Raw genomic sequence first — 57,671 nt, 5'->3', positions numbered from 1 at the left:
CGGCACCAGATCCTAAGTCTGGCGTGTATACCAATTTCACCACACCCGCGATGATGCTCTTGCTAAAGCGGCACAAAAGTACGGCTTTGGTGGAAATGCTACAATAGCGCGGTGGAGAATGTGTCTTTGGGGTAGCGCCTGCTGGCTACCCGGCAGCCAGCAGGCGCTCCGGAGTGGCGTAGCAATTAAAGCCCGCTTCGCGCACGAAGCCGCAGAGGGTGATCCCTTGGTCGGTAGCCAAAGCGACGGCCAGGCTGGATGGAGCCCCGACGGAGACCACAAATTCGATGCCCGCCATCGCCGCCTTCTGCAACAATTCGAAGCTGGCGCGGCCACTTAACACGAGAATCCGCTGGCTCAAGGGCAGCTCGTCTGGGCGCAGACACTGTCCGATGACCTTATCCAGGGCATTGTGGCGGCCAACGTCTTCGGCCAGGAGCAGCAATTCGCCCGTGGCGTCGAAGAGCCCGGCGGCGTGGATGCCTCCCGTGGCCGCAAACAGGGCCTGGGCCGCGCGGAGCCGCCTTGGCAGGGCGGAGATGAGCTCGGCGGGCACCCTCCAATCCCCCGGCATTTCCCCGAAGGGCAGGGCCTGGAAGACCTGCTCCAACGCCGCCTTTCCACAGACGCCGCAACTGCTGCTGGTGTAGGAATGCCGCTGGAGGCGGGGCCAGTCTACGGGGCAAGAAGGGTGTAGCGCGACGGTAACGGTATTGCGGGTTTCTGCGTCGGCGGGATCACCCAAGGTCACGGAGGCAACGGCTGCGGTGCCGGGGATGATGCCTTCGGTGAAGAGAAACCCGAGGGCCAGGGCTTCGTCCTGGCCCGGCGTCCGCATCGTAACGGCCAGGGCACGGGCCCCGCTGCCGTCGTCGAGCCGGATTTGGAGGGGTTCTTCGACGGCCACCACGTCGTGGGCCATACCCCCACCCGGGGCAGCACGGAAACGGTGAACAGTGACTGGGGCGGCGCCGGAAGCCAAGCCTTAGAGCGTGGTGACTTCGCGGGTCTTGTTCTCCACCACCTCGTCAATCTTCTTGTTGAAGCCATTGACCCAGCTCTGGACTTCCTCCTCGCGGGTTTTGCCTTCGTCTTCGGGGTAGCCGTTTTTCACTTCTTTCTTGATGGCCTCCATGGCATCGCGGCGGATGTTGCGGACGGTGATCTTAGCGTCCTCGCCTTCGGCCTTCACCTGCTTAGCCATTTGTTGGCGGCGCTCTTCGGTCAAAGGGGGGATGTTGATGCGGATGAGCTGGCCATCGTTCTGCGGCGTGACCCCCAGGTTGGCCTCAAAAATGGCCTTCTCGATGCCGCCAATGGCGTTCTTATCAAAGGGCTGGATGGTCAGGGTGCGGGAGTCGGCCGTAGCAATGTTGGCTACTTGCTGGAGGGGGGTGGGCGCACCGTAATAGGTCACCATCAGCCCGTTGAGCATGGCGGGACTGGCCTTGCCCGTGCGGACTTTGAGCAGTTCGCGTTCCAGGTGCTCAATGGCACCTTCCATCAAGATCTTGGCTTCTTCCAGTTTATCGCTAAGTAGTTCTTCCATTGGGAAATTATTAAAAGCTAAATGCTGTGTGTTTTTTAGATTCAACGGTGGGAAGTGGGAAATTTTGGTCGGCGGGATTGCCGTTCCTTGCTTTTCCCGCGGCGGCGTCCCCCGGCACCTGCGGCCGCGCCCCGTTGGGCCCAGACCAGCCGTACGGCAAAAAAGTACTAGCGCCGGCTTTGGGACTGCAACAACAGCCAGAGCAGGACCGTGAGGGCGGAAAGTGCGGCCACCACGTAGGTCATGGCCGCCCACCACAGGGCGTCTTTGGCACCTTCGTGCTGGATTCCGCTGGCAACGCGGCTCGAATCCAGCCAGGCCAGGGCCCGTTTGCTGGCGTCGAACTCCACGGGCAGGGTCACAAAGGAAAAGAGGGTAGTGATCAAAAAAGCCACCACCGTAATTTGAAAGAGCAGGCCGCCAAAGCCCGAGGCCAGGCCGCCAAAGGCAAACATGAGCAAAAAGCCCTGGGCGCGGCTGGCCAGTTGTACGACGGGCACCAGCTTGCTGCGCATGGTCAGCCAGGTGTAGGCCTCGGCGTGCTGCACCGCGTGGCCACACTCGTGGCTGGCCACTGCGGCGGCGGCTACACTACGGCCCTGGAAAACCTCGGGGCTGAGGCTGACCGTCTTGGTTTGGGGGTTGTAGTGGTCGCTGAGAAAACCCTGGCCCATGACGATGCGCACGTCACGGATGTTGTAATCGGTGAGCATTTTGGCGGCTACCTCGGCGCCGCTCAGTCCATTGGTCATGGGCACCTGCGCGTAGTGGCGGAACTTGCTCTTGAGGCGGTTACTGACCAGCATGCCGATGCCCGCAAAGACGAGCGTGATGATGATGTAGGTAGCGTAAGGACCGGAAAACATGGCGTACGAGTTTTTTTGTCGACGAACAGACCAAAGGTAGTACTATCGGAGACGGCGGCGCGGCGGGGAAGTCACGCCCCCTACACGGGCAGCAGCATTTCCTTACCCAGGTAAGGCTGGAGAATGGCTGGCATAAGAATGCCTGCGGGCGTCTGGTTGTTTTCCAGCAGCGCGGCAATAATGCGGGGCAGGGCCAGGGCCGAGCCATTGAGCGTGTGGGTGAGCTGGATGCCATTTTCGCTGCGGTAGCGCAGTTTGAGGCGGTTGCTCTGGAAGGTCTCGAAGTTAGACACGGAGCTTACTTCCAGCCAGCGTTCCTGGGCGGCGCTCCACACTTCAAAATCAAAAGTCATTGCCGAGGTGAAGCCCATATCTCCGCCGCAGAGCCGCAGGATGCGGAACGGCAAGCCCAGAGCCGTGAGCAGCCCGGCTACGTGCTCGACCATGGCGTGGAGGCGGTCGTAACTGGTTTCGGGTTGGACGATCTCGACGATCTCGACCTTATCGAACTGGTGGACGCGGTTGAGGCCGCGGACGTGGGCCCCGTAGCTGCCCGCCTCGCGGCGAAAGCAGGGCGTGTAGCCCGTCAGTTGAATGGGCAGTTGCTCAGGCGAGACGATTTCGCCGCGGTAGAGGTTGGTCAGGGGTACCTCGGCGGTGGGGATCAGGTAGAGATCGTCCTGGGTGACGTAGTACATCTGCCCTTCCTTATCGGGAAGTTGGCCGGTGGCGCGGGCGGTGTCTTCGTTGACGAGCAAGGGGGGCTGGTACTCGGTGTAGCCGGCGGCGGTATTGTAGTCGAGGAAGAGATTGACCAGGCTGCGGGCCAGGCGCGCCCCCTGGCCGGTGAAGACGGGGAAGCCGCTGCCAGTGGTGCGCACCCCGAGGTCGAGGTCAAAAATGCCGTAGGTGGTGGCCAGCTCCCAGTGGGGCTTGGCGTCGGGTCCCAGGGTCGGTAGCGGGCCGGGGTGGGGGCGAAAAACTTCGTTGTCTTCGGCATCTTTTCCGGCGGGCACCAGGGCGTGGGGCACGTTGGGGAGTTGTACGAGCTGGGCTTCCAGTTCGGCTACGACGGCGGCGTAGTCGCTTTCCCCGGCGGCCACCTCGTCTTTGATGGCGTTGACGCGCTCGCGCTTGGCGGTGGCTTCGTCCTTGCGGCCGCTTTTGAAGAGGTCGCCGATTTCGTCGGAGAGCTTATTCCTTTCGGCCAGCAGGGCATCGTTGGCCGTTTGCAGTTCCTTGCGGCGGTCGTCCAGGGCAATAACGCGGTCAATGATGGCCTCGGCATTCGAGAGGTTGCGCTTGGCCAGGCCAGCCAGCACGGTCGCTTTTTCTTGGCGCAGGGTAGTGAGAAGGAGCATGGCAGATAAGGTGTGGGGCGGTTAAACGAGTGAAGTAAACACAGTGGCCCAGGGGCAAAGCACGGGGTCAGCAGCAGTGGGCGCGGCCGCAGGTGCTCCCCCCCGCCCCCCGGAGGGGGGAGTAGGGACTAGGAGCAGGGGAAGGCGAGCCCCAACCTACTCCTTTAAATAGGCTAACCAGGAACCGGCGGCAAACAATTTTCCTTGGGCCGACGTTAAGCTAACAGCACGTCCCCGTGAGCCGGGTGCAAAGGTAACATAGGTTTTTGTTCACATTAAGAAATTAAACCTTACTTTTGCCCCGCAAGCGATTCCGCGCGCAAGACCGATGGGCACCTTTCTGCTGCTAGCCGGTCAACGAACCTCACACCCGCTGCCTTTTACGGACCTGACATCTTTTTCACGCTTTCCGTTCTGGAATTCCGTCCCGAAGTACTAGCAGCAATCCCCACCCAGCGCGCACCTGACTTCTGCGCATCTATCCCCAAATTCTTCCCACACAGTATTCACGATTAATGTTAAGCATCGCGCAACTCAAGGCCATGTTGGTCCCTGAACTCCGGGACCTGGCCGAAAGCATGGACGTTCCGTCCTTCAAAAAATTTAATAAGCAAGAGCTGATCTTAAAGATCCTCGACCAGCAGGCCGTACGGGGTACCGCCAGTGCCAACGAGCCTGCCACCGCGTCCGATACCGACCGGGTTCCCAATCGCCGCGCCATTGCCGACGCCGCTAAGGGAGACAACGAGAAAAAAGAAAAAGCCAACGCTGCCCCCGCTGCCAAGAAAGACGAGGATGAGCAGCCCTCCCGGGGCCGTCGCTCCGCCCGCGCCAGAAAAGAAGCGGAAGAACAACCCACTGAACAACCCGGCCGGGGCCGCCGCTCCGCCCGCGAAAGTCGCGAGAACCGCAGCGCCCCGGAGAGCAACGCCGCCAAGCCCAACCCCGGCCGTAACCACGATGCGGGCAAAGCCACTGAGCCCACCGGCGACCGCAACAGCCGTCGCGGCGAACGCAACAACGACGATGGGGCCTCCGAAGGCCGCACCCGGGGCCGCCAGGGTAGCGACGAGGCCAACCCCGAAGGCCGCGTACGTGGCCGCCAGGGTAACGACGAAGCCAATCCCGAAGGACGCGTACGTGGCCGCCAGGGCAACGACGAAGCCAACCCCGAAGGCCGCGTACGTGGCCGCCAGGGCAACGACGAAGCCAACGACGGCGGCGGTACGGAGTCGCGCTACGACCGCTACGAACGCCGGGGCCGCTACGACGAACGCGGCGAAGAACGCGCTGGCGTACGCGGTCGCTACGAAGACCGGGGCCGGGGCAACCGCGAAGAGCGGACCACTCCACCCGCTGACGATCGCCCCCGCAGCAACCGCGAAGAGCGCGTGCCCCCCGGCGAAGAGCGTCCTGGACGGGGTGACCGCCTCCAGGGCCGCACCCCGCCACCCCGCGTGCCTGAGTTCAAACTCGACGGCATCATCTCCTGCACCGGCATCCTCGAAATGATGCCCGATGGCTACGGATTCCTCCGTTCCTCGGACTACAACTACCTGACCAGCCCGGACGACGTCTACCTGAGCCCCCAGCAGGTCAAGCAGTACGGTTTGCGCACGGGCGATACCGTGCGCGGCCCCGTCAAACCGCCCAAAGAAGGCGAGAAGTACTTCGCCCTCCTGGAAGTAGAAAAAATCAATGGTCTTGATCCGAAAGACATCCGCGACCGGGTACCCTTCGATTACCTGACGGCCCAATTCCCGACCGAAAAGTTCACCCTCTCCGGCCGTCCCGATGGCAAAGACTACGGCATGCGCCTCATCGACCTGTTTACGCCCATCGGCAAAGGACAGCGCGGTCTCATCGTCGCCCAACCCAAATCGGGTAAAACCTTCCTATTAAAGGATGTGGCTAACGCCATTGCCCAGAACCACCCCGAGACCTACCTCATCGTCCTGCTGGTCGATGAACGCCCCGAGGAAGTAACCGACATGAAGCGCAGTGTGAAGGCCGAAGTGGTCAGCTCCACCTTCGATGAGCCGGCCGACAACCACGTTCGCGTGGCCAGCGTAGTGCTCGAAAAAGCCAAGCGATTGGTGGAATCCGGCCACGACGTTTGCATCCTGCTCGACTCCATTACCCGCCTGGCCCGTGCCTACAATACCGTCCAGCCCAGCAGCGGTAAAGTGCTCTCCGGCGGTGTGGAAGCCAACGCCCTGCAAAAGCCCAAGAAATTTTTCGGTGCCGCCCGCAACATCGATGGTGGCGGTTCCCTCACGATCCTGGCTACGGCCCTGATCGATACGGGATCGAAAATGGACCAGGTCATCTTCGAAGAGTTCAAAGGAACCGGCAACATGGAGCTTCAGCTCGACCGCTTCCTGGCCAACAAACGGATGTACCCCAGCATCGACTTTACCAAGTCGAGCACCCGCCGCGACGACCTGTTGCTGGAGCGCGACGTCCTCCAGCGCATGTTCGTCCTCCGCAACCACCTGGCCGACATGAAGCCCGAGGAGGCCTTCCAGTTCCTCATGCGCCACATGCAATCCACCCGCAACAACGCCGAGTTCATCGCTTCGATGAATTCTTAAGCTGCGCCTCGGCAGCAAACTGAAAAAATCCCCGGAACGAAAGCCATCGTCTCCGGGGATTTTTTTTTGCTGGTGCGCTGCTTGGGGCGGGGGCGAAGCATTCGCCCGGAGAAATGCCCAGCGTTTACCTTTACCCTTTCCAAAACCGTTTGCCGTGACCAAAGTACTCCCCCTCACCTTCAACGCCTTCCAGGAAAACACCTACGTGGTATACGACGAAGCCACCCGCGATGCGATCATCTTCGACCCCGGTTGTAGTACGCCGGCGGAGGAGCGCAAACTCGTCAAGGTGATTAGCGATTATGAACTCCGGCCCGTCCGGCTGATCAATACCCACTGCCACCTCGACCACGTTTTTGGCAACGCCTTTGTGGCCAGCACTTACGGCCTGGAGTTGGGGATGCACGAACTCGAAGTACCCGTTCTGGAGATGGTTCCGGTGGTGATTGATCATTACGGCCTGCCGCCGATGACGCCCTCGCCCAAGGCGAGCTACTTCATTGCGGAAGGCGAAGAGATTGCGCTCGGGTCGGCCACTTTTCGGGTATTGTTCTGCCCGGGCCACTCGCCGGGGAGCATTTGCTTTTACAATGCCGAGGATGGCTACGTCATTGCGGGCGACGTCCTTTTCCAGGGCAGCATTGGCCGGACGGACCTGCCCGGCGGCGACTACGATACCTTGATTGGCTCCATTATGGTCAACTTACTGCCTTTGCCTGCCGCTACCGTCGTTTGGCCGGGCCACGGGGGCAGCACGACGATTGGGGAGGAGAAGCGGAGTAACCCTTTTTTGGGGTAGGGGGGTGCTGCGATTAATGGGCAACAGCGCGCAAAGTGTAATCGTTAGTTGCCTAGACTTGGGTGAATAAGCAGCGTTCTTCTGCTTTAGTCGATTATGATATCGAGAGTTGGTTGGTATCCAACATTTGCCTTTACCACGTTTTTCCTGACAGCTGTCACGTTTTATTAACACCTCCCGAAATGCGCAGAATCTCTCTAATATTCCTTTGCCTTTTCAGCGTAGCCCTCGCTGGTCAAACGGCCACGATAGAATACGAAGCGACGATCCTGACGCTCGATGGCAAAGGCCGGAGTGGCATCACCGCTCTGCACTTTACCCAAGACAAAGCCATTTATCTGCACCCCGACTGGCCCGCCAAATCCGTCTACGGGCCTGGCGACCCCGTACCGTCCTACTACATCCGGGGGGACGTGGAGAAAATGCCCGTCTACACGAATCTGGCTGAAAGGAAACAAGTTTTCAAAGTCACCAATGGCGCTCGTGGAGACAATTATTTTATTCTTACGGAACCCGTTGCGGAAATTACGTGGGATGTCACTGGGAAGGAAAAAGCAATTGGCGACCTGAAAACTTACGAAGCCCGGGGTATTTATGGCAATCGCCACTATACCGCCTGGTTTACGCCAGAAATTCCTTTACCCTTTGGCCCACACCGCTTGGGAGGCCTTCCGGGAATGATCTTGGAGGCGGCCTCCGACGATGGGATGGTGAAATACACTTTCCTATCTTATGCCAAAGACCCTGGTAAAGAGACTCTGATCGTTCCCCCAAGTAATGGGGAAGCTATCGATATGGAGGAACTCGAAAAGCGGGTGATTGCCCAACTTTTGAAGGTAGAAGCCATGTCCAATTCGGAATACACCGCAACGCAAAGCCCAGAACCCTCCGACCTCACCATTGAAAAAGACAAGTGGACCATCATCCGCGACTACAAAGCAAAACGGGGCTATTGAAACTTTCCGGCCTTCTTCCTCTGCTCCTTGTCCTGTTCGCCAGCACCTGCGTCCGCGCCCAAACGGAGCATGCCCTTGAGCAAAATGTTTTACGGGGAACCCTAACGGACGAAAACCAAGTTCCCCTGCCCTTTGCCAGTATCACGCTGCACCCGCCCGGCCGGGATAGCATTCTTTTGTTTGCTCTGACCGATGCTGCGGGCCTTTTCCAACTGGACACGAAGGGCCGGCGGCGCGTAGAATTGCGCAGCCGCTCACTGGGGATGCAAACCGACACCTTGCTGCTGGATTTGCCCCAAGAAAGCGCCGTCATCGTACGCCTGAGCAAAGCAAAAAATGAGCTGCCCGACGTCGTCGTGCGCGGTGCCCGCGCACCCGTGACGGCCAAAACGGATACCACCACTTTTAATGTTCGTGATTTCCGGGACAGCACCGACCGCAAAATTGAGGAGGTGCTGCGCAAACTGCCCGGCGTGGAAGTGAAAAGCGACGGCTCCATTGAAGTATTCGGCAAACCACTGCACCGCATTTTAGTAGAAGGCTCCGACCTTTTCGGTGCCGACTACCAGCTGGGCTCCAAAAACCTGAACGCCCGGGATATTGGCCGGGTCGAAGTAATTGATCGGTACCAGGATAACCCCGTTCTCCGCTCCGTCAACAACTCCCAGGCGGTGGTGCTGAACCTCAAGCTGGAGGAAGCAGTAAAGTCCGTACTGGCGGGCAACGTCATTGCCGGTGGAGGCTACGGCGACGGGGCAAAATACAGCGCATACGCGAGCCTTTACCGCATCGACCGCATCCACAAAAGCATATTCATTGGCGATTTGGATAATGTCGGTAACGATTTCGGCTACGGCTCCGCCAACGCGAATTACGCCGACCGCTCCGCCAGCGACCTTCGTCGGCCAGCGACGGAAAAACTCACCCTGATTTCCCCAACTCCCTTCAGCGAAGCCGGGCTGCGGCGGGAGTACACGGACAATGGGCGCACCGCATTTGGCACCCTGCGCCACGAATCGGCCTTGGCAAAAAGCTGGACCCTGAACGCTAACCTCACCGGCTACCGCAAGGCCCGGGAACAGGAATTGCTCGATCGGCAGGATTACGTGGCCGACGACACCCGCTACGACCTTCAGCTGGAAAGACAGCTGCAACGGGAGCAAAAAAACTACACTGGGGAGCTGGAACTGAAGTACCTCGCGCCCAACCAGAAAACTTCGCTCCAGCTTTTCACCGGCCTGCACCGCGCAGCCGCAGACGTTCAAGAGCGGACCGTAAATGATAACGAAGTAGTATCCTCGATGGCGAGCGACGGGGAAGAAACCGCGACTTTCCGAATGCTGGGCAGCCGGGAACTCCGGCCCAACCTGGTTGCCCAAGCCGAAATAGCCAGTGGCACCACGACCCAGGACTATTTTGCTACGATCGTAAACCCTGCCCTGGCAAATTATTTCTCGCTTCGGGAAAACACCCGCGTTGAGCAGCGGATTGACGGACGGCAGCGCAGGGACTACGCCACCGCCCGCATCCTTTGGAAAAAGGGGGACCTACTGAGCACCTTCCAGCTTACTGCGGGAAAGGAGCAACTGAGCCTGGAAGACTTGAGCAATACGTACTGGTCGCCTTCCCTCGCCCTCCAGTACAGTTTCCGCGACCGTACGGAATTGCGGCTGGGGACGAGCCTGCGGATCAACAACTACGCCGCCTTCCCTGACTTGCCCACTACGACCAGCAATTTCTCCTTGGGTTTCGACCGCGAGGCCCGGCTGGGGCGGCGCTTGAGTGTCAACCTGCGGGCGGGCCGGAATTACCCCACCTTGGCCAATTTGTTGCTTACCACCGTCTATTTCCCCGATCCATTCCAGATAGTCCGGGGCGGACCGGCCCCGGAGGTGGGGACCTATTTCAACGGCCGGATCAGCTACACCCTGCGCAACGACCGCAATTTGAGCAGCTGGCGCTTTTCTGGCTACGCCAACCGTGCTAAGAACCAGGCCAATGCTACTACTGATTTTGCGGGTGATGTTTTGGTGTCGAGTTGGCAATTCGGAGGCAGCAACAGCGCCGTGGGCCTGGAAGCCCGCTACAGCATCTTTGTATTGCCGCTGAAAACGGACTATGCCTTGCGCGTATCCAGTGGCTACAGCGCGGTAGATTTGGGGGTGGCGGAACAGACTTTGGCCTTTCGATACTGGCGCAACACGGCGAACCTTGAGGGTGGTATTTTGCTATTTCCCCGTCTGCGGCTGAAGGGCAACAGCCTTTTGAGCGTCAACCGCTTATTGGGCGAATCACGGTTTTTCACCAATTGGAATACCGAGGCCCAACTCCTCTACACCTTCGCAAAAGGGCGGCTATACACCGGCCTGAGCCAAACTGCCAACTACCGGGAAGGCGAGCGCAACCAGTTAGCCGCAGCATTTTTGGGCGCTGAACGCAGGATGCAGTGGAAAGACCAGGAAGCGGTGTTGGGGCTCCGCATCTACAACCTCACCAACCGTTCGGCTTTCGTCACCCAGTCGGTAAACGATATTTTTGTGTTCGAAAACCGGGTGCCGGCTTTGGGGAGGTTCTTCTTGTTGAGTTTAGATTGGAGCCTGTGAAGTTTTCCGTGGGGGCCGCTGGAAATGCAAGCCCGGCAAATCCGTACCTTAGCCTTTATTCTGCACCAGCGGTAACCACTTTGCAACGAGCCAAACGTCTTTGCGGCCTTCTCCTCCTCCTCAGTATCCTGCTGCTGGTTGGCGGACCGCTGCAAGGCCAGTCCGCCGAAGAGCTCAAGGCCAAGCGCCAGAGCATCCTGAAGGAACTGGAGGAAACCAACCGCACGCTCCGCGCCACCCAGGCCCGCCGGGGCGCTGCCGTCGGCCAGGCCTCGCTGCTGCGCCAGCAAATCGATCAGCGTACCGCTCTGGTCGAAACCCTGCGTGAGGAAGTGGCCCGCAACGCCGTTCGCATGCGCCGGGATTCGGGCGTAGTGGAGGCCCTCAACATCGACCTGGCGCGCATGGGCGAAGAATACGGCCAGGCCCTGCGCTCTGCGTACCGGGCCCAACTGAGTCGGGGTTGGCTCGCCTTCCTGCTGAGTGCGCGGGGCTTCAACGATGCTTTCCGCCGGGCGGTGTACCTCCGGCAGTACCGCAACTACCGCCGCCGGCAGGGCGACCTGATGCTGCGCACCCGCGAGAGCCTCGAACGGCAAATCGCTGCGCTGGCCGAACAACGCATCACCCAAGACTCCCTCCTGTTCGCCGCCGAAGACCAGGACGCTACCCTGCGCCAGGAACTCACCATCCAGGACCAGATCGTCAGCCAGCTCTCCTCCAGCGAGCGGGCCCTGCTGGCCAAGATCAAAAAACAAAAGGAACAAAGCGCCGAGCTCCAGCGGGAAATCCGCGCGGCCATCAGCGCGTCCATCGCCCAGGAGGAAGAAAAAGCCCGCGAACGCCGCAAAACCGGCAACCTGATTCCCGCCAAGGCCCCACCGGGAGCCACCATCAGCAGCCGGATCGGTCGCCTGGGCTGGCCGGTACGCGGCGAGATCATCAGGCCCTTCGGCACCCAGCCCCACCCGGAAGTACCCTCCGTGAGGATCGAAAACAGTGGCATCGACATTGCCGGTGGCCCCAGCGCTTCCGTCGAAGCCATCTTTGCGGGCGAGGTCATCAGCGTGCGCGACGTCCCCGGCCTGCGCAGCGTTGTCATGATCCGCCACGGCAACTACTACACCGTCTATTCCAACCTGGAACACCCTCGGGTGAACGTTGGCGCTACCGTGCAGGCGGGCGACCAACTCGGCCTCACCAGCGCCACGGGAGACCCGCTCCACTTCGAACTCTGGAAAGGCAAAAAGCCCCTCGACCCCGAAGTTTGGCTGGGTAAATAAAAACGGCCACGCGCTCCCTCACTGGAAGACGTGGCCGTAACACCAAATTAGCATTGAGGTCTTTTACACCGTCAGCAGTTGCGGAAGCGCAACGGCAGCGGGGCGTTGGAGGAGCGCGGGCGTGAGCGCTTCGAAGCGGTAGCCGAGGGCGGCGTAGTGGGCCAGCAGGCGGGGCAGGATATCGCGCAGCTTGTCTTCCGCCTTGAGGCTATCGTGGAAAACGACGATGCTGCCCGATTCGGCGTTGCGGACTACATTCTGGAAGCAGTCTTCGGGCGTCAGTTCGGCGTCGAAATCGCCGGAGAGGACGTCCCACATCACAATTTCGTAGTGGCGCTGGAGGAACTGGGCCTGGCTGGGCTTGAGCCGTCCGTAGGGCGGCCGGAAGAGGGAACTCTTCACCTGGAGGGCGCAGTGGCGCACGTCGTGGAAGTAGGGAACGTTCTCAGACTTCCAACCGTCGAGGTGGCGCATCGTGTGGTTGCCCACACTGTGGCCGGCGGCGAGGGTAGCCGTCATCAGTTCGGGGTAGCGGCGGGCGTTGTTGCCCACGCAGAAGAAAGTGGCTTTGGCATCGTAGGCCGCCAGTTGCTCCAGCACCCAGGGGGTCACCTGCGGAATGGGGCCATCGTCAAAAGTGAAATAGATTACCGGGGCTTCGGCACCAGCAATTTTCCAGTGGAAGTTGGGGAAGAGTTTCTGAATGACTCTCGGTGTTTTAACTAAGTACATGTTCGGGGATATCTAAGGGAGGTAAATGATTGTGCGTTTAATGGTGTTTGCGGACACGAAAGTTGCCTTCCGACCGAAAACGGTGGGTACCCCTAGTGCGATCTGTAATGAATAAATGAAAAGCGTGTGGCCGGCCCATGAAACTTCCGGCGAAAGGTGATCCGTTGTAAATCCGTCAGTAAACCATTTTGTTAGTGTCCCCCGACGATTGCAAATCGGATTCCACTACCTTTGTGGCCTTGCTGACCAACGGACCATTTTCAAAGACAACGTTTTATTGGTTAAAATCGCTGCTTGCCGATCAATTATTTTTCGTTAGCCTGTCCGCTTAATTACAATACCATGATACAGCCCCGGGTACGATTTGCTCCCTCCCCTACTGGCGCCCTCCACATCGGGGGGTTGCGTACGGCACTCTACAACTATCTGCTGGCACGGCGGCACGGGGGTACTTTCCTGCTCCGCATCGAAGATACCGACCAAAAACGCTACGTAGAAGGTGCCGAAGCATACATCGTCCAGGCCCTGGAGTGGTGCGGCATCGTCCCCGACGAAAGTCCCCAAAAAGGCGGTAATTACGGTCCGTACCGCCAAAGTGAGCGGCGCGACATCTACCAGCGCCACGTTCAAATGTTACTCGATAACGGCAGCGCCTACTACGCCTTCGATACCGAGGAAGAGTTGGACGCCCGCCGCGACGCCGAAATGGCAGCTGGCAACCACAACTTCCGCTACGACGCCAGCACCCGCGGGCAGATGCGCAACAGCCTGACGCTGCCCGCCGCCGAAACCGAAGCCCTGCTGGCCGCTGGCACCCCCTACGTCGTTCGCTTCCGCATCGATGCCGGAGAAACCGTGACCTTTACGGATGTGGTGCGGGAAGAGGTCAGTTTTCAGTCGGCCGAACTCGGCGACCAGGTCATTCTCAAAGCCGATGGTCTGCCCACCTACCACCTGGCCAACGTCGTGGATGACCACCTGATGGAAATCACCCACGTCATCCGCGGGGAGGAGTGGCTTTCCAGCACGCCGTTGCACGTCTTGCTCTACCGCGCCTTCGGTTGGCAGCCGCCCGTCTTTGCCCACCTGCCCCTGTTGCTCAACCCCAACGGCAAAGGCAAACTCAGCAAACGCAAGGGTGCCGACCTCGGCTTCCCCGTCTTCCCGCTGGAGTGGCACGACCGGGAAAAGAACGAGGTCTTCGCCGGCTTCCGCGAAAGTGGTTTCCTGCCGGGCGCCCTGGTGAATTTCATTGCCTTCCTGGGCTGGAACCCCGGCACGGAGCAGGAGATTTTCTCGCTGGAGGAACTGGCCGCCGTCTTTTCCCTCGATCGGATCAACAAGAGTGGGGCCCGCTTCGACATCGAAAAAGGGCAGTGGTTTAACCAGCAGTACCTGATCGCTACGGCGGATGCGGAACTGGCCCCTTTGGTCGCCGATGTATTTGCCCAGCACGGCCACCCCATCCCCCTGGAAAAGGCCACGGCCATCGCGGGTTTGCTCAAGGAGCGGGTCCACGAACTGCCCGATTTTTTCCACCAGGGCCAGTATTTTGTCCTTGCACCCCGGCAATACGAAGAGGCCACGATCCGCAAGAAGTGGAACCCCGCCCAGGCCCCCACTTTCGAAGTTTTGGCGGTGGAGCTGGAGCAATTGCCCGACTGGACGGCCACTTCCATCAAAGCCGCCACGGTAGCCTTTATGGATCGGCACGGCCTCGGTTTCGGGGGCGTCTTGCCCATCCTCCGCATCGCCGCCAGTGGCAGCACCCAGGGGCCCGACGCCTTTGGCATGCTGGCCGTCATCGGCCAGGAAGAGAGCGTCCGGCGGTTGCGTGTGGGCATCAGTGCCTTCAATGGCATCCAGTAAATTCCGGGCTTTAGATGTTTGATGTCAGATGTTTGATGTCAGATGTTTGATGTCAGATATTTGATGTTTGATGATTGACGTTGGATGGATGGCCTAAGCAGCTTGGGACGCATCGTCCGGCTAAAATCCTTTTCTGGATAAAATCACCCTTTGCTTTCGCGGCGAAGGCCTGGGCCTGGCTTGACCTTGCTATTTTGTTCTTCCACCCTGCACCTGCGGCCGCGCCCAGTGAGGTAAGGAAAAAAAACGGGGTATAAGACAACTAATGCTTTGCCTCGCGCCTTTAGGAAGGGTTAACCCCAAGTGAATGAACGGAGTTTTTCGCGAGATCTGGACGAGCCTGAATGCCACGGAACGCGACGTCGCCATAGCCCTAAGTGCCGTGTACGAAGAGCGCTCCGTACTGGACCTCTCGCGCCTGCTCAATAAGATTGGCCTGCAGCCGCCGGTGGGGGAACCCCGCTTTACGCACGCGGCGACGGAGCAAATTGTCCATAAACTCCACGAGAGTAAGCTGGTGGACCGCCACGACGACCGCACCTGGCGCATTGCTGCGGCCCATAGTGAATCGATCATGCGGCTGGCCAGCCGGCGGCCCGACTTCAGCTACCTGCTGAACGAAATCCGGCGGGAACTGCCCTACAAGACCTACTGGCAGCCCTCCAGCCCCCGCGCCCTGATGCGGGAAATCCGCATCGAGTTTTACCTCCAGCACGAAAGCAATTTCGAGCGATTACAGCGCGAGGCCGAAACTTTTTATCCCGACCAGGTGCGGGCTGGTACCTTTATCCAACCTTTGTTTGGCGATTTTGATCCCCGCTGGGTGGAAACGTTGTTGCCCGCCTGGCAGGAGATCAGCGTCCGCAACGCCTTCCGCCGTGCCCTCCTCCGGCTCGAACCCCTTGGCCCGCTGGTGGAATTCCTGGAACAGTACGAAAACATCCGGGGGCCTAAGGCGGGTCCGCTGCGCGATTTGCTCATCGAAGCTTTCGTTTTGCAGGGTGCCTGGAGCCGCCTGCAACTCTGGGCCGACCTGGAAACCGACGAATGGCGGCAGGCGGCCAACCACTTGATTTATCACGTGCTGCGGGACGATGACGACGGGGCCCAGGCCCTGATCGAGACCGTCCGCAAGGGCTACGCCCTGAGCAACGACGGGAAATACCCGGCGCACCTGGCGGGCTACCTCTATCTGCTTTCCCTGCTCCGCTCCGGCGGCGTCAAAAGTGCGGAGGGCATCGGGCAGCACCTGGACAACGTGGAGCCCACGCAAAACCTGCGCCTGGGGGGCACCTTCCTGGTCTTACGCTCCCTCTTTGCCTACCTGCGCAACGACGAAACGGCCCAGTACATCGCCGATCAGGGACTGGCGCGGGTGGACAACAACGCCTTTACCATTACCTTCCAGGCCCTGTACCGGATGTGGACCGATAGCTCTACCGCCCCCGTCGACGAAGCCTACCTGGAGGAACTGGACCGCCTGCGCGACCGGGCACAAACCAACGGCTACCGCTGGGTGGAAATGGAACTGACCCGCGTGCTGGCCACCCGCCATCCGCTGGAGGCCGCCCGCACGGCTTTTGCCCAGCGCGCCGGCACCCTGAGCGAAGAGCTGCGGATCATCTCCCTGGCCGACGCCATGCCCCGCATCGAGCCCTGGGAACGGGCCCTGGAAGTGTTGGCCACCATGGGTGCGCCCGACCAGCGGGCCGAGAAAAAAGCCAAGAAAACCGCCCGTTTTGTGTGGTTTGTGGACTTTGAAAAAAAGGAACTCGAGCCCCGGGAGCAGACGCTCAGCAAAGGCGGGGCCTGGTCTAAAGGCCGCAAAGTTGCCCTCAAGCGGGTGAAACACGGTGAGGTAGAAGGGATGACGCCCCAGGACGTAAGTGTGGCACAGACCATCGACGAAGACTTCAGCAAATACCACCCCAACGGCCACTACGAGATCCGCTACGAAGACGCCCTGATGGCGCTGGTGGGGCACCCCCACCTCTACCTGCTGGAAAACGCATCGATCAGCGTCGACCTCGTGCGGCGCAACCCCCAATTGTTGATTGAGGAAGGCGAAACCCGCTTGTACCTGCGCTTCGCGCAGGAGTTTAAAGGTACGGGCGTGCAGGTCGTCAAAGAAACCCCAACGCGCTACCAACTCATTGAAGTCAACGAGGCGCACGATAACATCCACCGCCAGATTGGTAGCGGACTGGAAATCCCGAAGCGGGCCCGCCACCGCTTGCAGGAGGTGAGCCGGAACCTGAGTAAGATCGTTGAAGTGCAGAGCACGCTGAACGGCGTGATTGACGACGTGGACGAGGCAAAGGCCGACCAGCGGACCTACGTTCACCTCCTCCCCGTGGGCGATACCTTTAAGCTGGAGTTCTTCGTCAAGCCCCTCCCCGACGAGGACCAGTACTTCAAGCCCGGCCGGGGCCGGCACAAGGTCATCGGGGAAAAAGACGGACAGCGCCGCCTGGCCGAACGCAACCTGGCGCGGGAAATCGAACTGGCCGAGGGCCTTATTCTGGAATGCCCGACTTTGCAACAGATTATTCACCGCGACTACGAGTGGCAGGTGGACGAGGTGGAACACTGCCTCAGCATCCTGCTGGAATTGCAACCGCTCAAGGCCCTGAACCGCATTGTACTGGAGCACCCGCGCGGGGAGCGCATCCGCCTGGTGGGCAGTGTTGATTTTGGTGACCTCAGCCTGGGCGTCAAAGAAAAAGCGGGCTGGTTTGATGTGGAAGGTGAACTGGCGGTGGATGACCACCAGGTCATCAACTTCCGCGAGCTGATGGAAAAGATCGGCGACAACGACCAGAGCAAATTCATCCAGCTCAGCGAAGGGCAGTACGTTGCCCTGACGGAAAACCTCCGGCGCAAACTGCGCGAGATGGAAGGCCTGCTGAGCCCCGGGGAAAACGGCTTGCAGCTGCACCCGCTGGCGGCGGGTATTCTGGACGACGTGGCCGACCAACTGGCCAGCTTCGAAGCCGACGTGAGTTGGCGCGAGAGCCTGAACCGCATCCAAAGTGTGGGGCAAAACCTGGCGCGGGTGCCTTCTACCTTCCGGGCGGAGTTGCGGCCTTACCAGCTCGACGGATTCCGGTGGCTGATGCGGCTGGCCGACTGGGGCGTGGGCGCTTGCCTGGCCGACGATATGGGACTGGGCAAGACCATCCAGGCCCTGGCGATGCTCCAGGCGCGGGCGGAGACGGGGCCAGCCCTGGTGATTGCTCCGGCTTCCGTGACCCGCAACTGGGTGCGCGAGGCTGCCAAGTTTGCCCCGACCCTGAACCCCGTCTTGCTGGGCACGGGAGACCGCCAGGAAATCATCGAATCGGTAGGGCCTTGGGATATGCTGGTGGTCAGTTACGGCCTGTTGCCCTTCGAAGGGGAGGCGCTGGCGGCCAAGCACTTCGGCACCATCATTCTGGACGAAGCCCAAGCCATTAAAAACCGGGGCACGAAACGCAGCCAGGTAGCCATGAGCCTGCAGGCTGATTTGCGGGTAGCCACCACGGGTACGCCGATTGAGAACCACCTGGGGGAACTGTGGAACCTCTTTCAGTTCCTCAACCCCGGGCTGCTGGGCAGCTTCCAGCGCTTCAACGAAAAGTATACGGTACCGATCACGAAGAACAACGACAACGAACGGCGGCAGCAGCTGCGGCGGCTGATTCAGCCCTTCATCTTGCGGCGGCGAAAAGAGGAGGTGCTGGAAGAACTACCGCCCAAAACGGAGGTTACCCTCACCGTCGAGCTCTCTCCGGCCGAACGGGCCTTTTACGAAGCGCTGCGGCAACGGGCCTTGGAGCAAATCGACGAAAGCGACGGCCCAAACCGCCGCTTCCAGATCCTGGCTCAGCTGATGAAACTCCGCCAGGCCGCTTGCCACCCCCAGATGGTAGACGCCTCGGTGAACATCGGCTCCAGCAAGTTGGAATTGCTGGCAGAAACGATCGTAGAGCTGCGGGCCAGTGGCCACAAAGCGCTGATTTTCTCCCAGTTCGTGCGCCACCTGAAGCTCGTTGAAGAATGGGTCATTTCCCAGGGCATCCCCTACCAGTACCTGGACGGCAGCACGCCCGGCGCGAAGCGCGAAGAGGCGGTGCAGGCCTTCCAACGGGGTGAAGGGGACGTGTTCCTCATCAGCCTGAAGGCGGGAGGAACGGGCCTGACGCTGACGGCGGCCGACTACGTCATTCACCTCGATCCCTGGTGGAACCCGGCGGTGGAAGACCAGGCCAGCGACCGTGCCCACCGCATCGGGCAGCAGCGGCCGGTGACGGTGTACCGCTTCGTCAGCGAAAACACGATCGAGGAAAAGATCGTCCAGCTCCACAACGAAAAACGCGACCTGGCCGATAGCTTACTCGCGGGCACCGAACAGAGCGCGAGCCTGACGGCCGAAGACCTGCTGGACCTGATCAAATTTGGTTAAACGTGGGGTCGGAAATAAGACGATGTTGCACTTTCCTGAACCCGGGAGAATCCTTTTTCTAATACATCCCGGGGCGCTGCCGCAGGTGCAATGAACGGCATGAGGCAGTGGGGGAAGATTATCTCCCCCCAGGGCTACTGCTCCGTACCCCGGCTGGCGTAATCCGCCCCGCGGGATTTATCCTCCATGCGCATGTCCACGAACCGGGTGATGAGGTAAGACGCGATGAGGCTCACGGCAATGCCCTCCAGGAATACGACAAACCCTGCCATAATGGGCGTAAGGGCTTCACCAAAGCCGGTGGCCTCCTGGATACTGACCAAAAAGCCGGGATTAAAGAGCATAAAGATGGTAATAAACACCGCGAACAAGAGGGTTCCAATGCCTCCGGCGTACATCCCCTGGGCGACGCCACTGACGTAATTCTGGGCCGTTTCTGGCTGGGTAACGCGCAGGCGATTGATGGCAAAGTATAGGATTATAATGTGCGCTACGGAATTGAGTAAACGAAAATCATACCGTTCGCTAAAGCCTGCCAGGTGGCTTATGCCAAAGATGAGCAGGAGGCAGGCAAAAAAGAGGAGTCCGTAACGGATGGCAATGGTTTTCATGCTGGGTAATTTGATGATTTGGTTCGCGTCTGGATGGGCGGCGGTAAAAAAGAAATGGTAAGAGCGTGTCTGAAAACTTCCAGAGTGAAAATGGGCAGCCGGCAGTGTATGCTTCCGGTGCGCCCCTCTACCAATTAGAAGCCCTCCGCAAGCGCCGATGTTCGTTTTGGACGTGGCAACAGCTAGTGGATTCGTAGGAGGACGGCGAGCGATAAGTGTGCGCTTTTCGGGCACCTGGTGTCCATTTTCGGACAATTGCATATTTTTGTATATTTATAAAATACTGATTTTCATTGATTTAATTTTTTGGCACGGTTCTGGAAGGCAGACTGGCATGGACCGTACAATTGATACCCGCACCATCGCCAAACGCCGCAACGGCCGCATCCTGAAATGGGGCCTGCTGATCTTGTGCCTGCTGGCAGGCATTTATTTTGGTTTACGTCTGTTGCGTCCTTCTGCCGATGAAAACAAACTCCGCTTCGCCACCGTGGAACGCGGCGAAGTGCTGAACACGGTAAATGCGACGGCGCTGGTATTGCCCGCTTTTGAGGAGCAGATCAATGCTTCGGTGGGGACCAACATTGCCTCCGTGTTGCTGCGTACGGGCAGCGAAGTAAAGGCTGGCGACTTGATGATGACCCTGGACCGCAACTACGTGAGCCTGCAGCTGGACGGCCGGCGCGACCAGCTGGCACTCAAGGAAAACAACATCGGTTTGCTGAAGCTGGAGTACCAGCGCGACCTCAAAGACCTGGGCTACGACGCCGAGATCAAAACCCTGGAGTTGGCTGCCGCGGAGGCCCGCCTGGCCGATGCCCAGCGGCTTCTGAAAGTAGGTGGTGCCACCGAAGAAGAAGTGGAAGCGGCCGACCTGGCCGTCCGCATCACCAAGCTGGAATCGGAAAAACTCAACAATGCCCTGGCCTACAGCCGCAACAGTTTGGCCGGCCGCGAACGGCAGCTCCAACTCGAAGTGGGGATGGAAGAAAAAGAGGTGCAACAGCTGAGCCGGAAACTACGGGAAACGGAAGTGCGGGCACCCCGGCCGGGGGTCATCACCTGGGTCAACGAAAACATCGGGCAGCGGGTGGAGGAAGGTGCGCCGCTGGTGCGGATTGCCAATCTGGGCAGTTACAAAATTGAGGGCAGCTGCTCCGACCGCATGGCCGAGCAACTCAGCGTAGGCCTGCCCGTGGAACTGCGCCTGCCCAAAGCCAAACTCAGTGGCCACATTACGGCCATTTTGCCGGAGGTGACGGACAACACCCTCCGCTTCCGGGTGGAACTGGACGAGCCCAGCAACGAAAACCTGCGCCCTAACCTGCGGGCCGAGTTGTACGTGATTACCGACCGGCGGGAAGACGTCTTGCGGGTGCGCAACGGGCCAGCCTTCCGGGGCGGAATGCAGCAATCCATCTTCGTCCTGCGCGGCGAGGAGGCCGTGCGTACGGAGGTGAGTACGGGCTTGCGCAACGGCGACTTTGTAGAAATCACTGGCGGCCTCGAACCCGGCGACCGCATCATCATCTCCGCAACCGAAGACCTGGAGCGCGTAAGTGCTTTCAAGATCAACGAATAAAGCCACGGCGGCAAAAAGCAGCATTCAAGCATGGAAAAAATAGTGGAACGATTACACCAAAGTGGGAACCTTCGCGGACAGCGGGCGAGGGTGCTGGGCTGGGCCTTCCTTGCTCTTTTCACCTTGGCCAGCACCTGCGGCCGCGCCCAGGAAGAAACGCCAGCGGTCACCCGCATCAGCCTCACGGAGTTGCAACGCACGGCCAGCGAAATGGCGCTGGAAGTACTGATGGCGCGCCAGGAATTGCAGGCCGCCAACCTGGAACTGAGCGCCTTCGAAGCCAGCCTGCGGCCCCGCCTGGACCTGGTGGCCAACCTGCCCAACTACTACCGAACGAGTACGGAGGTCACCCAGGACGATGGCACGGTAGCCTTCCGGGAAATTGAGCTGAACAACAGCTTCGTAGGGCTTTTTGCCACCCAGCGCCTGGCGGGTACGGGGGGCGTGCTGCGCCTGGAAAGCCGCCTGCAACGGACGGACAACTTTGCCCAGAACAACAAGGGCTACAACGGCTCGCCCCTGCGCCTTTCCTTCCTCCAACCCCTGCTGGCCTTCAATCCCTGGAAGTGGGACCGGCGCCTCCTGCCCCTGCAACGCGAAGTGAGCGAGCGCGAACTTTCCGCAGCCAAAGCCGCCGCTGCGCTGGAGGCCACCTTCCTTTTCTTCGACCTGATTGACGCCGACCAGGAGCGCCGCATCGCCGAAACCAATAAACGGGCCAACGAGCAGCTTTTCACGGTAGCGGAAGAGCGTTACGCCCTGGGCAAAATCAACCGGGGCGACCTGGTGCAGCTGCGCCTGGAGCTGACCAGCGCCGAGCAGAATCTGCTGCGCGCCGAGCGCTTGGTGGCGGCGGCCTCCGCAGCCATCTACCAACTGCTGGGCCGTCCCTACGCCCAGGAACTGCTGCGTCCGGAACTGCCCGACGCCCAGGTGGAAAGCGACATCGAAGCCACCGCAGCCCTGGCCCTGATGAATGCCCGCCGTCCTGAACTGCTCGCCGTCCGCCAACGCTCACTGGAAGCAGAGCGGGAGGTCGATCGGGTCAGGCGCGACCTTGGGCCCCGTATCGACATCGAGGCCAGCTTCGGCTTCATCCGCAACGACCAGGAATTGGCGCCCATCTATACGGACCCCCGCGACGAGCGCATCGTGAGCGTCAACCTGACCATGCCCATTCTGGATTGGGGCCAGCGCAAAGCCCTGACCAAGCGCGCCGCCACGGCCGAAACGCTGACGCGGGAAATTGCCCGGCGTACGGAGCAGGACCTCAACTCGGAGCTTCTTCAACTCCTCGAACAGTGGCGAACGGTGCAGGAAGAATTGAGCCTGGCCACCGCCATCCGCGACCTCGCGCAGGAGCGCTTTGAAATCAGCCAGGAAAGCTACACCCTGGGCGCCATCCCGCTGGCCGAACTGACGCTGGCCCAGCAGTTTCGCGACCAGAACACCCGCGCCTACGCCGCCACGCTGCGGGCTTACTGGCAGACCTACGCCCGGCTCGCCCGGCTGACGCTGTGGGACTTTATTAACAACGCCCCACTGGGCGAATAAACAGCCCCTCGGCACAACCACGGAACACATCCAAAATCAATTGTCATGATCGAATTAAAGAACGTTAGTAAGTCCTACCGGACCGACACCATCGAAACCCTGGCCCTGCAAAACCTGAACCTGAGCGTCCCGGCCGGAGAATTTCTCAGCATCATGGGGCCTTCGGGCTGCGGCAAATCGACGCTGCTCAACATCATGGGCCTGATTGACGAGCCGAGCACGGGCAGCGTCATTTTGGCCGACCAGGAGATCACGAATTACAACGGTACGCAGATCGCCAAATTCCGCAACGAACAGCTGGGCTTCATCTTCCAGAGTTTTCACCTGATCAATGACCTTTCGGTGGTGGACAACGTAGAACTGCCGCTGCTGTACCGCAACATCAGCGGCAAGGAACGCCGACGCATGGCCCTGGAGGCCCTCGCGCACGTCACCCTCAGCAACCGGGCCGGACACTTCCCCAACCAACTATCGGGCGGCCAAAAACAGCGGGTAGCCATTGCCCGGGCAATCGTGGGGCAGCCCAACATCATCCTGGCCGACGAACCCACCGGCAATCTCGACAGCCGGATGGGCGACGAGATCATGGACATCCTACTGCGCCTCAACGCCGAACTCGGCACCACCATCGTGATGGTTACGCACGACGACCGCATGGCCCGCAAAACCCACCGCCTTATCCGGCTTAGCGACGGGGAAAGGGTGAGTTAGTTCAGTAGTTCAGTAGTTCATAGAGGAGTTCTGCTTCCGGGACATAGACTATTAGACTACTCTACTAGACTATGAACTACAGATTACTGAACTACTGCACTACTAGACTATGAACTATTAGACTACTGAACTACCAGACTACTGAACTATGATCAAGAACTATCTCCTCCTGGCCCTCAAGGTCCTCAAGCGCAAGCCGCTGTATACTTTCATCAGTCTTTTTGGTATCAGTTTCACTTTGATGATCCTGATGCTGCTCACTTCCCTGTTTGACGCTACCCTGGGTGCCAACCAGCCACTAACCAATCGCGACCGCCTCGTGCTTGTCCCCAGCCTGGAACGTACGCGGACGGAAACGGATACGATCACGAAAGTGGATACCGTATTTATGGATAACGGGCAGGTGCGCTACGATACGACCGAGACCTACGAAGATGATGTGGTTTCCACCTCCAACGGGCCGATGAGTTACCAGTTCGTGACGAAGAACCTCACCAATTTCAAGGCGGCGGAGAACTATGCTTTTTACAACGACAATGCCTTCATTGACGGCTACCTGAACGGGCAAAAATTTTCGTTTGCGGCCTACTACGTCAACGCCAATTACTGGGAGATTTTCGATTTCGACTTCCTCTACGGCGGTCCGCTCAACGCCGATGACGATGCGCAAGCGAGCAAAGTTGTGGTACTGACCGACAAGGCGGCCAAAGCCTACTTCGGGGAAGCCAGCGCCAGTGTGATTGGGCGGGAGATGGACCTGGGCACGGCGGTATACCGCGTGCGGGGCATCGTAGCCCGCCCCCTGACGGATAGCCCTTTGTTTGGTGGGGACATCTACATGCCCATCACCAACGTTGACCCCCGCGAACTCAATAGTGACGAACTTTCCGGCGGCTTCAGTGCCGTATTGCTCGCTTCCAGCCCTGGCCAGCGGGAAGCGCTTCAGGAAGAAATCAACTTTTTGGCGGAGAACTATGACATGTCTGGCGAAGAATATTTCGATGCGCTGGAGCTGTTCAACGCGCCCTTCATTACGGGTTACGCCCAGGGCTTGTTGGGGGAAAGGGACGCCAAAAAAGCCGTGCGGATGCTCTTTATCCCCATCGGCATTCTTATCCTGCTCTTCGTTGCGTTGCCGCTGCTTAACCTGGTCAACCTGAACATCAGCCGGGTCTACGAGCGCAAGAGTGAGATTGGGGTGCGCAAAGCCTTCGGAGCCAACTCGCGCGATATCCTCTACCAGTTCATTTTCGAGAACCTGATCCTCACCTTCATCGGGGGAGCCATCGGTATGGCTTTTGCCGTAGGCATGATTGCTTACATCAATGCCAACGACTTGCTGGGCATCACCCGCCTTTCCTATTCCTACCAGGTTTTCCTCTACTTCCTGCTGGTCATCATCATTTTCGGCTTCCTCTCGGGCATCCTGCCGGCCTACCGGATGAGCAAGACCAACGTGGCGGAGTCGCTACGCTAACCCAGTACTCCCTCGCCTCCCCTTTTCCTCCCAACAAAAAATATCTCCCACCATGTTTCGTCACCTGCTGAAATTAATGTGGAACAAGCGCCGGGCCAACAGCATGATTTTCCTGGAAATCCTGCTGGCCTTCATCGTGCTTTTCGGCGTTTATGCCTTCATCTTTTACAACCTCAACCGCTACAGCTCCCCGCTGGGTTTCAACTACGCCAACAGTATGGGGGTGCGGATGGACTTGAACGACGATTTGGACTCCTTGGGGGTTCTGGCCGCCCAAGAGCGCATTCGCCAGGATCTCCTGGCCATGCCCAACATCGAAGCAGTTACCTGGGTAGGCCCCGTCAATCCTTTCGGGGGCAGCACCTGGCAGACGGGATCGATGGTCCGGGGGCAGCACATTCTCACACAGATGATGTTCGTCGATGAACACTTTGCCAACACCGCCGAGGTGGACATGCTGGAAGGACGCTGGTTCGACGAAAGTGACCTCAAAGGCAAATACCTCCCTATGGTAGTCAATCGCGAGTTCAAAGAACGCTACTACCCCAATGTCACTACGCTGGTCGATAGCATCATTGATCTCGACGGCGAACACAAAATCGTCGGCGTAACGAGCGATTTCAAATACAAGAGCAATTTTGCCGAAAACTTCCCCCTTTCCTTTTTTGCCCAGCCTGAACGTTTGGCCCAGGACGATCCCTTCGAGATGCTCATCGTCCGTTTCACGCCCGGCACCCTGGCCGAGATCGAAGAACCCGTCTACAACCTGCTTGTGGGGCATACCAAAAATACCGACGTAGTGATTTGGGACATGGCCAAAGACCGCATCAAGTCCAACCGCAACATTGTCCTGCCGATGATCATCCTCATCGTCATTTCCGGCTTTCTGCTCATCAACATCGCCCTGGGCCTGTTCGGGGTACTCTTTACCCAGATCAACCGCCGCCGGGCGGAAATTGGCCTGCGCAAAGCAATGGGCGCTACGAATGGGCAGGTGACGGGGCAGTTTGTGGGCGAAATGCTCATCGTCACCGGCATGGCGCTGGTGTTGGGTGCCTTCTTTGCCGTGCAGGTGCCGTTTTTGGAGTTGCTGCCCATCGACGGGAAGTACTTTTACTACGGCATTGTTGGGGCCATCCTCACCATTCTCTTCATCGTGGTCCTTTGTTCCCTGCTTCCCAGCCGGCAGGCGGCGGCTTTGCAGCCCGCCGAGGTTTTGCACGAGGAATAAGGCACTTTCCGCGTAATTTACCCTTCGTCCTTTTACTCCACTGTTCTAACTTCCCGCTTCATGAACCATACCATCCTCATCGTTGATGACGACCGCATGGTGGCCGCCAGCCTGGAGTTGCTGTTGCGGCGGGCGGGCTACCGGGCCGAGAGCGTGTTCCGCATGGCGGATGCCCTGCCGGCCATCGCCGAGCACCGGCCCGCTTTGGTTTTGCTGGACATGAACTTCACCATCGATACCAGCGGCAAAGACGGCATGGGCTTGCTCAAGCGGATCCTGGCGGCCTATCCCCGCCTGCCGGTTATCCAGATGACGGGTTGGGCAACGGTCCAACTGGCCGTAGAAGGCATGAAGGCGGGGGCCCGTGATTTCATTGCCAAGCCTTGGGACAACCGCGAGTTGCTCAACGCCGTAGCCATTCAGGTGGATAAGTTGCCGCCCGGTTTTGGTCACGGGGGCGCGGCCGCAGGTGCCGGGGAAGGGAACGAGGGAGCGATGGAGGTCGATACCTTCTCCGGCATCATCGGCAAGGCTCCGGCCTTGCTGGCCGTCCTGGACCAGGCCCGCCGGGTAGCCGCCACCCAGGCCTCCGTGGTCATCACCGGCGAGAGCGGAACGGGCAAAGAACTGGTGGCCGAAGCCATCCACGCCGCCTCCCGCCGGGCAGCCAGGCCCTTCGTGGCCGTCAACCTCGGCGGTGTACCGGCCGGCCTCTTCGAAAGTGAGTTGTTCGGCCACAAAGCAGGAGCTTTTACCGATGCCCGCGCCGACCGCAAAGGCCGCTTCGAACTCGCCGAAGGGGGCACCCTCTTTCTCGATGAAATCGGCGACCTCGACCCCGCCGCCCAGGTTAAATTGCTGCGGGTGTTACAAGAGCGGCAGTACGAACGCCTCGGCGACAGTAAGCCCCGCACTACCGACGTGCGCATCATCAGCGCTACCAGCCGCGACCTCCACGCTATGGTTGCCGCTGGCACCTTCCGCGAAGACCTCCTCTACCGCATCAACCTCATCCACCTGCACCTGCCGCCGCTGCGGGAACGGCCGGAAGACATCCCCCTGCTGGCCGAGCACTTCCTGGCCAGCGCCCGCAAGCGCTACGACCGGCCCACCCTGCAACTCGGGTCCGCCGCCATCCAATGGCTCCGCCATCAGCCCTTTGCGGGCAACATCCGCCAGCTGCAAAACCTGATGGAGCGTACCGCCATCCTCGCGCCCGCCAACGTCATCCAGGTCGAAGACCTCGATCGCCAATCCCGCGACACCGGGCGGATGGCCCAACCGGCCCTCGGCGGCATCACCCTCGAGGAGATGGAAATCCGCATGATTCGGGCGGCGCTGGCCCGCAACGGCGCCGAGATCACCGCCACCGCCCGCGAGCTCGGCCTCACCCGCGCCGCACTCTACCGCCGCCTGGAAAAATACGGCATTACACCCTGAACCAAGCCCCTCCGACCGGAAGGCCGAGCAGGCCCAAATAGCGGGGATTGCCCTTAGGCATCTTTTAACAACAGCACTTCGCACTTTCTACCCGCCCAGCTACGTTAGGGAGGCTGTACCTTTGCGGTCTTTTCGGAGGATTCCCCTCCGGATGCTTGCTTCATGTCTCCATCCCTCGGAGACCCCAAGAACTGAATCTGACCCGTATGCTTCACGGTTATCCGCTCCCTTTTTCCACGCGCTGCGCTTTGATTTGTTGTTTGCTGATGCCCCTGGGCTTGTTTGCACAGCGACCGGTAAGTGTCCAGTTACCCGAATTGCCCAAAGGCTGGGCCGGCTCGCCATTCAAAATGGAATGCAATGACGCCGGAAACATCAACAACTTTGGTAATTTCCAGCTTCAGAGCAACACCTTCGGAGATAACCTCCCCGTTTCGGCAACCCTGCCCTACGGCAGTCGGCCGGATACCATCTTCCTGTGTGCCGGCGACCAGTTCAGCGTCACGCTTTTCAACAACACCATTGATCTGGGCGGAGACCCCAACCCGGCTACCACCCCTGGCGTGGGCTACGCGTTCTACAACTGCCGGCCTACGGTGATGGGGCCAACGCTGGGCGACATTGCCGCCGACCCCTGCGTAGCCGATAACGGACTGCCTCCTTTCGACCAACTTTCCGTCGGCGTCCCCGCCAACTACCAAAGCGGTAACTACACGTACATCGTAGACAACGGTGGAACGGGCAGCAACACCATTCCGGCCCTCTTCCCGGTCGGCGGGCAACCCACTCCCGTGGTGCTCACCCTCGCGCCCATCACCTTTGACGATGCAGACCTAAGCACCGGCGAAGCCATCTACGAAGGCACGCCCAACGGCTCCTGCGTTAATGTTTCTACGGACCAATCCTTTCAGGTTGCCTACCTGAACCCCATCACCGTTGCGAACCTGAACAGCAACCCGGCCGACTGCGAAGGCTTTTTTGACGTCCGTGGCGGCACTCCCGAGCTGCGCGGTGGCCCGGGCTACAGCATCACCATCCGCAACGTCGCTACGGGAGCGCGGGCGGCCATCACTACGCCTGCGGCCGACATTGTCCACGACGCCGTAGTCCGCTACCAGGTGCCCAGTGCGGGCACTTACAGCATCGAAATCGAAGACGTCCACGGCTGCCCCCTGCAGTCTACCACCGTTACCCACCCCGCTGGCTGCCCCCAGCCCATCATTTTTACTTTCCCCTTCGCAACCGGCTTACCCGGGGAAAGCATCTGCGTCCCCGTCACGGCGGAGAACTTCTTCGATGTGCTCGGTTTTCAGTTTGAACTAGGCTTTGACCCCGCCATCCTGCGTTTTGATGAATTGCGGGACATTAACCCCCTGCTGACGTCGCCCGTCCAATTTAACGGTCCGCCGAGCAGCGGAGGCAACCGCCCCGAAGGCCTGGTGCGCATCATCTACGATGGGGTATTTTCGGGTGCCTCAACCATCCCGGCCGATCAACCACTCTTCAACCTTTGTTTCACGATCATCGGGCCTTTGGACGGGCAAAGTCCACTCGACTTTGCCACTGGCCCCGGAACCATCGCCTCGGAATATACGCGGCCCAATGGTGACATCGGCGAGCCCGGCCGGAACCCCGGTGCGATTTCCGTCACTTCCAAGCCCTTCCTCGTTACGCTGAGCCGCACCAACGAGACGTGCGTAGGCAACAACGACGGGCGCATCACTGCCAACGCTTCCGGGGCCCGGGATCCCTTTGTGTTTTCCATCCGCCGCATCCTGCCCATGCCCGAAGCGAACTTCCGCGACCCCCAAACCCGCATGGGCCAACCTGCCACGGCCCTCTTTAATGGACTGATCGACGCAGAGTACGCCATCGAGGTAGTATCCGCCGACGGGCAGGTTACGATCGACACGATTGAGGTGGAAGCCGGCCTGGACCTCGCCGTAAACGTTGAAGTGGAACTTTCGCCCTCGTGTAACGGCACCAGAGACGGTTCGGTACGGGCCGTAGTACTGGCCAACGGCGTTGAAGTAATTGATCCGCTTTCCCAGGGCTACACCTTCATCTGGGCCAACAGCAACGAAACGGGTGACGTGCGCATGAACCTCCCTGCCGGCCAGTACGCGGTAACCGTCACCGGCCCCAACGGCAACTGCCGCAGTGAAGACACGGGCAACCTGGCCCAACCCTCGGACGTGCGCGTACGCCCTGATAACCCCGCAGACGCCGTCAGCAGTGCCACCTGTACGGGAGTTCCCGATGGATCGATCAGCATCACTGCCGACGGCGGCACCGGCCCCTACACCTTCCAATGGCCGGGGGCACTGGGCTCCGACAACGGCGTGACGAGTTCCATTCGCAACAACCTCCTGCCCGGGGCCTACGAAGTTTTTGTGACCGACTCGCGCGGTTGTGCCGATACGGCCAACTTTGTGGTTAATGCCCTCAAAACGCTGTTCATCGTATCCAGCCAGGACAGTGTTTCTTGCTTCGGGGCAGCCGACGGGGTCATTCGCGTTAACGGCACGGCTACGGGGGCGCCTCCGGTGGGCAATTATTTTGTCCGCCTGATCAGTCTCAACCCCTTCAATACGGGTGCGGAGCAGGAAATTACCAACAACAGCGTGCCTTTTGCCTTCACGGGGCTTGACGTGGGCCGCTACGTCGTGGTACTGCGGGATAGCGATCCGGCGGGCTGTGAAACGACGGACACTTTCGAGGTTTTCCAGCCGCCAATGCTTGAAATTGCCGATCCGCTTACCCTCCGCAACGAAACGTGTACGGTGGGCATGGACGGCTCGGCGCAGGCAACGGTCACGGGCGGCACGGCCCCTTACCAGTACCGTTGGGTAAACGACAGCCTCGACATGCCGCTGGATACCCTTACCCCCGGCAACCTGCTGATGGGCCTGAGTGCCGATACCAACTACGTGCTCATCGTGACGGACCTCAACGGCTGTACGGACACTGCTCGTTTCCGGATCCTTGCACCTGCGGGCGCGCAAATCAACCCCATTGACACTTCCTTCATCTCCTGCCCCGGAGATGTGGATGGCCAACTGACCGTGGTAGCCGTTCCGCCCCAGGGCGAAACCATCACCTCCATCACCTGGTACCGCCTCAATCCCGACAATACGCTCGGCAGCCCCGTGGCAACGGGACCAACGACCCAGAACAACCTGCCCGTGGGCAACTACGCCGTAGAGGTGGTGACTTCAAACGCCTGCTCTTCTTTCCAGGTCGGCACCGTCGTCAGCCCCGGCGAAGTGTTCCTCCGCGATTTTGTCGCTACCGACCCGCAGTGCCCGGGGGATGCCAACGGCAGCATTTTCCTCAATCCCGGGGGCGGCACCCCCAACGCCAATGGAACCTACAACTACGTCTGGTCTACCAACCCCCTGGCCGCCCCGGTACAGAATCCTACGCTGCTAAGCCTTACGGCCGGCACCTACTCCGTGACCATTACCGATGGCAACGGTTGTTTGCCTCCCTTCGATACCACTTTTGTTTTGGTTGATCCGGTGATGATTTCCGGCCAGTTCCAACTGACCCCGGTGAGCTGCCCTGACGACCAGACGATGGACGGCGAGGCGACGTTCCTGGCCGAATACGCCGACGGTACGCCGGGCACCTTCGACTTCCTCTGGACCAGCGGTACGGCCGACTTCAGTACCACCCAGAGCACCGAATCCGGCCTGCGCCGCGGGCCCGTGACCGTCCGCGTGACCGATGGTGTCTGTACAGCGTCCTTCACCGATACGATCCGCGCGCCCGAAGACTTTGCCACTGACCTCGTCACCACCCAGGTGAGCTGCAATGGCTTGTCCGACGGTACGGCTACGCTCAACGTCACCGGCGGCACCGGAGCTTATGCCTTCAGTTGGTCAGGTTCCCCGGAAGTGGGCAATACCATTACGGGCTTGCCCGCCGGGACGATGTATACGGTGGCGGTGACGGACGAGAACGGCTGTTCTCCCGCCCCCATCAACTTCACCATCCGCCAGCCAGACCCGCTGACGCTTTCCATCGACCCGGTGGCGACCACGCCAACGGTCCGCTGTGCGGGCGATATGAACGGCCGCATCAGCGTTTTCGTCAGCAGCGTCAATAACAACAACCTTGCGGCGATGCCCTACACCTGGTCGGGCAACGTAGCCGGAGGCAACGACGACACGGCGAATGGTTTAGCTCCGGGCGCTTACCGCGTGACGGTAACCGACGTAGAAGGTTGCCAGGACAGCGTCAGCTACACCATCGGCGAGCCGGAGGGCATCACCTTCAACGTCTTGCCCATCGAGGAGCCGCTCTGTTTCGGGGAAACGACGCCGGTTTTGATCGACACCGCTTTTGGGGGCACTTCAACCAGCATTGCCGACTTTACCTTCTCGGTCAATAACGACGGATTCCGTATTCCCGTGGGCCAGGTGGGCAGTGCGTTTGCGGGGGAAATCCTCGTCACTGTTTTCGATAGCGTGGGTTGTACGGCCGAGCAGACCTTCAGTGTCAACCAGCCACCGCAAATCCTGATCGATCTGCCCAGTGAGATCACCGTGGAGCTGGGGGATAGCCTGACGCAACTCAACCCGCTGATCAGCCCCGCTGGTGATGTGTACAGCTATCTGTGGACGCCGGCCGACTTCCTCAGCTCCGATACCGTCCGCAACCCCATGCTTTTCCCCTTCGAAAGCCGCGACTATACCTTCCGGGTAACGAACGCCAATGGTTGCCAGGCCTTCGCCAACATTTTCGTTGACGTGGACGCCAACCGCAACGTTTACATTCCCAACGTATTCAGCCCCAACCGCGACGGCCGCAACGAAGACTTCCGCATCTTCGCTTGCCAGGGCGTGCGTACCGTGCGTTCGGTGCAGGTCTTTGACCGCTGGGGCGGCGTCGTTTTTCAGGCCGATAACCTCGAACCGAACTGCCTGGACGGCATCAAACTCTGGGAAGGCGAAGGCCAGAATGGCAAAACAGTGAATCCTGGCGTCTTCGTCTACGTCATTGAAGTAGAGTTCCTCGACGATGCCCGTCTGCTCTACCGGGGAGACGTCACGGTACTGCGCTAGCGCAGGAAAAGGCCCACCCGGGCTCCAAAAGCCACGAATCCAGCCCGGGTTCGTGGCTTTTTTGTTGTGCAGACCCGCGGTGCCTCCGACGGGTAGGGCGCGGCCGCAGGTGCGCGGCAAAGGACAAAAAGCAAGGATTGGCACCAAAGCGCGCTTGTTCTCCCGCCCGCAGGAGAGCAAAATTCAATTTTCAAACATTTTTTATACGCAAAAAAGTGTAAAAAATGCACTTATAGTCATAATGTGAAAATTATTGAGGAATATTATCAATAACTTGTTGCGGGAGAATGAATTAGTGTTTATATTTGCACTATCACAAAACAAAAGCAATCCTTTAACAGCAGTAACCATGGCAGAGAATAAAGATACCGCCGCAAAGCTTAAGGCGCTCCAGATGACGATCGACCGTCTGGACAAGGCCTATGGAAAAGGTACGATCATGCGTTTGGGCGAGAGCCAGGCGGCGAACGTGGAAGCCATCCCCACGGGCTCTTTGGGCCTGGATGTGGCGGTGGGCATCGGTGGTTTCCCTAAGGGGCGGATCATTGAGATTTACGGCCCGGAGTCTTCGGGTAAAACGACCCTGGCCATTCACGCCATTGCCGAATGCCAGAAGCGGGGGGGCATTGCTGCCATCGTGGATGCGGAGCATGCTTTCGACCGTTTTTACGCCCAGAACCTGGGGGTGGATACTGACAACCTGCTCATTTCCCAGCCCGACAATGGCGAGCAGGCTCTGGAGATTGCCGAAAACCTCATCCGTTCGGGTGCAGTAGATATTTTGGTGGTTGACTCCGTTGCTGCCCTCGTTCCCCGGGCGGAAATCGAAGGCGAGATGGGCGACAGTAAGATGGGCCTGCAGGCGCGCCTGATGTCGCAGGCGATGCGGAAGTTGACGGGCACCATTGGCAAGACGGGTTGTTGCTGCATCTTCATCAACCAGTTACGGGAGAAGATCGGCGTCATGTTCGGCAATCCGGAGACGACCACAGGGGGTAATGCCCTCAAGTTCTACGCCTCCATGCGGATTGACATCCGGCGTTCCGGCGCGGCCATCAAAGACAAAGAAGGCAACGTGGTGGGCAACCACGTCAAAGTAAAAGTGGCCAAGAACAAACTGGCCCCTCCTTTCCGGACGGCGGAGTTCGACATCATGTACGGCGAGGGCATTTCTAAGACGGGTGAGATTGTTGACATTGGCGTAGACGAAGACATCCTGCAAAAGTCAGGGGCCTGGTACGCCTACAACGACGCCAAAATTGCCCAGGGCCGCGAGGCTGCTAAGCAGTTCATGATGGATAACCCCGAGGTGGCCGACGAGATCGAGGCCAAGATTAAAGCCCGCCTGATGGGCCTGGACGAAGAGGGTACGCCCCGCGCTGCCCGCAATGGCAAAGGCAAACACGCCGATGTGGAAGTGGAAGCGGAAGACTTTTAGGTCCGTCCATTTCGTCCTGCGCAATAATCCCAGCGCGTACTGCCCGTCTTTCTCCGCTGTGGGGAAGACGGGCATTTTTTTGGGGGTGGGTCTGGGGGCAATCCCGTAACTTTGCGGCGCATTAGCGCGTTAGTCAACTCCATACAGATCAATACTTTATGTTTCCAACCTACGATGTCATCGTTGTCGGTGCTGGCCACGCCGGTTGTGAGGCCGCTATTGCCGCCGCCAATCTGGGGGCTAAGGTGCTGCTGGCTACGATGAATATGCAGACCATCGCCCAGATGAGTTGCAACCCGGCAATGGGGGGAGTAGGCAAGGGACAAATTGTGCGGGAGATTGATGCCATGGGAGGTTATTCGGGTATCGTCACGGATGAGACGATGGTGCAGTTTCGCCTCCTGAATATGAGTAAGGGTCCGGCAATGTGGAGCCCGCGGGCCCAGAGTGACCGCATGGCATTTGCCCTGAACTGGCGAGAAAAGCTGGAGGCCCACCCCAACGTAGATTTCTGGCAGGAGATGGTGACGGGGCTGGTGCTTAAAGACGGCCGGGCAGCGGGGGTCCGTACGGGTCTCGGCCTGGAAATCCCCGGCAGATCGGTGGTACTGACCAACGGAACCTTCCTCAACGGCATCATCCACATCGGCGAAAAGCAATTTGGTGGCGGCCGGGCCGGGGAGCGCGCCGCCAGCGGCATTACCGAACAGCTCGTGGAACTGGGCTTTGAAAGTGGGCGGATGAAAACGGGCACTCCCGCCCGCCTTGACGGGCGTACCCTGGACTACAGCCGCATGGAAATCCAGCCGGGCGACGAGAACCCCGGCCGCTTCAGTTACACCGATACGCCGGAGTTGCGCGATCAACTGCCTTGCTACATGACCTACACCAGCGAGGCCGTCCACGCTACCCTGCGGGAAGGTTTTGACCGGAGCCCCATGTTCAATGGCCGCATCCGGGGCTTGGGCCCTCGCTACTGCCCCAGTATCGAAGATAAGATCGACCGCTTTGCCGGCCGCGACCGCCACCAGCTCTTCGTGGAACCGGAGGGACGCAACACCTGCGAGATTTACGTCAATGGCTTCAGCTCCAGCCTGCCGGAAGACGTACAGTACAAGGCCCTGCGCAAGATTGAGGGATTTGAGAACGCTAAAATGTTCCGCCCCGGCTACGCCATTGAGTATGACTTCTTTCCGCCTACCCAGTTGAATGCCACCCTGGAAACCCGCCGGGTGCCCCGCCTATACTTCGCCGGGCAGATCAACGGCACAACGGGGTACGAAGAAGCGGGCTGCCAGGGCATGATGGCGGGGATAAACGCCGCCCTGGCAGTACAGGAGCGGGAGCCCGTGGTGCTGAAGCGCAGTGAGGCCTACATCGGGGTGCTCATCGATGATCTCATCAACAAGGGCACCAAAGAACCTTACCGCATGTTTACCAGCCGGGCGGAATACCGCATCTTGCTGCGGCAGGACGATGCCGACCTCCGGCTCACGCCGCTGGCTGCGGCCTTGGGCGTGGCAAATATGGACGCCCGAATGGCCCGGGTAGACGAAAAGCGGCGGGGCGTGGCGGCCATTCAGGAAGAACTCCGCAACCACAGCGTTTCCCCCGACCAACTGAATGGCTTTTTAGCGGCCAGTGGAACGGCTCCCCTGAAGCAAGGCGTGAAGCTGTCTTCCGTACTTACCCGGCCGGAGATGAGCCTTGCCGGCTTGGCCCGGGAACTGCCCGCCCTGGCCAACTTCCTGGCGCCCTACGATGCCGAGATCCTAAACCTGGCGGAGGTGACCATGAAGTACGAAGGCTACATTGACCGGGAGCGCGAGACCGTCCACAAAATGAACCGCCTGGAAGGCATCAAACTCAGCGCTGCGTTCGACTACGAAACGCTTTCCAACCTGAGCAAAGAGGCCCGGCAAAAACTCAATGACCTTAAGCCCGCTACCATTGGCCAGGCCAGCCGGATCAGTGGGGTCAGTCCGGCCGACGTTAGCGTGTTGCTCATTCACCTGGGTAGGTAAAGGATTAAAGGGGGAAGGGATTAAGGGGGGAAAGGATCAAAGGAGAAAGGGGGAAGGGATTAAGGGGGGAAAGGATCAAAGGAGAAAGGGGGAAGGGATTAAAGGGGGAAGGGGCACTGGCGCAGTCAGTGGCTTAAAGGTTATCGTAGCACCATTCGAGGGTACGCTCCATTTGGATGAAGTAGGGTCGGGAAGTGCCCACAAAATTGTTGTGTAAAAAGCTGAAGGCCAGCCAGCGTCCGCGTTTGGTTTTAAGTAGTCCGCTGACGGCGCTGACGCCGCGGAGGGTGCCGGTTTTGGCCCAGACGTAAGTTTCTGAGCGGCCATCGAAGCGGTTCTTGAGGGTACCGCTCACTCCGCCGGCGGAGAGGAGGCTGAGGAGACGTTCCCGGCCCACCTCCCGGTCCAGTGCCATTAGTACCTGGGCGAAGTGGCGGGGAGAAAGCAAGCTGTAGCGGCTCAGTCCGCTGCCATCCGCCCAGCGGATGTCTTTGATGCCGATGCTGGGCAGGAGGGTATCGCGGGCGTAGGCGAGGATGAGCTCGGCGTCGGGGAGGAAATAACGTTGGGAAGCGGCCTGCAGGAGGAGTTGCTCGGCCAGAAAATTGTCGCTCTCCTGAAGCAGGCGGCGGTAAATGGTATCAGGGAGCGAAACCTCCAGGGTACTGAGTTGCGGGGGCGGGGGGTAAGGCAACTGGCCGGAGCTGACGCGTACCTGGGGGTAGGCGCTGGCCAGTTCGTTGGCGATCAGGTAGGGCGTGAGGTGAAGGGGCCGCTCGATGGGGAAGGTGGAAGGATGGAAAAAATTAGCCCCGACGGTGAAGTCGTTACCAAATTCGGAGCGGGTGATGAGGGGCTCGCGTTGGGTGCTCTGCTGGAGGCTGGCGGCAATGGAAGGCGGGGAGCCGAGGAGGATTTGCCGGCCTTCGGCGTCGACAGGGGAAAGATCGAGGTAGAGCTTATTGCCGTAGAGGGGGAAGGCAGAGCGTTCGAAGACGTAGGCGTCGTTGAAATCGTCCCAACTCCAGCCCGCGCCGTAGCGGGGGACGGCACCGGCGTCAGTGGGAAAATTGAGCACGAGGGGCTTGGTCCTTTGCAGCAGCCAGGGGCGGAGTTCGTCGTACGCTGCGAAATCGGGGTGGAGGGCAAGGGGGTAGCCCGTTCCCCAGACTTCGGTACGGTCGGGGAAATCCTGGTAAAAGAGGCCGGGGGTGCGGTTGCCGAGGAGGCGTTGGGCCACGAAAAAAGTCAGGAGTTTTACGTTGCTGGCGGGGACGAAGCGGTGGTCGGGCTGGTGGGTGTAGACGGGGGCCTGGGTAGCGAGGTCGTACAAGACAAAGCCGGTGTGGGCCTGGGCGAAGACTTCGTTCTCCGCTACGAGTAGCTCGAGCTGGCGGGTGGTGCGGGCACTGCCGTCCACCTGCCCTTGCACCTGCGGCAGCGCCATAAGCAGCAGCAAGACAAGGCAAAATACGGCCTTGAGAAAGGGAATGAATCGGGTCATTTTGGGAAGTAAATCGGTCGTTCAGGAGGAGACGGAAAAAAAGCGTGGGGTGGGAATGGGCCCGGTAGGAACAAAGAAGCCATCCCGCTCGAAAGCGGGACGGCCCATAAATCATAATCCCAAAAACTAAAGCGATGTGCGCCGCGGGGGCGCAAAATCATTAAGGTGACCCAAATGTAAAGAATTTTCGGGCTTCAGGTAAAACCTGGCCCAAAAAAAACGCCTGGGCTCAGGCTTCGGCCTGCTCGTTGCGGACCAAAAGCTGGAATCCGTTGCCGTGGATGTTGACGATTTCGATGTCTTCATCGGGCTTGAGGTACTTGCGGAGTTTGGTGATGAATACGTCCATTGACCTGGCAGTGAAGTAGTTATCCTCTCCCCAGATTTTGGTGAGGGCTTCGCTGCGGCTCAGGACATTGTTCTTGTTGAGGGCGAAGAGGCGCAGGAGCTGGGCTTCTTTGGGGCTCAACTTTTCTTTGGCCTTTTCGCCCTTGCCGGCGGTGTGGGTAAGGATGCGCAAGGGGTAGTTAAAGTGAAACTCGCCGAAGGAGAACTCGGCTTGTTCGTCTTTGGGATCGGCCGGAGCCTGGGTGCGGCGGAGGATGACGTTCATGCGGGCCAGGAGCTCTTCGCTGTTGAAGGGCTTGGTGATGTAGTCATCGGCACCGATTTCGAAGCCGTTGAGGACATCGTCTTTCATGGCCTTGGCGGTGAGGAAAACGATGGGCGTTTGGGTATCGTTTTCGCGGACCTTTTTGGCCAGTTCAAAGCCGCTCAGGCGGGGCATCATGACGTCGAAGATGCAGAGGTCCCACTTGCCTTTGCGGTAAGCTTCGAAGCCGGCCAGGCCATCGGTGGCCAGCGTGACGTCGTAGTCGTGTACTTCTAGGAAGGAGCGCAGCACATCGCCGAAGTTTTGGTCGTCTTCCACCAATAATACTTTGGGCGCGACGGATTGGGTAGCTTCACTCATGGTCTGGTCGGTTTTCTTTGTAACAAATAATTATTCCTGGCGGTAGGGAAAAGTTACGATAAAGCTGCTCCCTTTGCCCAATTCGCTTTTGACGGTTATGGATCCGTTGTGAATTTCGGTGATGGTTTTGACGTAGGACAGGCCGAGGCCGAAGCCTTTAACATCGTGTCGATCTCCGGTATGCACCCGATAGAAACGATCAAAAATGTTTTTTCGCGCCTCGCGGGTCATTCCCAGTCCGTGGTCCTTTACAGTAACCTCTACACCGCGGGGAACATTGCGTGTGGAGACCAGGATTTTTGGGGCGTCGGGCGAATATTTGTTGGCGTTATCGAGGAGGTTATTGATCAGGCTGGAGAGGTGGGTAAGGTCGCCTTCGACGATGGCGGGGTCGGCGAGCAGTTCGGTTTCTACCGTGCCGCCGCGGGGTTCGACCTGGAGGCAGATGTATTCGACGGCTTCTTCGATGGTTTGGTGGAGGTCTACGGCCGTCAGGTTGAGGTTGAGTTTGGACTTATCGAGTTTGGCCATTTGGAGGACCTTTTCCACCTGGTTGTTCATTCGCTTGTTTTCCTGTTTGATGATGTTGGCGAAGCGTTTGACCTTTTCGGGATCGGAGGAAATTTTGGGGCTGATGATGCTGTCGGTGGCCAGGGAGATGGTGGCGATGGGCGTCTTAAACTCGTGGGTCATGTTGTTGATGAAGTCGGTCTTCATCTCCGAAAGTTTCTTTTGCTGGAGGATCACGTAGATGGTATAGACGAAGCAGCCGAGGATGAGCCCGACGAACAGGACGCTGGCGGCGAGGTTGCCCCAGATGGAGCTGAAGATGACGCTTTCCTTTTCGGGGCTGAAGGCGAGCAGGTAGCCGGGGACTTCGTTGTCGCCATCGTAGAGGGAGACACGGTATTTGCTGCGCAGGAGATCCTGATGGCGGGTTGTATCGGCGCCCATGGCGGAGAGCAGGCGGCCGTTGCGGATGATGAACTCGTGGTTGCGGCTGTCGTAGACGCCGTATTCGAGGCTGCCGGCTAGCTTGGCATTTTTGAAGGCGGACTGGAGTTTGCGATCCAGAAAATTCCGGTCGATGCGGTCGGCCAGGTCGGTGGCGGCGTACTGGGTCTGGAGTTTGAGGCGGTAGGAATAGGACTCGTTGAACTGGATGTTGCCGTTGAGCAGGGGCGAGGAGCGCTTTAGCTGGCGGGTGAGTTCGCCGGGGCGGATGGCGGAGGTTCCGTCGGAGTTGTTGTAACCAGAGTTGGTGAGGTAGCTGATTTCCAGGGCTTCTTTGTCTTCGAGTTCTTCGGCGACGAAGCGCAGGACGTCTTGCACGGCTTCGTCGTAGCGCTGGGCGTTGACGTCCATCCCTTTACGGATCATATCGAGTTGCAAGAGCAGTACGCCGAGCAGCGAAATGACGATGAGGCCAACGATCAGGTAAATGTTTTTTTGACTCATGTAAGGGGGGCCACGGTGAAGAAGCGAAGGCGGCTAAGCCTTAAAGCACCGCATATTACGCCGTTGGTGGTGAAAAACTTGTGCAGGAGGCCAGGGTTTAAAAGAATAGTAACGAATCGGGCGGAATAGGGTTAAACGCTTCGCAGGCGGGGCGGGCGCAGGATCAATCTAAAAGGGTGAGGGACAGTCCTGGCGGTCTTCCCTTGCTCCTCATCTTTTCTGAGCACCTGCGACCGCGCCCGCATCACACACCGCCCGGCAAAAGCCATTGAGCGGCCCACGAGACCGCAGCACCCAAGCGCAGGATTTTTGTACCTTGGCGGCATGGAAACCGTTACGATCCAGACTACCCAGAACGTGAGCATCGATTACCAGCTGGCCAAAACGGGGGCGCGGATCGGGGGCTTTTTGATTGACCTGACGCTGACGGTTTTCGTGTATTACTTCCTGGCCTTTGCGCTGAACAGCTTCTTGCAGGATCTCGACGAAACGGTGGTTTTTGTGTTTGGCCCGCTTTTTGCCTTCCTGGCCTACTTCTTCCTGCTCGAGCTTTTCAACAGGGGCCAGACGCTGGGCAAACGCATTGTGGGTACGAAAGTCATCCGCCTCGATGGGCGCGACCCGACCCCGGCCGACTTCCTGACCCGGGCCATTTTCCTGCTCCCCGACGTTATCTTCTCCGCCGGCATCCCCGCCGTGCTCCTCGTTTCCAGCGGCCGCTACAAGCAGCGCCTGGGCGATATGGTGGCGGGCACGGCGGTGATCCAGAGTTCCGTCAGCAGTTCCTTCACCCTGGCCGATATTCTGAGCATCCGCAACCGCGATGACCACGAGCCGGAGTTCCCGGGGGTGCAGCGCTACACCGACGAAGACATGATCGTGGTAAAGCAGGCCCTGACGCGCCTGCAGCAGTACGGCAACACGGCGCACCGGCAGGCCGTCCGGCAACTCGCCATCAAGATTGCCGATCAGCTGGGCCTCGATAAAAAGGAGGTGAAATACACGCCGGAAAAATTTCTGGAGATCATTCTGCTGGACTACATCGTCTTGACGCGTTGATTCCCGGCACGCGCTGCATGCTTAACGGGTGCCTAGTGGTCTATATCTTCCGGAGAATAGCCACGCCGCGAACTAAACCCTGCCCCCGAACCTTTTTACTGATCAGACCAAAACGAGAAGCGATGTTCGGAGACATGATGGAACAGATGCAGGAGATGCAGGAGCAGATGCAGCGCGAACTGGCTGCCAAGTCCTTTTCCGGCGAAGCGGGCGGTGGCGCAGTTGTGGTAAGCTGCAACGGCGCGCGCACGGTAACCAACGTAAAAATCGACGGCAGCCTGATGGATGCCGAAGACACCGAAGCGCTGGAAGACCTTTTGGTGGTGGCCACCAACCGCGCCCTGGAGGCGGCGGCAGCTTACGAGCAAGAGCAAGCCGGCTCAATGATGAACAATATGCTGCCCGGTGGGCTGGGCGGGCTTTTCGGCCAGTAGTGCCCCGTTCCGTTTATCTCCTGCCCCCCAAGACGAAGACCGTTCCAGGTTCCTGACGGCCTCCGGTGCCGGAGCAGCCGCTTTACCGAAAGTTGCCCAATGAAGAGTGCATACTTTTTACACCTTTATGTTCAAAGAACTGCATGGAAGAATTAGCTGGCATCATCATCATCGGCATATTTGCACAGTGGCTGGCGTGGCGTTTGAAGGTTCCCGCCATCTTGCCCCTCATCATTGCGGGCTTGCTGGTGGGGCCCTTGTCAACGTTGTGGACGGAGGACGGCAGTAAGCTGATCAGCCCTATTTTCGAAGGTGGCCCCGACGGGCGCGGCCTTTTCCCCGGGCGCTCGCTCTTTTACTTCGTCAGTCTGGCCATCGGCATCATCCTTTTCGAGGGGGGCCTGACGCTAAAAGTCAAGGAAGTAAAAGAAACGCAGCGTTCCATTCTGCGGCTCATTTCCCTCGGCAGCCTCATTACCTTTATCGGGGCGGGCCTGGCGGCGCACTACATCATGGGGCTGGATTGGAGCATCAGCTTTTTGTTTGCGGGCCTCATCATCGTTACCGGGCCCACGGTCATTGCGCCCATCCTGCAAAACATCCCGCTCAACCGCAACGTGGCGACAGTCTTAAAGTGGGAGGGTATCCTCATTGACCCCATCGGCGCCTTGGTTGCGGTACTGGTTTTTGAGTTCATCGACTCAACTGGCCACCAGGGAGGGTTTACGGCCTACGCCTTTGCCACCTTTGCCCAGATTGTCCTCTACGGCGGGGCATTGGGCTTTTTGGCGGGACTTGCCCTGTTCCAGATCATCAAGCGGGATTGGGTGCCGCACTATTTGATCAACGTTTTTGTGCTGGCCTACGTCCTGTTGATTTTTGTGGTGAGTGATGTGCTGGCCCACGAGTCGGGCCTCCTCGCCGTGGTGGTTATGGGCCTGGTGCTGGCCAACAAGGATGTGCCGCGTATCAAAGATATTCTCTCCTTCAAGGAAAGCCTCAGTGTGTTGCTCATCTCCATCCTTTTCATTTTGCTGGCGGCAAATATGGACATGGCGCAGTTGGAGTTGCTGACCAACGATTGGCGGCCACTCACCCTTTTTGCTTTCGTAGCCCTGGTCTTGCGGCCTTTGAGTGTGTTCATCAGCACATTCCAGGGCAACCTCAGCACGGCCGAGAAGTGGTTCATCAGTTGGGTGGGGCCACGGGGGATTGTGGCGGCCGGCATTGCTTCGCTTTTTGGCCTTACCCTGGAGGAGAAAAATGTGCCGGGTGCAGAGTACATCACGCCGCTTGTTTTCATGATCGTGCTCGGGACGGTGTTGCTCAACGCCACTACCGCTCGGCTGGTGGCCCGGCTGCTGGGGGTCACGCAAGAAACCTCCGCAGGAATCATCATCCTGGGGGCAAACAACTTTGCCATTGCGATCGGCGAATACCTGCAGGAGCAGGGGCGCAGCGTTTACATGGTCGATAACAACTCCGGCAACATAAAAAAAGCCAAGGAGAGGGGACTGCCCGGCTTCGTTTCCAACGTTTACAGCGAAGACCTCTCGGAGGAGTATGAACTCCTTGACGTCGCGTTCTTGCTGGCCTTTACGAGCAGCGACGAAGTTAATCAATACGCCCTGAACCGCTTTGGAGACATCTTCGGCGAGCGGGGCAGTTTCCGCCTCATTACCTCGGAGGAACTCAAGGCGGATGAACTCCCCCAAAACGAGCACATTTTCAGTTTCACGGATGACTTTATCAACTTCAGCGATGGTCACCGCAAGCGGGCCCAGATTCAGGAAATTGCCCTGGATGACAAAAAACACTATCTCGCACTCTTACAGCGGACGGGGCAGGAGCGATGCGCCATCCCCCTGTTTTTGAAATTGCCCGATGGCAACCTGCTGCCCATCCCCAAAGACCCCGCCGATATTTTTACCGAAGATGGCCCCCATCACCTGGTTGTCCTCGGCGATTTTACGGCGGAGGATTTGGTGGCTACCAACGTTACCCATTCGTCTTCCGGTATCTAGCCCCCCTGGCCCCTCCGCGTTATCCGCAAAACCCACCCGCCATGCGCTTTTCCATCGCTCTATGCGCCCTTCTTTTTGCCTTTTTCTCTTGTGGCGACGGTGCCCTTCCCGTCCCCAAACCCCGCTCTTTCCCCCGGGTGATGTACCCCGAGCGCGCCTACGAAGCGGCCAGCACCAGCTACTGTAACTTCAGTTTTGCCAAGCCCGTTTCGGCAGTTCTGGAGCGGCAGGCACTTTTTTTCGACCGCATTCCGCCCGATTCCTGCTGGTTTGACCTCAAGCTCGACCCCGCGCTCAACGGCAGCATTCACTTTTCCTACTACCCCATCGGCGGCTCCAACGACACTTGGGAGGCCTTGCGCGACGAAGCTTTCAAACTGGTGGGCGTGCACAACGACCGCGCCAGCGACATCGAAGAAATCCTGATTCACCGCGATGAGGCCGACGTACACGGCATCGCCTTCGATATCGCCGGCCCCGCCGCCAGCCCCTTTCAGTTTTTCCTGACCGACAGTACAAACCACTTTCTTCGCGGTGCGCTTTACTTCGATACCGAGGTGCGGCCCGATTCGCTGGCCCCCATCATCGCCTACGCCAAGGAAGACATCTTCAAACTCATCGAAACTTTCCGCTGGGCCAAATAGCCTTTTTAGAAGGGCGCGGCCGCAGGTGCGGGGCCCGGCACCCCAAGGGAAGAGCAAGGAAAGACTACGCGCTTCCCCTATCCTATTTATCAATCCGCTTCAACCAGGGCGGAAGCACCGTTTTTCTCCACACCAGCGCCAGGAGGGCTCCCACGATGCCGCCGCCCACGTGGGCAAAACGGGCTGTCGTATCGTAGTTGTAGTCCATAATGCCGAGGAAAAGATCCGCCAGGAAAGTCCCCCCGATGAGGAAAAGCGCCGGGATACCGAAGGGAATGAAAAGCATATGGATTTCTTTCCAGGGGTAAAACACCGCATAGGCAGCCATTACCCCCGAGATGGCTCCCGAAGCGCCTACCATGCGGCTGTTCTCCTGGAGCCAGGTGTACTCTTGCATCAACTTTGTCGCTTCGGCAATGGCCAAAGAGGGGTCTTTGAGCATCACCAGGTCATTCTGGGTTTCCCCCACCACCACTTGCATCGCGCGCCCGTAGATGGAATAGCCTTCGAGGTCTACCCCCGACCAAAAAGCGTTGAAATTGGCCAAAGACGGCTCGACGCTGAAGGCCAGCATGGCGGCTTCGGATTCGCTTACTTGCCACCAGATCTGGCCCAGGTGAAGCCCTACCGCACCGAAGGCCGCCAGAAAATAGAGGATGAGAAAGCGTACACCACCCAGCCTGGTTTCCAACTCCGGCCCGAAGAAATAGAGCACCAGCAGGTTGAAAAAAATGTGGCCAAAGTCGGCGTGCATAAAAAAGTGGGAGAGCAGCTGGTAGGGGCGGAAGTTGTCGCTCGTCCAGTAATACAAGGCCAATTTTTCCTCAATCGCCAGATTGTAACCCAGCTGGCCGGGCAATACGACTACCGCAAAGATGATCGCATTGAGGATCAGCAGGTAGCGGACAATCGGGGTGGGCGGGGGGAGCATACGGAAGGAGGGAGTAAAGGAATAAAGGGGGAAGGGATTAAAGGGGGAAAGGATTAAAGGGGGAAGGGATTAAAGGGGGAAGGGGGGCCGTGCGTTAGGGGTCAAAACGCCGTTCGAGTTCGTCCAGTTCATACTTCAGGAAGCACTTCCGACCGTTGGGGGCCGTGCGGGGTTGTTCGCAGGCAAAAAGCCGATCAATGAGGGAACGCATTTCGCTGACGTCGAGGGTTTGCCCCTGCCGGATGGCGGCACCACGGGCGAGGGCCCGGGCCAGGCGCGTGTGTCCGTCGCTTTCCAGATCGACGTTATCGCGGTACTGTTGGAGGAGTTGTTCGAGCAGTTCGAGCTCGTTGTTTTTCCCCGCCAGCTCGGCCGGGATACCGCGGACGATGAAGGCGTTTCCCCCGAAGTGTTCCACGTCGAAGCCGAGTTGTTGCAGATCGCCGAGGATGGACGAAAAGAGGGCGGCGTCGGCGTGAGGAAGTTCCAGCGTTTGGGGGAACAGGGACTGTTGGCAAGCCGCCGGGTTTTCGCGGAGGTTGCGCAGGAAGCCTTCGTAGAGAATGCGCTGGTGGGCGGCGCGTTGGTCAATCAGCAACCAGCCATTTTTGATGGGGGAGATGATGTAGCGGTTGTGGAGCTGGTAGGGGGCCCGGTCGGGGGGCGTCAGCGGAGCGTTTTCGGTTTCCTGACTGAGGCGGCTGGGGAGGAGTTCTCCGTCTTCATGGTCGTCGTCCGGCGCGCTGGAGAAATCCAGGAACGGGGGTGCACTGTCCTGGGGAGCCTGGGTAGCGTCGGTCCCCAGGCCGCTGTAGAGTTTTTCCCAGTGGCGGAGGTTGCTCGCGTGGCGGGCGGCATCGCTACTGGGTGGGCTGGCGGCCCGGTTGTCGCCACCTCCTCCGTTGCCGGGGGAGCGTGGGCTGGCGAAGTCGTCGTTCATCCGGCTGGGCAACGCTTCGCCTTCTTCGAGTGCCGAGCGGCTGATGTTGGTAATTTTCGTGCGGGAAGGAGCGAAAGGGTTGTCCGTCTCAAAATCAATGGAGGGCATGATGCTGGCCCGGCCCAGCCCCTGGCGGATGGTGGCCTTGAGGTAATTGTAGATCAGGCGTTCGTCTTCAAACTTGATTTCCTGCTTGGTGGGGTGGACGTTGACGTCAATCCGCGCCGGATCAATTTCGAGGTAAATGACGTAAAAGGGGTGGGTTTCTTTGCCCAGCAGATCATCAAAGGCCCCCATCACTGCGTGGTGGAGATAACTGCTTTTGATGAAGCGGTTGTTGATGAAAAAGAACTGCCCCACCTTGCTTTTGCGGGCGGCTTCCGGCTTACCGACGAAGCCGGTGATGGACAGCACGTCGGTGTCTTCCTGGATGGGTACGAGCATCTCGTCGTACTTCCGCCCGAAAACCTGTACTACGCGTTGCCGGAGGCGGCCAGCCGGAAGGGCCTGATCGAGGCGATCGTTGAGGTACAGATCGAAGCGCACTTCGGGGTGGGCCAGGGCGATGCGGATGAATTCATCGCGAATGTGGCGCAGTTCGACGGAGTCGCTTTTGAGGAAGTTGCGGCGGGCGGGAACGTTGTAGAACAGGTTGCGCACGGCGATGGTGGTACCGGGGGCGGCCGCTACGGGTTCCTGGATTTTCACCTCGCTGCCTTCCACGAGGATGCGGGTACCGAGGTCGTCGGGGGCCCGGCGCGTCTTCATTTCCAGCTGGGCGATGGCCACGATGCTGGCCAGGGCTTCGCCGCGGAAACCCATGGTGCGGAGGGCAAAGAGGTCATCGGCGGTACGCAGCTTGCTGGTGGCGTGGCGTTCGAGGGACATCCGGGCGTCGGTTTCCGACATGCCGCAGCCGTTGTCGCGTACCTGAATCAGGGTTTTGCCACTGTCTTTGATGGTCAGTTCGATCTCGCTGGCACCGGCGTCGATGGCATTTTCGACGATCTCCTTCACTACGCTGGCTGGCCGCTGGATGACTTCGCCGGCGGCGATCTGGTTGGCAATGGCGTCGGGTAGAAGTTGGACGAGATTGTCCGTCATTTGGGCAAAAAAGTAAGTTAGTCAGCGGGGCAAAATCCTGGCCCAACCCAAAAGGCGTTGGCCAGGTTGCTGGGGCGAAGATAGGGGAAAAAACCGTCTTGCTGGGTGTTCACACGGGGTTTGTTCGCCGACAATCGGGGCGAAGCGATAAATGGTATCCTTAATCGGCCCAGCCCACCCGCTTCCGCCATTCGTCCATTTCCCGTTTCCTTTTTGCGAAGTCCTGGGGAGGGGATTGGTTTTCGTCCCTTACCCGCTTTTGCATCAGGAGGGTTTGTGCTTCCAGGCTGTTCAGGCCCAAGCGGGCTCTGCGCTGGTTTACGGCGGTAGCATCGTCGACGGGGTTGGGGCTCAGGGCGCCGTTTTCGTCCCAGTCAAATTGGGTGCCGTAAAGCTGGGGTTTTCCTTCCAAGACGGCGATCCGATCGGTGAGGTAAGCCAGGCTGATGGGGTCTGCTTGCTCGTCGTGGACGGCCTCGGCTAAGCGCTGGGCGCTGGCGCGCATGAAGGCGGGTTGCCCGATGGCGTGTTGGATGATCAGCCAGGCGGCTTCGCTGGCTTCCTGGCCGACTTTCGCTGCGGTGGGGTAGCCGATGGCCTCCATCAGGTCATTTAACTGCATTGCGTTGTGGTCGTGCAGGGCGGCCATTGCGGGGTGGTAGCCTTCGCCGAGTTGGCCCCGTTGGATGAGTTGATCGCGGAGTTGGAGGTCGCTATCCCGCATGGCGATGATGCTGTTGGCGATGTGTTGGTAGTCCATGCGCTGGGTGCCCGGCGGTGGGGTGTTAGGATGGAAAGTTAAGGGAAATTCCGCCAGTTGTGGCCCCAGGTAGGCTGTCTTTGCCGCGCGCCCCCCTGGGATAGAAGATGGTCAGTGGGGCGACCAAAACAGCAGGGAGCAAAATGGGGGAGCCCTGGCACGTTGCGGCGCGTAGTGGGTCAGCCCATACGCCGGGCGGTGGCCTTCTCCGCGCATTCCCCACCCCCGCCGTATATTCCCCGCTCTTAGCCACTTCCAAATTCATTCATGAGACGCACTACTCTGTCTTCCATTGCTCTTTTCTTCTTCCTTTGCACCTGCGTCAGCGCCCAGCTGCTGGCCCAGCAAGGTCCGATCAACCTGAAATACTGGGATGAGTTGGCCCCGCGCAGCATCGGTCCGGCGGGAATGAGCGGCCGCGTGACGGCCATCGATGTACACCCCCAGAATAAGGACATTTTCTACGTTGGCACCGCCAGCGGAGGCCTCTGGACGAGCCGCAACGGCGGCATCAGTTTCGAGCCCATTTTTGACCGGCAGAAGTACCTCGGCATCGGGGCCGTGGCCGTCAGCGACGCCAACCCCAGCATCATTTGGGCGGGCACCGGCGAAGGGAACCCCCGCAACTCGGCCAGCTACGGCGGCGGCATCTACAAAAGCCCTGACGGCGGCAAAAGCTGGCAACACATGGGCCTGGAAGCCACCCGCCACATTCACCGCGTATTGGCCCACCCTACTGACGCAGACGTGGCCTACGCAGGGGCACTAGGCTCCATGTGGGGCCCCAACAAAGAACGGGGCGTGTACCGCACCACCGACGGCGGCAAAACCTGGGAAAACGTGCTCTACATCGACGAAGGCACCGGCATTGCCGACCTCGTGATGGACCCCAGCAACCCCCGCAAGATCATTGCTGCGACCTGGACTTTCGACCGCGACCCCGACTTTTTCAACTCCGGCGGACCCGGCTCCGGCATCTGGATTACCCACGACGGCGGCGACACCTGGGAGCGGCGCACCGCCAAAGACGGACTGCCCAAGGGCGACCTCGGCCGCATCGGCCTGGCCATTGCCGCCAGCAAGCCCAACATCGTCTACGCCCTCGTGGAAGCCAAAACCAACGGCCTCTACAAAAGCACCGACGGCGGTAGCACCTGGAAACTGGTGACCGACAAAAACATCGGCGACCGCCCCTTCTACTACGCGGAAATTTACGTTGACCCCCAGAACGAAAACCGACTGTTCGACGTAGCCACCTACGTTTCCCGCTCCGAAGACGGCGGCCGTACCTGGCAGCAGATTGCCGACTATGGCAACTCCGTGCACCCCGACCACCACGCCTTCTGGATCGACAAGGACGACCCCGAGTTCATCCTCGACGGCAACGACGGGGGCATGAACATCAGCCGCGACGGCGGAGACACCTGGCACTTCGCCGCCAACCTGCCCCTGGCCCAGTTTTACCACATCAATTACGACCTTTCCTTCCCCTACAACATCGGCGGAGGGATGCAGGACAACGGCAGCTGGGTAGGCCCCAGCCAGGGACTGAAGGCTGGCGGCATCACCGATGCCGACTGGCAAGAGGTGTACTTCGGCGACGGCTTTGACCTCATCTTCAAGCCCGGCGACCCCAACACCGTCTACGCCGCCAGCCAGGGCGGAGCCCTGGGCCGCGTCAACCGCCGCACGGGCAAAACGACCAGCATCCGCCCGGTCCACCCCGACGGCACCTTCCTGCGCTTCAACTGGAACGCCCCCATTGCCCAGAGCCCCACAAACGACTGCACCATCTACATCGGCAGCCAGTTTGTGCACAAAAGCACCGACTGCGGAGACAGCTGGACCATCATCAGCCCCGACCTGACCACCAACGACAGCACGAAGCAGCGGCAGATGTCCAGCGGCGGCCTCACCATCGACGCGACCCAGGCCGAGAACCACACGACGCTGCTGGCGATCGTCCCCAATCGCGTCGGTTACGGCGACAATACCCTGTGGGTAAGCAGCGACGACGGCAAGCTCCACCTCACCCGCGACGGCGGTAAGAACTGGACCGACCTGAGCAAACGCCTCCCCGGCATGACCCCCGGCAGCTGGATTCCTTACATCGAGCCTTCTCCTCACCGCGCCAGCGAGGCCTTCGTGGTGGTCAATGACTACCGCCGCAACGACCGGCAGCCCATGGTGTTTCACACGACCGACTTCGGCGAGACCTTCACCCGCCTGGTGGACGAAAGCGACGTGAGCGGCCACGCCCTGAGCATCGTCCAGGACCCCGTGGAACCCAAGCTCCTTTTCCTGGGTACCGACCAGGGCCTGTGGGTGAGTTTCAACTACGGCAAAGACTGGACGCACTACAACCATACCTTCCCAAACGTCTCGGTCCGCGACCTCAAAATCCACCCCCGTGAGCACGACCTCATCATCGGCACCTTCGGCCGGGCGGCGTGGATTCTGGACGACATCCGCCCCTTCCGCGCCATTGCCCAGTCGGGCGTAGAAATGCTGCGCGATAGTTTTGCCGTCTTCCCCGCCCCCGACGCTTACCAGTGGGAGTACCGCTCTTACCAGGGCACGCGCTTTTACGCCCAGGGGCAATTCCAGGGCCAGGACCGTCGCGGCGGTGCTATGCTTTCTTTCTATGTGATGCCCCAGGCCCCGAAAGCCAAAGGTAAAATGGAGGCTAAAGCAGTTCCAGCCATGGCCGATGCCAAAGGTAAAAAAGGCGAAAAAGCACCTGCTCCTGCGGCAACAGCCACGGATAAGCCCGACGTGAGCCGCCTGCTGGCCTACCCCCAGGCACCCGCTGGGGTAGTGGAAGACTTGCCCACTTTCTCCGCTGCCGCCATGGCCAGCCAGGCGAGGCCCCGGGCGGAAAGCCCAGACCCAGTGGAAGGCCCCAAAGGCAAGGTAAAAATCCAGGTCGTTGATGTACAAACGGGCGATACCATCCGCACCTACCGCATCACCCCGCAGTGGGGGATGAACCGCACCAGTTGGAACATGCGCCGCGACGGCGTTTCCTTCCCCAGCCGCCGGGAAGCCCGCGAAGACGCAGACCCTGCCCCGGGTGCCAGCGTCACGCCCGGCGTATACGAAGTGGTCATGACCTACGGCAAGCAAGTGGGCAAAACCCTCCTGACCGTCCACGCCGACCCCCGGGAAAAAACCGCGCCTAATGCTTTCGCCGAACGCGAAAAACTCCAGGCAGAACTGGATACCACCATCGTGCGGGTAGACGCCGCCTGGACCGACCTGCGCAACGCTGGCAAGAGCATCAAAACCGTCCAGGGCCTCCTGGCGGATGCCCCCAAAGCGGTTAAAGATTCTCTGGAAAAAGATGCCAAAGCCCTGCTGAAGCAAATCGCCGACCTCGAAGAGATCTACACTGAAAAGGAAGACCTCAAGGGCATCCAGCGCAACCCCACCAACCTGCAGTCAAAACTCTTCGAGGCCAGCCGCTACATCCGGCAGGTGGAAGGGCAGCCCAGCCAAATGGCCACCGTTAGCCTGGGGCACTTCCAGAATGCTGCGGCCGATTTCGTCAATAAAGTAGAACTTTTCATGGGGGGAGATTTCGCTGCTTTCCGCCGGGAGGTGGCGGCGGCGAATTTGTCGCCCTTTGGGAAGTTGTAGGGGTTTAAAGGTAGCGTCGGGTTTTGCCCGACGCTACCCTTGTTCTTTTCAGGGACAATCCGTCGAGGTAGAGATTTTCAGGAAGGAAGGAAAACTCCGTGATACTCTATGCTTTAACTCCATGTAACTCCATGGGCTAAAGAGGGCTACGTCTGGCCCTTTTTCGCCGGACCAGAGGTCCGGATCCGAGGGACTCCATGGGCTAGAAAGCGTGGAGCAGTCGACGTGAAACGTCTCCACCTCACCATCTCAGGCCGCACCACCGTACACCCCCATCGCCACATCATCCACTTCCAGCATCGCGAAGGCTTCCCAGGTGGCGGCAGGCACCAGCGCCTTGCGGTAGGCGATGTGGACGCGGTGGATATCGGTATTCATCTGCTGGCAAGTATCTACCATCAATTTATTGTGGCCCCGGATGGTGGCCATATCGACGTATTGGTAGGTACGGGCGTTGTGCTGTTGTCCGCTCTGGTACATGGCATCCACCATTAAGGGATAGACGCCCTGACGCTGAAAGTCTTTGGCAATACCGAAGGCGATGCCCTTGCAATTGCGGGGTTGCTTCTGGAATTTAAGGCGGTAGAGGAAGCGGGGGAGGTTGAGCATATCCAGCCTTCCGCCCAGCCCGCCGAGGAAGCAGTTGATGTCGGGGATGAGGCCCGCCAGCCCGATCGGTGCGCCGTCGCGGTCGTAGGCCAGGCAGGTGAGGTGGGGGTCCAGGATGGGTTTCATCTGCTGGAAGACGGGGTAGATGTCTTGGCCCGTCAGGGGTTTGAAGTAGGGCCAGTGGTTGAAGGCGGCGTTGTAGACGGTGGCGAAGTCTTCGGCGTTTTCCCGCAGCTTACCCCTGGTAATCTGCCTGGTGCTCAGGCCGTAGCGTTCGCGGATCCGGGCGGCCAGGCCAGCGAGGCGCTCGGCGGGGAAGCCCAGCACCGTACCGCGCATGGTCAGGCACTGCTCGTGGGCCACGTAGCCCCGCTCCTCGAACATCCGCTGGTAATAGGGCGGGTTGTAGGTTTCCTGGTAGACGGGGCGGTACCAACCCCTGACGAGCAGACCCCAGAACTTATCCCGCTCCCCGAAGTTGATCGGTCCGTCCACCGCGTGCATCCCGCGCTCGGTCAGCCAGCCTTCGGCGGCGTTGAAAAGGAGTTCGGCCACCGCATCATCGTTGATGCTCTCGAAAAAGCCCAGGCCGCCGGTGGGGATGGTCCACTCTTCCGCCCGCGAAGTGTCGATGAAGGCCGCAATTCGCCCCACGGGCCGTTGGCCATTTTCCAGCACCACCCAAAGCCGGAGGTTGTCTCCCGTAAAAGCCCCGTTTTTGGCACTCAGGATGCCTTCAATATCGCTTCGCAGCGGATGGACGTACTGCGGGTTGCCCTGGTAGACGGTATCGAGAACCCGGTGGAAATGACCGAAGTCGCTGACGGAAAGCAGTTGATAATCCTGGTGGTGCATTCCGCAAAGGTACGTTGGGACGGGGTGTTGCGGGAGCGGTGAGGCTACGCAGCGGGGCGTGCCCTAAAAAACGTGCGGGGCAGCACCGCATTTGGTGCCGCCCCGCGCGGTGTTGGTGTGGTTTATGCCGTGGTTTACAACACGCCTTCTACCGCACCCTGGGCCAAAAGTTCACCCATCTTGGCGTAGGTACCGTCTTGCAGCTTGGAGCGTACGGAGCGGAAGGCATTCAACGTCGTCTCGATGTCCTCTTCGGAGTGCTCCGCCGTGGGGATGAGGCGCAGCAGGATCTGCCCTTTGGGGATCATGGGCGGCAGTACGATGGAACAGAAAATGCCATAGGTTTCGCGGATGTCGTAGATCAGCGCCCCTGCCTCGTATTCGTTTCCGTGCATGTACACGGGCGTTACGCAGGCCCCGGTGTTGCCGATGTCGAAGCCAGCATCTTTCAGTCCATTTTGCAGGTGGTTGACGTTGCGCCAGAGTTTTTCGCGCAGTTCGGGCAGGGTCCGCAGCAGGCGCAGGCGGGCCAGGCCACCGATGACCATGGGCATACAGAGCGACTTGGCGAAGAGCTGGCTGCGCAGGTTGTAGCGGAAGTACTCGATGATGTCTTTATCGGCTGAGACAAAAGCGCCGAAGCCAGACATGGCCTTGGCGAAGGTCGAGAAGTAGATATCGATCTGGTCTTGGACGCCCTGGGCCTCGCCCGCGCCCATGCCCGTTGCGCCGAGGGTACCGAAGCCGTGGGCATCGTCTACCAGCAGGCGGAAGCCGTACTCTTCTTTGAAGGCGCAGATTTCTTTGAGGATGCCCTGCTCGCCGCGCATCCCGAAGACGCCTTCGGAGATGACGAGGATGCCGGAGTTGCGCTTTTCGGCTTCGGCTTTGGCTTGCTTGAGGCGGACCTCAAAGTGCTCGATGTCGTTGTGCTTGAAGGCAAATTTGGGGCCGGTGTGCATCCGGATGCCGTCCATGATACAGGCGTGGTCGTCGCGGTCGTACACCACCACGTCGTGGCGGGAGAGGCAGGCGTCGACGATGGACATGATGCCCTGGTAGCCAAAGTTGAGCAGCAGGCAGGCTTCCTTCTGGGTGAATTCCGCCAGTTCTTTTTCCAGTTGCAGGTGGGCGTCGGTCTCGCCGCTCATGATGCGGGCACCCATTGGGTAGGCCATGCCGTACTGCGCGGCGGCCTCGGCGTCGGCCTTGCGCACCTCGGGGTGGTTGGTCAGGCCCAGGTAGGAGTTGATGCTCCAGATGATGTACTCCTTACCGCGGAACTGCATGCGGGGGCCGAGTTCTCCTTCCAGCTTCGGGAACGAGAAGTAGCCGTGGGCAATATCCTGGTACTGGCCGAGAGGGCCGCGAAAATCGAATTTCTCGAAAAGGTCTTTCATTTGATGGCACTTTTGCGCCGCAAAGATACGAAATGTAGGCAGCATTTTGCTAATCTCGCCCGGGGGAGGGCGTTTGATGGGCGCGGCCGCAGGTGCTCCCCCCCGACCCCCCGAAGGGGGGAGTTAGGACAGGGAGCGAGGTTTAGGTCAACAAGTGCTCCAACCCGACCCGAAGGATGGAGGAGAGAGGATGGGGCGCAGCGCCTGGTCAAGCAGGGGAGGATCACCTTTTCAAAAACTTGCTTACGGCAGCGCGCCCGTCTGCGTAGTCTAAGCGCAGAAAGTAGGCTCCGGCGGGTAAGCGCGAAACATCTAACCCGCCATTGGCCAGTGCAACCACCTGCATCCGTTGCCCAGTTACCGAATATACGCTGAAGGTTCGCACCCGCTCATTTTCCGCTGCCCGCCAATATAAGACGCTGCCCGCTGGATTGGGATAAACCAATGGTGCAACTCCCAAGGGCTCAGGGGAATCCGTATCCACCCTGGTGAAGCAGGGCTCGAAGCCCGGCCGGTAAAGATATACATTGATAAGCTCGATGGTATCTACGGGGTTGGGACTACCTTCGATTGGTAAAAGTGTATATGAATAGAAAAAACGGTCTCCCAATCCCCCCCCTTGGATATACGGATAAAAGACCTTTACCGAATCCGTAGCCATACACTGGTAATCGACAAAACCTTCAAATGTGAGGTACCACCACTGCCACAATGTGTTTGGTGCCATAGAGTTGATAATCCAGGCACTCTCGGCCATACAATTGAATCGGCTTCCAACCGCGAAAGCGGCTGGGTCCCAGGAAACTTTTAGAGGTGGGTATTTTACCTTCATCGCAAAGGAAATAAAATCATCCATGACCCAGTTCCCACAGTTGCTTGGATCCTGGCCTAGGTATTCACGCCAAATTGCCTGCCTTTTATAGGTAAACCGGGGCATCTCGCGTACCGACAAGCTAAAGAAATCACTCGCCCTTACCTCAAATACACTATCAAACGGCACCGCAATGGTATTCTCTGAACTAAGTGCTAAATTGGTGGAATCATTTTGGTGGTCAGAAATAATGATGATTACGGTATCCCTGTTCCCCACCCCGTCTTCAAAGTAGAAGGGGATGGTGACTAGGATGGAGTCCTGGGCTTGGGCGCAAAGGGGAATACCCGTGAAAACCGCAAGAAAAATAACGAGGCTTTTTATTAATTTATCAATCATTGCCTAGTTATTTTTTTGTACTCTTCGCACTACGATGTTGTCGTCGGCGTGAATGCTAATGTAGTTCAGGCCTTCACCAAGTTCGTGAGTAGGGAAGTAAACGCTGTAGGTGCAAGCTTCCTTATTTCCCGAATCCGCTTGCTTCAGCAAGGTTTGCACTGAGTTTCCGTTTCCAGACGAGGTGGTGAGGTAGATTTTAATATCCGCTTCAGCGTTAGTGGTGTAACTGAGGGTCGTTCCGTTGATTGAAGGGTTGGGGTAAACCACTACACTTCCGTCCTCAAGAGGATTGAAGGTGCCGCCGTCGTCAGCCGGTCGTAAGTCACAGTTTCCTGTAGTGAACTGCCTCGCATAAAGATCAGTATCCCCGCACAAGTTACGGGTTTCAATGATGACGTTATAGGTAGCATTAGATAGCAGCACGATGTTGGCAAACTTATCGTGCTCTTTTGTTCCTACTGCCACACGGTCTTGGCCAGCTTGACCGTCTATCCAGTCCGTTTGGCGAAAAGTCGTAAAACTGCCGTTGGGTTGTTGTACTTCGTAGGTAACGCGGTATTCTACCTCGTTAGTGCTCGCCTGAAAGTAGAAGCTGAACTTACAATCTTCGCTGAAGTCAACGATAGGCAATAACCCAATATGCGCCGATGCTGGCGGGCAGCCAGGGTTAATCTCATCAATCAAGTCGCACTTATCATTCAACAGATTGTCCAGCATTTTACCCATCTGGCAAGGAGTGAAGGCTGAAACATTAGGATCACTAGCGTAGGAGGCATAGGTCATCATATTGTTATTCTGATAACGCTGCTCGCAACAGGGGTGGCTGTTCACTACCGTAGTGCCATTGGGCTGGCACAGGTTAATGCCACTAGTATCTACGTTTGAAAGATTCCAGCAGCGATTGCCACTGGCGTCAATTGATCCATCACCATTTCGGTCGTAAGTCCAGGAAATGAACGGGGTGTCATCACAATCATCATTGTTTTGTGGTGTCCCATCGAAAGTATGCTGGAGCACTAGCCCGTGCCCAAGTTCGTGGATTAATAGCTGCGCACTAAAGTTCTCATTAACCAGCGTAGTTGAGCCCAAACCTCGGGCAAAGCCATTGTCAGGGCCATTAACATTAGCGATAAAGATATTGAACAATGGTCCGCTGCGATTTCAAGCTGCTCTAGCGGCGTAGTTCCTGACCTCCGCCAGTACCTCTTGACTTTTTGGCAGGTTCGGGTCAATCCCACACCTGCTGAAAATGCGTAAAGCCAAGCGCTCATTGGTATAGGCAGTTGTAATATCAGCCATGGAAAATGCTCCGCGTTCAAGGTCGGGAACCGCTAAGTGGTGGGCAGCTTTAGCCAAATTAACTACCGTTAGCGCGCAGTTGACGTGGAAGTCGATCTTAAGCCAATCACGCCCTTGCCCCTCTTCTAAACCGCTGAACTGCTTGCCATCGCGGAAAATGAATTCTTGTTGGTAACGACAGCGGTAAGCATGGACAATTTGTTCGGCTGGCTGATCAACATCGGTGCTCATGTATACCTTCACAGACTTGATTTTGTTTTTTTCGTCAAGTTGGTGTATAACCACGATACGGATTTTTAATCCTGCTACTTTTAGTTGAACCACGCCCGTCCAAGCAACGGTTTGAGGTGAACTCAGCGCTTCCACTCGACTAAATACGGCAGGATCAAGGTTAAATAAGTTGACAAAGCCAGCATATTCCTTAGGCCGCCCTTTTGACTTTTGTGGTCCGCTGTAGTAGTAGCGCAGACTGACGTTTTTACGCAAGCGGGAGACTACATGAAAACCTGCATTGACAACGCGTTGGATGAATGGATTTCGGGAAAAGTACGCATCGACTACCACGTATTTACTGATCTGGAGCAGTTCGTCAGCCCGTTGCTCAAGGATTTCGGCATAATAATCCAGCAAAGATT

General features: G+C 58.9%; 38 protein-coding genes and 1 tRNA gene (1 of these 39 running past the window's edge). 21 read left to right on the top strand and 18 right to left on the bottom strand.

What is annotated here, in order from left to right:
* The 5 genes from H9S92_RS19055 to serS all read right to left on the bottom strand — a co-directional run.
* Positions 1-49, bottom strand: a tRNA-Leu gene (locus H9S92_RS19055); it reaches 33 nt to the left of the window's first position.
* A gap of 96 nt (positions 50-145) precedes the next feature.
* On the bottom strand, positions 146-982 hold the full coding sequence (fdhD, locus tag H9S92_RS19050; protein WP_264757994.1) for a formate dehydrogenase accessory sulfurtransferase FdhD: 837 nt from the start codon (positions 980-982) through the stop codon (positions 146-148).
* A 3-nt stretch (positions 983-985) separates the two neighbouring features.
* Positions 986-1,549, bottom strand: coding sequence for a ribosome recycling factor (gene frr / locus H9S92_RS19045; protein ID WP_187468290.1), 564 nt, complete (start codon positions 1,547-1,549; stop codon positions 986-988).
* Positions 1,550-1,716: 167 nt separating this feature from the next.
* Positions 1,717-2,415: a zinc metallopeptidase gene (locus H9S92_RS19040; protein WP_187468289.1), complete on the bottom strand. Its 699-nt coding sequence runs from the start codon at positions 2,413-2,415 to the stop codon at positions 1,717-1,719.
* Between the two features lie 80 nt (positions 2,416-2,495).
* Positions 2,496-3,776: a serine--tRNA ligase gene (gene serS, locus H9S92_RS19035; RefSeq protein ID WP_187468288.1), complete on the bottom strand. Its 1,281-nt coding sequence runs from the start codon at positions 3,774-3,776 to the stop codon at positions 2,496-2,498.
* Positions 3,777-4,291: 515 nt separating this feature from the next.
* On the opposite strand from serS, the gene rho reads away from it, so the two are divergent.
* From rho to H9S92_RS19010, 5 genes are all read left to right on the top strand, one after another.
* Positions 4,292-6,370, top strand: coding sequence for a transcription termination factor Rho (gene rho, locus H9S92_RS19030; RefSeq protein WP_187468287.1), 2,079 nt, complete (start codon positions 4,292-4,294; stop codon positions 6,368-6,370).
* A 154-nt stretch (positions 6,371-6,524) separates the two neighbouring features.
* Positions 6,525-7,169 carry an MBL fold metallo-hydrolase gene (locus tag H9S92_RS19025; RefSeq protein ID WP_187468286.1) on the top strand — a complete coding sequence of 215 codons (645 nt, stop codon included), beginning with the start codon at positions 6,525-6,527 and terminating at the stop codon, positions 7,167-7,169.
* Positions 7,170-7,351: 182 nt separating this feature from the next.
* Complete coding sequence (locus H9S92_RS19020) at positions 7,352-8,125, top strand: GLPGLI family protein (RefSeq protein ID WP_187468285.1); 774 nt, start codon at positions 7,352-7,354, stop codon at positions 8,123-8,125.
* Positions 8,122-10,728, top strand: coding sequence for a peptidase associated/transthyretin-like domain-containing protein (locus H9S92_RS19015; protein ID WP_187468284.1), 2,607 nt, complete (start codon positions 8,122-8,124; stop codon positions 10,726-10,728). Before H9S92_RS19020 ends, H9S92_RS19015 begins: the two co-directional genes overlap by 4 nt.
* A gap of 80 nt (positions 10,729-10,808) precedes the next feature.
* A complete protein-coding gene (locus tag H9S92_RS19010; protein ID WP_187468283.1) occupies positions 10,809-12,011 on the top strand; it encodes a murein hydrolase activator EnvC family protein in 1,203 nt (400 codons plus the stop codon).
* Between the two features lie 63 nt (positions 12,012-12,074).
* Here H9S92_RS19010 and H9S92_RS19005 read toward each other — a convergent pair whose 3' ends face one another.
* Positions 12,075-12,743, bottom strand: a complete 669-nt coding sequence (locus tag H9S92_RS19005) for a polysaccharide deacetylase family protein (protein ID WP_187468282.1) — start codon at positions 12,741-12,743, stop codon at positions 12,075-12,077.
* A 342-nt stretch (positions 12,744-13,085) separates the two neighbouring features.
* On the opposite strand from H9S92_RS19005, the gene gltX reads away from it, so the two are divergent.
* Together gltX and H9S92_RS18995 are read left to right on the top strand one after the other, a co-directional pair.
* Positions 13,086-14,612: a glutamate--tRNA ligase gene (gene gltX, locus H9S92_RS19000; RefSeq protein WP_187468281.1), complete on the top strand. Its 1,527-nt coding sequence runs from the start codon at positions 13,086-13,088 to the stop codon at positions 14,610-14,612.
* A gap of 307 nt (positions 14,613-14,919) precedes the next feature.
* Positions 14,920-19,056, top strand: a complete 4,137-nt coding sequence (locus H9S92_RS18995) for a DEAD/DEAH box helicase (protein ID WP_187468280.1) — start codon at positions 14,920-14,922, stop codon at positions 19,054-19,056.
* A 134-nt stretch (positions 19,057-19,190) separates the two neighbouring features.
* Here H9S92_RS18995 and H9S92_RS18990 read toward each other — a convergent pair whose 3' ends face one another.
* Positions 19,191-19,667 (bottom strand): hypothetical protein, encoded by a 477-nt coding sequence (locus tag H9S92_RS18990; protein ID WP_187468279.1) that lies wholly within the window; start codon positions 19,665-19,667, stop codon positions 19,191-19,193.
* 334 nt (positions 19,668-20,001) lie between these two features.
* Between H9S92_RS18990 and H9S92_RS18985 the strand changes: the two genes are divergently transcribed.
* From H9S92_RS18985 to mnmG, 9 genes are all read left to right on the top strand, one after another.
* Positions 20,002-21,249, top strand: coding sequence for an efflux RND transporter periplasmic adaptor subunit (locus H9S92_RS18985; protein WP_187468278.1), 1,248 nt, complete (start codon positions 20,002-20,004; stop codon positions 21,247-21,249).
* A gap of 30 nt (positions 21,250-21,279) precedes the next feature.
* Positions 21,280-22,803, top strand: a complete 1,524-nt coding sequence (locus H9S92_RS18980) for a TolC family protein (RefSeq protein WP_187468277.1) — start codon at positions 21,280-21,282, stop codon at positions 22,801-22,803.
* 45 nt (positions 22,804-22,848) lie between these two features.
* The gene (locus tag H9S92_RS18975) at positions 22,849-23,514 is read left to right on the top strand and encodes an ABC transporter ATP-binding protein (protein ID WP_187468276.1); all 666 of its coding nucleotides are present in this window, start codon (positions 22,849-22,851) and stop codon (positions 23,512-23,514) included.
* 148 nt (positions 23,515-23,662) lie between these two features.
* Positions 23,663-24,991, top strand: coding sequence for an ABC transporter permease (locus H9S92_RS18970; RefSeq protein ID WP_187468275.1), 1,329 nt, complete (start codon positions 23,663-23,665; stop codon positions 24,989-24,991).
* 52 nt (positions 24,992-25,043) lie between these two features.
* Positions 25,044-26,222: an ABC transporter permease gene (locus H9S92_RS18965; protein ID WP_187468274.1), complete on the top strand. Its 1,179-nt coding sequence runs from the start codon at positions 25,044-25,046 to the stop codon at positions 26,220-26,222.
* Between the two features lie 60 nt (positions 26,223-26,282).
* On the top strand, positions 26,283-27,662 hold the full coding sequence (locus H9S92_RS18960) for a sigma-54-dependent transcriptional regulator (protein WP_187468273.1): 1,380 nt from the start codon (positions 26,283-26,285) through the stop codon (positions 27,660-27,662).
* 350 nt (positions 27,663-28,012) lie between these two features.
* The gene (locus H9S92_RS18955; RefSeq protein WP_187468272.1) at positions 28,013-32,731 is read left to right on the top strand and encodes a T9SS type B sorting domain-containing protein; all 4,719 of its coding nucleotides are present in this window, start codon (positions 28,013-28,015) and stop codon (positions 32,729-32,731) included.
* Between the two features lie 349 nt (positions 32,732-33,080).
* Entirely contained in the window at positions 33,081-34,169 is a 1,089-nt protein-coding gene (recA, locus tag H9S92_RS18950) for a recombinase RecA (RefSeq protein WP_187468271.1), read from the top strand.
* Between the two features lie 158 nt (positions 34,170-34,327).
* On the top strand, positions 34,328-36,193 hold the full coding sequence (gene mnmG / locus H9S92_RS18945; RefSeq protein WP_187468270.1) for a tRNA uridine-5-carboxymethylaminomethyl(34) synthesis enzyme MnmG: 1,866 nt from the start codon (positions 34,328-34,330) through the stop codon (positions 36,191-36,193).
* Positions 36,194-36,326: 133 nt separating this feature from the next.
* On the opposite strand, the gene H9S92_RS18940 is transcribed toward mnmG, so the two are convergent.
* The 3 genes from H9S92_RS18940 to H9S92_RS18930 all read right to left on the bottom strand — a co-directional run bounded on the left by H9S92_RS18940 (position 36,327) and on the right by H9S92_RS18930 (position 40,128).
* Entirely contained in the window at positions 36,327-37,697 is a 1,371-nt protein-coding gene (locus H9S92_RS18940) for a D-alanyl-D-alanine carboxypeptidase (protein WP_187468269.1), read from the bottom strand.
* A gap of 229 nt (positions 37,698-37,926) precedes the next feature.
* Positions 37,927-38,670, bottom strand: coding sequence for a response regulator transcription factor (locus H9S92_RS18935; RefSeq protein WP_187468268.1), 744 nt, complete (start codon positions 38,668-38,670; stop codon positions 37,927-37,929).
* 30 nt (positions 38,671-38,700) lie between these two features.
* Complete coding sequence (locus H9S92_RS18930; RefSeq protein WP_187468267.1) at positions 38,701-40,128, bottom strand: sensor histidine kinase; 1,428 nt, start codon at positions 40,126-40,128, stop codon at positions 38,701-38,703.
* Between the two features lie 324 nt (positions 40,129-40,452).
* Between H9S92_RS18930 and H9S92_RS18925 the strand changes: the two genes are divergently transcribed.
* The 4 genes from H9S92_RS18925 (at position 40,453) to gldD (ending at position 44,289) form a co-directional block, all read left to right on the top strand.
* On the top strand, positions 40,453-41,187 hold the full coding sequence (locus H9S92_RS18925) for an RDD family protein (protein ID WP_187468266.1): 735 nt from the start codon (positions 40,453-40,455) through the stop codon (positions 41,185-41,187).
* A 122-nt stretch (positions 41,188-41,309) separates the two neighbouring features.
* On the top strand, positions 41,310-41,621 hold the full coding sequence (locus H9S92_RS18920; protein ID WP_187468265.1) for a YbaB/EbfC family nucleoid-associated protein: 312 nt from the start codon (positions 41,310-41,312) through the stop codon (positions 41,619-41,621).
* Positions 41,622-41,764: 143 nt separating this feature from the next.
* Positions 41,765-43,645, top strand: a complete 1,881-nt coding sequence (locus H9S92_RS18915; protein ID WP_187468264.1) for a cation:proton antiporter — start codon at positions 41,765-41,767, stop codon at positions 43,643-43,645.
* Positions 43,646-43,686: 41 nt separating this feature from the next.
* Positions 43,687-44,289: a gliding motility lipoprotein GldD gene (gldD, locus tag H9S92_RS18910; RefSeq protein ID WP_187468263.1), complete on the top strand. Its 603-nt coding sequence runs from the start codon at positions 43,687-43,689 to the stop codon at positions 44,287-44,289.
* Positions 44,290-44,371: 82 nt separating this feature from the next.
* On the opposite strand, the gene H9S92_RS18905 is transcribed toward gldD, so the two are convergent.
* From H9S92_RS18905 to H9S92_RS18895, 3 genes are all read right to left on the bottom strand, one after another.
* Entirely contained in the window at positions 44,372-45,220 is an 849-nt protein-coding gene (locus tag H9S92_RS18905; protein ID WP_187468262.1) for a rhomboid family intramembrane serine protease, read from the bottom strand.
* Between the two features lie 94 nt (positions 45,221-45,314).
* Positions 45,315-47,264: a DNA mismatch repair endonuclease MutL gene (gene mutL / locus H9S92_RS18900; protein ID WP_187468261.1), complete on the bottom strand. Its 1,950-nt coding sequence runs from the start codon at positions 47,262-47,264 to the stop codon at positions 45,315-45,317.
* A gap of 160 nt (positions 47,265-47,424) precedes the next feature.
* On the bottom strand, positions 47,425-48,024 hold the full coding sequence (locus H9S92_RS18895; RefSeq protein WP_187468260.1) for a DUF6624 domain-containing protein: 600 nt from the start codon (positions 48,022-48,024) through the stop codon (positions 47,425-47,427).
* Positions 48,025-48,291: 267 nt separating this feature from the next.
* Between H9S92_RS18895 and H9S92_RS18890 the strand changes: the two genes are divergently transcribed.
* Positions 48,292-51,663, top strand: coding sequence for a sialidase family protein (locus H9S92_RS18890; protein WP_222936176.1), 3,372 nt, complete (start codon positions 48,292-48,294; stop codon positions 51,661-51,663).
* Positions 51,664-51,912: 249 nt separating this feature from the next.
* Here the strand turns inward: H9S92_RS18890 and H9S92_RS18885 are convergent, their stop codons facing one another.
* The 5 genes from H9S92_RS18885 to H9S92_RS18865 all read right to left on the bottom strand — a co-directional run.
* Entirely contained in the window at positions 51,913-53,127 is a 1,215-nt protein-coding gene (locus tag H9S92_RS18885; RefSeq protein WP_187468259.1) for a hypothetical protein, read from the bottom strand.
* Positions 53,128-53,261: 134 nt separating this feature from the next.
* The gene (locus tag H9S92_RS18880) at positions 53,262-54,527 is read right to left on the bottom strand and encodes an aminotransferase class I/II-fold pyridoxal phosphate-dependent enzyme (protein WP_187468258.1); all 1,266 of its coding nucleotides are present in this window, start codon (positions 54,525-54,527) and stop codon (positions 53,262-53,264) included.
* Between the two features lie 223 nt (positions 54,528-54,750).
* On the bottom strand, positions 54,751-55,737 hold the full coding sequence (locus tag H9S92_RS18875; RefSeq protein WP_187468257.1) for a T9SS type A sorting domain-containing protein: 987 nt from the start codon (positions 55,735-55,737) through the stop codon (positions 54,751-54,753).
* Positions 55,738-55,740: 3 nt separating this feature from the next.
* The gene (locus H9S92_RS18870; protein ID WP_187468256.1) at positions 55,741-56,883 is read right to left on the bottom strand and encodes a zinc metalloprotease; all 1,143 of its coding nucleotides are present in this window, start codon (positions 56,881-56,883) and stop codon (positions 55,741-55,743) included.
* Between the two features lie 15 nt (positions 56,884-56,898).
* The coding region (locus tag H9S92_RS18865) for a transposase (protein ID WP_187464848.1) at positions 56,899-57,671 on the bottom strand (773 nt) is incomplete at its 5' end.

This window comes from Neolewinella lacunae (assembly GCF_014349155.1).
Lineage (GTDB): Bacteria > Bacteroidota > Bacteroidia > Chitinophagales > Saprospiraceae > Neolewinella > Neolewinella lacunae.
This window is presented reverse-complemented; position numbering and strand designations above follow the sequence as displayed.

Excerpts from the sequence above, each read along its gene's own strand:
- frr (WP_187468290.1), bottom strand. The coding sequence starts at position 1,549 with ATGGAAGAACTACTTAGCGATAAACTGGAAGAAGCCAAGATCTTGATG.
- H9S92_RS19040 (WP_187468289.1), bottom strand. The coding sequence starts at position 2,415 with ATGTTTTCCGGTCCTTACGCTACCTACATCATCATCACGCTCGTCTTT.
- serS (WP_187468288.1), bottom strand. The coding sequence starts at position 3,776 with ATGCTCCTTCTCACTACCCTGCGCCAAGAAAAAGCGACCGTGCTGGCT.
- rho (WP_187468287.1), top strand. The coding sequence starts at position 4,292 with ATGTTAAGCATCGCGCAACTCAAGGCCATGTTGGTCCCTGAACTCCGG.
- H9S92_RS19020 (WP_187468285.1), top strand. The coding sequence starts at position 7,352 with ATGCGCAGAATCTCTCTAATATTCCTTTGCCTTTTCAGCGTAGCCCTC.
- H9S92_RS19005 (WP_187468282.1), bottom strand. The coding sequence starts at position 12,743 with ATGTACTTAGTTAAAACACCGAGAGTCATTCAGAAACTCTTCCCCAAC.
- gltX (WP_187468281.1), top strand. The coding sequence starts at position 13,086 with ATGATACAGCCCCGGGTACGATTTGCTCCCTCCCCTACTGGCGCCCTC.
- H9S92_RS18995 (WP_187468280.1), top strand. The coding sequence starts at position 14,920 with ATGAACGGAGTTTTTCGCGAGATCTGGACGAGCCTGAATGCCACGGAA.
- H9S92_RS18990 (WP_187468279.1), bottom strand. The coding sequence starts at position 19,667 with ATGAAAACCATTGCCATCCGTTACGGACTCCTCTTTTTTGCCTGCCTC.
- H9S92_RS18985 (WP_187468278.1), top strand. The coding sequence starts at position 20,002 with ATGGACCGTACAATTGATACCCGCACCATCGCCAAACGCCGCAACGGC.
- H9S92_RS18980 (WP_187468277.1), top strand. The coding sequence starts at position 21,280 with ATGGAAAAAATAGTGGAACGATTACACCAAAGTGGGAACCTTCGCGGA.
- H9S92_RS18975 (WP_187468276.1), top strand. The coding sequence starts at position 22,849 with ATGATCGAATTAAAGAACGTTAGTAAGTCCTACCGGACCGACACCATC.
- H9S92_RS18970 (WP_187468275.1), top strand. The coding sequence starts at position 23,663 with ATGATCAAGAACTATCTCCTCCTGGCCCTCAAGGTCCTCAAGCGCAAG.
- H9S92_RS18965 (WP_187468274.1), top strand. The coding sequence starts at position 25,044 with ATGTTTCGTCACCTGCTGAAATTAATGTGGAACAAGCGCCGGGCCAAC.
- H9S92_RS18960 (WP_187468273.1), top strand. The coding sequence starts at position 26,283 with ATGAACCATACCATCCTCATCGTTGATGACGACCGCATGGTGGCCGCC.
- H9S92_RS18955 (WP_187468272.1), top strand. The coding sequence starts at position 28,013 with ATGGAATGCAATGACGCCGGAAACATCAACAACTTTGGTAATTTCCAG.
- recA (WP_187468271.1), top strand. The coding sequence starts at position 33,081 with ATGGCAGAGAATAAAGATACCGCCGCAAAGCTTAAGGCGCTCCAGATG.
- mnmG (WP_187468270.1), top strand. The coding sequence starts at position 34,328 with ATGTTTCCAACCTACGATGTCATCGTTGTCGGTGCTGGCCACGCCGGT.
- H9S92_RS18940 (WP_187468269.1), bottom strand. The coding sequence starts at position 37,697 with ATGACCCGATTCATTCCCTTTCTCAAGGCCGTATTTTGCCTTGTCTTG.
- H9S92_RS18935 (WP_187468268.1), bottom strand. The coding sequence starts at position 38,670 with ATGAGTGAAGCTACCCAATCCGTCGCGCCCAAAGTATTATTGGTGGAA.
- H9S92_RS18930 (WP_187468267.1), bottom strand. The coding sequence starts at position 40,128 with ATGAGTCAAAAAAACATTTACCTGATCGTTGGCCTCATCGTCATTTCG.
- H9S92_RS18925 (WP_187468266.1), top strand. The coding sequence starts at position 40,453 with ATGGAAACCGTTACGATCCAGACTACCCAGAACGTGAGCATCGATTAC.
- H9S92_RS18920 (WP_187468265.1), top strand. The coding sequence starts at position 41,310 with ATGTTCGGAGACATGATGGAACAGATGCAGGAGATGCAGGAGCAGATG.
- H9S92_RS18915 (WP_187468264.1), top strand. The coding sequence starts at position 41,765 with ATGGAAGAATTAGCTGGCATCATCATCATCGGCATATTTGCACAGTGG.
- gldD (WP_187468263.1), top strand. The coding sequence starts at position 43,687 with ATGCGCTTTTCCATCGCTCTATGCGCCCTTCTTTTTGCCTTTTTCTCT.
- H9S92_RS18905 (WP_187468262.1), bottom strand. The coding sequence starts at position 45,220 with ATGCTCCCCCCGCCCACCCCGATTGTCCGCTACCTGCTGATCCTCAAT.
- mutL (WP_187468261.1), bottom strand. The coding sequence starts at position 47,264 with ATGACGGACAATCTCGTCCAACTTCTACCCGACGCCATTGCCAACCAG.
- H9S92_RS18895 (WP_187468260.1), bottom strand. The coding sequence starts at position 48,024 with ATGGACTACCAACACATCGCCAACAGCATCATCGCCATGCGGGATAGC.
- H9S92_RS18890 (WP_222936176.1), top strand. The coding sequence starts at position 48,292 with ATGAGACGCACTACTCTGTCTTCCATTGCTCTTTTCTTCTTCCTTTGC.
- H9S92_RS18885 (WP_187468259.1), bottom strand. The coding sequence starts at position 53,127 with ATGCACCACCAGGATTATCAACTGCTTTCCGTCAGCGACTTCGGTCAT.
- H9S92_RS18880 (WP_187468258.1), bottom strand. The coding sequence starts at position 54,527 with ATGAAAGACCTTTTCGAGAAATTCGATTTTCGCGGCCCTCTCGGCCAG.
- H9S92_RS18875 (WP_187468257.1), bottom strand. The coding sequence starts at position 55,737 with ATGATTGATAAATTAATAAAAAGCCTCGTTATTTTTCTTGCGGTTTTC.